The sequence below is a fragment of the Acidocella sp. genome (assembly GCF_036489515.1).
Classification (GTDB): domain Bacteria; phylum Pseudomonadota; class Alphaproteobacteria; order Acetobacterales; family Acetobacteraceae; genus Acidocella.
In genome coordinates this window covers 1-55773 of record NZ_DASXFO010000042.1, presented here as the reverse complement: position 1 = coordinate 55773, position 55773 = coordinate 1, and the positions used below count along the sequence as shown (strand labels likewise).

Below are 55773 nucleotides of genomic sequence, written 5' to 3'. Positions count from 1 at the left end.
CCGAGCCTGGCATTGAGTTGCGCCACCGAGGCAGCGGTCGCCTTCATGCCGAGGATCGAATAGGCCGGGCCGCCGGGCGTGAGATGCGCCATGAAAAAGACCAGCGTCACCAGAATGACGATGGAAAGCGCCGAAGAAGCCAGCCGGGCGGCGATCATGCGGATCATGATTTTGGTCCTCCCCCCGCGCTGCAATAAAGCTGGTCAGGATAATAATTTCCGCTGGAATCCACGAAGTCTTTCACGCCGTGGAGCGTGTCGCGGGAGAGAATTGAGGGCTGGGCGGCCGCCTGGAAAATCACCGGCTGCTGCGCGCTGGCGTAATTCTCATAGGCGTAGAGCCCGGAAAGGCCGGCGGCTTCGGTGCTCGCCGTGATCAGCCGGTCCATTTCCGGGTCGGAATACCCGCCCGCGTTCTGGGCCGCATTGGTGCCGAACACTTCCTCGCCGGACGGATAGACACCGGTGGTCTCGCCCAGCCCGGCCGCCTGCCAGTCCGCCTTCGGATTGCCGAGCATGGCCACCAGCTGGTTGAACTCGATCTCCCGCACCTTCATCCGGATGCCGATTTTCAACAGATCCGCCTGCGTCAGTTCGGTGACCTGCTGGTTGTCGGCGTCGCCGGTCAGCATCAGGTAGGTGAAAGCAAGCTGTTTGCCATCCTTCTGCATGATGCCGTCCGGGCCCGGGCTGTAACCCGCCGCCCGCAACAGCGCCCGCGCCTTTGCCGGATCGTAGCCCACGGGATAGTGCCCCGCTTTCATCTCCGGCGACAGGAAGGTGGGCGGCGCCGGCACGACCGGGCCGTAAATCTGCACACCCAGCCCATGATCGATCAGCCTGACCATCGTTTCCTGGTCGATCGCATCCGCCATCGCCTGGCGTACCCGCACATCGCGGAAGAACGGCACAGCGGGATTGCGGAAATTCAGCGCGATCTCGCCATAAGCAGCGACCGGCGGCAGCGTGGTCAGGCGCAGGCCCGGCAGATGCTGCACCGCGCGCCAGAGCGGCAGCGGCGCGTTCGCCATGTCGAGATCGCCCGCCTCGACGCCCTGCAGCGCCGCACCGTCGCTCTCCAGGAATTTGAAGATCAACCTGCCAAAATGCAGTTTCGGGCCGTCATAAGTCGGGTTCGGCACGAGAACGAGATCGAGCCCGATATCGAGGCGCTGGGCTTGCAGTGGCCCGTCGACGACGCTGAAAAACGCCGGCGAGCTCTGCCCCTGGAAAATCTGGTCGACCGTGTCGCGGCCCCAGGAATGTTCCGGCAACGGGAGCAGCTGGCTGAGGCCGTTATAGATGAACCAGGTCGGGTTAACCTGATGCGTCAGCACCAGCTGGAATTGCGTCGGGCTGATGATGTTCAGCGCATTCACGATGCCCGGCATGCCGCCCGCGCCATATGCCGCATAGGTGGTGCCGAGCGCCTTGATCAGCTTGAACGTGTAAGCGACATCCGCCGTGGTGACCGGCACGCCGTCCGACCAGTGCCAGGGCCGCAAGCTGACATCATAGGTGGTACCGTGATCCGGCGTGGTGACGGCGCTGGCGATGCTGCGCGACCAGTCGATTTTCCCGGTATTGGCGTCCAGCCAGATCAAGGGCTGATACAGCAGACCCGCCGCCTGCTGGTTGTACAGCGACGTGACCAGAAGCGGATTCATCGAGGTGATGTCAGCACCGTTGCCGACACCGACGCCGGTCGGCACGACGATGGTCCCGCAGTTCTGCGGCGCCGGAGCTGCGGCCAGGAGCAAAGGCAAGAAAAGGGGAAGACTTCTTTTTGTGAACAAAAAGAAGCAAAAAAACTTTGTTATGCTGGGCCTAGGGCGTTGTCCGCGACAACGCCCTAGGCCCAGCATAACAAAAATTTTTGCGCCGCTTTTTTTAAAAAGCGGCTTCTTTCTTCTAATCATTTTGCCCCGGCCGGATCTCGATCGGAACCAGGAAAGCGTGCGGCTGGGCCGGCATGTCGCTGTTGAAGGGCGGCAGCTGCGCGTCGCGGGCATGTTCCAGAGCGGTCGCGTCGATGATCGGCACCCCGCTCGACTTGACCACGCGGGCGGACAGCACCCTTCCATTCGGCCCCACCACGATCTCGATCTCCGCCGTGCCGGAAGCCCCCATCTCCGACAAGACCGCCGGCACGTTCTGGTTGGCCTGGATGATCGAATAGATTTGCTCGCCATAGATCGGAATGCCGCTGGTTCGCACCACGGGCGCGGCAGGCGGCGCGGCTGGGGTCGCCGGCTGCGGTACGGCTGCGGCCGGTGGTGGCGCCGGGCGGGCCGGCGCCTGAGCCGGGGCCACGTGCCTGATGACCGGATGCGGCGCCGGCTTATAGACATGCCGGACGGGCGGTGGTGGCGGCGGCGGTGGCGGCATGGTCGGCACCGCGATCGGACTGGGTACCGGCGGCGGCTTCGGAATCACGGCCGGCAGGGGTTTGGGCGGCGGCACCACTTTCGGGGGCACAAGCGGCGCCAGCGGCGCCGGTTTCGGCAATTGCGCCAACGTCACCTGCGTCACCTGGATCGCCTGCGGCGCGGGCGTAGGACTGAAAGAAACGGAAATCCACACCCCGACAGCCGTGATTGCCGCGACCAGGAGGACGGCGACGAGCAGGGCACGCGAAAACCCTAATTCCCGCGGCTCCCAGGACGGGACTTCATCGCCGGCCGACATTAATGCCACGTCTCTGCTCCTTCGCCGTCCCGGCCGTCATAAAAGAAAGTGGCCGCTTTTTAAAAAAGCGGCGCAAAAATTTTTGGCGATGCTGGGCCATGGGCGTTGTCGCCGACACAGCCCATAGCCCAGCATAGCAAAGTTTTTTTGCTACTTTTTGTTCACAAAAAGTAGCCTTACCCTTACTGCTGAGCGCGCCACACCAGCGTGCCGAGGCGCTGGCAATGCGGGCAGATCGGCGCCCAATCGACACAGCGCGTCTGGCAGCTCTCGCAGACCCAGCCGGCGTCGCTGCCGGCGTGCGCCAGCTTGCCCTCCAGGCGCGCCAGGATATCCGTGGCCCTGCCGTCATCGGCATGCGTGGCGAGCGCCGCTTCGGCGTGGCGGCGCGCTTCGCCGGTCAGCCGCGCCGCCAGGGCGGTTTCGCCCAAAACCAGCTCGCTCTCGGGATGGTTGGGGCGGACAGCCGCCAGTTCGGAGGCGGCCTGGGCGCGTTCCAGAGGTGTTGCCAGCGGGTCGAGGTAAGCGGCGGCGATCAGCGGGTGCGGCGCGGCTTTCCAGCCGACGGCCAGGGCCTTTTTCGCGGCGCGCGGCTTGCCGACCTGGCGCAAAGCGGCGGCATAGGCAACCACGGCCGGGGCCAATCCGGGGGAAGCTTTCACCGCCTTCTTGGCATAAGCCAGAGCGTTTTGCGGCGTCGTGCTGGCGGAAGCGGCGGCGGTGGCGAAAGCGGCGATTTCCGCTGGGTTCCGGGTCAAGGCCAGGGCCGTGCCCCAATCCTGTTGCCGCACTGCCAGCGCCTTTTTTTGCTCCTGCAGCCAAGCGCTGCCGGGATAAGCGCGCTCGGCCGCCACCACATGGTCCCTGGCTGCCTCGTGATCCTGCACCGCCAGGCTGTGGCGCAACAGGCCGTGATGACCGAGAAAGCCCATGTCCTTGTGCTGGGCCAGCTGCCGGAAGGCCTCCTGCGCCTGTTCCGCCATCCCCGCGAGGCGCGCGGATTCGGCGGTCAGCAGCAGCACCAGCGGCGTGTCGCCCAGGCATTTGCGCGCCCGCCCGGCTTCAGCCCGGGCCGCCGCGGCGTCACCCGCGGCCAACGCGACGAGGCCGCGCTGCGTGGCGATCTCGCCCAACCGCTGCCGCCGCCCGCCACGCCAGGCCAACACCCCGCCCGGTGCGCGGCGGACGCCGCCCAGCACACGGAGCAGAGCGGTCAGCAGCAACGCGATCAGGACCAGAATCAGCAGTGCCGCCGGCACCGAGGTTTCGACCCGGTAGGGACCGGAAACGGCCGTGACATCGCCCGGCAGGCCGCCGATCCACCAGGCCAGGACCAGCAGAAGCGCCGCGATGACGATGAATCTAACCGCGCGCCACATGGCTCAGGCCTGCCCCGCCATGCTCGCCAGTGCGGCGCGTGCCGCCAGCAGCGCCCGCGCCTGGGCGAGCCAGCCGACCATCGCCTGCTGCGTGGTCACGCTGAGCGTGTTCAGCTGCGCCACCGCGCCGGCCAGGTCGCCGACATCGAGCAGCGTGCGGGCCCGGCCAATCACCGCCGCGGCGGGTGCGCCGACCAGCACATGCGAGCCTGCGCTGACGGTGACAAAATTTTCCAGCCGCGCCAGCGCGTGCGCCCAGGCGCCGCCTTTGGTGTCGCCGGCAACACTCGCCGCCTCTGCGGCGCGGGCGGCGGCGGGAAAACCAAGCCGCAACGCCGCTTCCGTCGGCGGCGGCGTGGTCGCGAAATTGCTCAAGGCCGGCGGGGCGTTGGCGATGGTGCCGAGCGGCTGGCCGGCATCGAGCGCCATGCGCGCCGTCTCCAGCTGGTTCAACAGCTCGATGCGTGCGGCGAGCTTGGTGAGGTCCAGCGAATTGCTCTGCAGCATGGTCAGCGCGCCGTGATCGGCGGCCATCTGGCTCTGCACCGCGTTGAGCTGCGCCGCGACAGTGGCCAGCTTCACCGAGAGGTCCGCCTGGGCGGCGACGCTGCCCGAACCCGGCCGCGTCTGCATCGCAAGCTGGCGTAGATCGTCAACCTGCGTCTGCAGCACCGCGAGCTGCGTGGCGTTTGCCGCCTCCGCCTGCAGCCGGTACCACAAATATCCCTCCCCGGCGCCGATCAGCACGATCAGCGCCAGCAGCGGATAGGGCCAGACCGTGCGGCGCGGCCGCGCGGCCGCTGCCGGTGCTGACACCGGCTCGGGCCGCAAGGCGGGCAGCGCGGTTTCGGCCGGCACCGGCTCGGGGGAAGAAGTTGTCTCGCTGTCGCTCATCACAATAACGCCATCAGGTCTGCTTCGGTGGGGGCTACAGCGACACGAATTGCCGCCCAGGGCAAGCCATCGAGGCCCGAAGCGACCACCGGGCTCAGCGCGTAGGCGGTGATCGAAGCGGTGTTGCGCGGCCGCAGCCGGACGAAAGCGCGGGCGGTTTCCGCGGAATAGAACAAAGCTGCCTGGAGTTTTTCCGCGGCCAGAGCAGCGGCGATGTCCGCCGGCAAGACGCGCAGCGGCCGCGCCGCATAGACTTTCCGGCGCAGGACCGAAATGCCGGCCTCGTGCAGCTGCCGGGCGAGCGCCAGCCCCTGCCGTTCGCCCACCGCCATCACATGCGTGCCGGGCAGACGCCGCGCACAGACCAGGCGGAACAGATCCCCGGCATCGCCGCCGGCGCTCTCGACGCGGCAAAACCCGGCCGCGCGCGCCCGGTTCGCCGTCGCGTCGCCCACGCAGAACGTCGGCACGCCGTGCAATCTTGCAGGCAAAGGCGGAATGGCCTGGCCGCTGGTCACGATCAGCGCGCCGACATTTTCCGGCAGGTGCACCGGGCGCGGAACAATCTCGAGGCAGGGTGCCAGCACCGGCTCATGCCCCAGGGAAACCAGCCGGCTGGCCGTGGCGCTCGCCCCCGGCTCCGGCCTGGTCACAAGGATCCTCACGGAGCGAAAATATCGTCCGGGCTGTCGGCCTTCAAAGACAAGCCCAGTTCCCGGCCCATGATTTCAGCATCGGCCACGCTGCCGGTAACGCTGCGCCGGAGTAAAAAACTGCCATCCGCACGGGCGACGAGCCCGGTCAGATGCAGGCTGCCATCTTCCAGCAGCCGCGCATAACCGCCGATCGGCGTACGGCACGAACCGTCCAGCGCGCCGAGCAGCGCCCGCTCGGCGGTCGCCACCGCCTTCGCCTCCGGATCCTCGATCCCGGCGAGCAACTGGAGCAATTCCACATCGTCGGTGCGCACGGTGATGCCGACGATGCCCTGGCAGGCGGACGGCACCATCTGCTCCGGACTCAGCACCACGCTGGCTTTTTCCGCCAGCCCCAGACGCCGCAGCCCGGCATAGGCGAGCAGCGTGGCGTCGAGCTCGCCGGCCTCGATCTTGGCGAGGCGCGTGCCGACATTGCCCCGCAGGAGCGAGAATTGCAGGTCCGGCCTGGCATGTTTCAGCTGCGCCTGGCGGCGCACCGAGGCGGAGCCGATTTTTGCGCCCTTCGGCAACACGGCATACGGATCGGCGGGATCGACCGGGGCGTGGCCCGGCGGCAGCACGAGCACGTCGCGTGCGTCCTCGCGCTTCAGCGTGCAGGCGAGCGTGATGCCCGGCGGCAACTCGGTTTCCAAATCCTTAAGGCTGTGCACGGCGAAATCGATCCGCCCTGCCGCCAGCGCTTCGTGGATTTCCTTGGCGAACAGCCCCTTGCCGCCGATCTCGGCGAGCGGGCGATTTTGCACCGCGTCGCCGGTGGTGACGATGATGTGTTCCTCGAACACATGCATGCCGCGCAGCACCGGGCAGAAATGCTCCAGCAAGCCGAGGAATGTAGCGGTCTGGGCGCGGGCGAGGGGCGAACCGCGGGTGCCTACTTTGAGGGGAAGTTCGCGGTGATGGGGCTTGATCGGGGGTGTTACAGTACTCACAAGCATGCTCTAGAGCGAGCGACATGGAAAGAAAAGCTGCACTTATCACAAGGCCGGTATTGGGAATTGAGAGTTCCTGCGATGAAACCGCCGCCGCGGTGCTGGGGCCGGACGGGGAAATTCTCGCCGAGCTGGTGCTGAGCCAGATCGCCGACCATGCCGCCTTCGGCGGCGTGGTGCCGGAAATCGCCGCGCGCGCGCATCTTTCCGCCCTGCCCGCCTTGGTCCAGGACGCGCTGCGCCAAGCTGGGCTCGGTTTCTCCGATCTCGCCGCCATCGCCGCCACGGCCGGGCCGGGGCTGATCGGCGGCCTGCTGGTGGGCTCCGGCTATGCGCGCGGTGCTGCGATCGCAGCCAATCTGCCATATCTGGCCATCAATCATCTGGAGGCGCATGCGCTGACCGCGCGGCTGCCGGGCTTAACCGACGAGCAGCCGCAATTTCCGTATCTGCTGCTGCTGCTCTCCGGCGGGCATTGCCAGTGCGTGGCGGTGGAAGGGGTGGGCCGCCACCGCCTGCTCGGCGCGACGCTGGATGACGCGGTGGGCGAGGCGTTCGACAAGACCGCGAAACTGCTCGGCCTGCCCTATCCCGGCGGCCCGGCGCTGGAAGCAGCGGCGCGGACCGGCGATCCGCAGCACTTTCCCCTGCCCCGGCCGCTGCTGCGCCGGCCGGGCTGCGATTTTTCCTTCTCCGGCCTGAAAACCGCGGTGGCGCAGCTGGTCGCCGCACAACCGCCGGGACCACTGCCACAGGCCGTGGCCGCGGACATCGCCGCCAGTTTCCAGACTGCCGTGACAGACATCCTCGCCGACCGTTTGGAAAACGCCCTCGCGCTGCTGCCCGGCGCAGAAACAATCATCATCGCCGGCGGTGTCGCCGCCAACGCGGCGATCCGCGCCCGGCTGGGAGACATCGCCACGCGGCGGGGCAAAAAACTCATCGCGCCGCCGCTGCGCCTGTGCACCGACAATGCCGTGATGGTCGCCTGGGCCGGCATCGAGCGCCTGCGCGCGGGGCTGGTGGACGAGATTTCCGCCCCCTGCCGGCCGCGCTGGCCGCTGGAGGCGCTGTGAACTACCGCCACGCCTTTCATGCCGGCAATTTCGCCGATGTGGTGAAGCACGCGCTGCTGCTGGACCTGCTCCGCGCGATGCAGCGCAAGGACAAACCGTTTCTGGTCCTCGACACCCATGCCGGCATCGGCCGCTATGATCTCTCCGCTGGTCCCGCCGAAAAGACCGGGGAATGGCGCGACGGCATCACCAAAATTTTGGCGGCGCAGCCGGAAGCGCTCGCGGATTATCTGGCGGTCGTGGAAAGACTTGGCCTGTATCCGGGCTCTCCCGCCCTCGCCGCTGCCCTGCTGCGGCCCGGCGACCGGCTGATCGCCTGCGAGCTGCATCCCGAGGACGCGGCCACGCTGAAACAGAATTTCCGTGGCAACCCCGGCGTCGCCATGCACGAGCGCGACGGCTACGAAGCGTTGCGGGCCTTCCTGCCGCCGCCCGAACGGCGCGGGCTGGTGCTGATCGACCCGCCATTCGAACGTCCGGACGAATTCGCGACGCTGGAAAAGAATCTGGTCGCCGCCTTTGAGAAATTCCGCACCGGGGTGTTCGCGGTGTGGTACCCGATCAAGCACCGCGCGCCGGTGCGGGAATTTTTTGAGCGGCTCAAAACCTCAAAACTGCGCGACGTCGTCGCCGCGGAATTTCTGCGCCGCCCGCCGACCGACCCGGCGCGGCTGAATGGGTGTGGCCTGCTGGTGGTCAATCCGCCTTTCGGCTTCGAACCCGCCGGGGCCGCGATGCTGCAGGCAATCCAGGACGTGCTCGGCGAACCGGGCGGCAGCTTCCTCATGGAAAGGCTGATCGATGAGTAAAGGCGAGACACTCGGGGTGATCGGCGCGGGCGCCTGGGGCACCGCGCTGGCGGCGCTGCACGCACGGGCCGGACGAAACGTGACGCTCTGGGCGCGCGATGCGCAGCGCGTCTCCGCCATGCTGGTCTCGCGCCGCAACGACCGGCTGCCCGGCGTGGTCCTGCCCGACCGGCTGCAAATCAGCAACCACATCCCCGACGCCGATATTTTTCTCCTCACGGTGCCGATGCAGCATCTGCGCGCGACGCTGGCGCTGCTGCCGCAAGGCGACGCCCCGGTGGTGCTGTGCTGCAAGGGGCTGGAGACCGGCACCGCCCTGCTGCCGCCGGAGATCGTCCAGGCCCGCCCCACGGCGATGCTGACAGGGCCGAATTTCGCGCATGAGATCGCCGCCCTCCTGCCCGCCGCAACGGTGCTAGCGACACAAGACACCGCCCTGCGCACGCGCCTAATGGCGGCTCTGAAAACCGACACGCTGCGCCTCTATGGCAGCGCCGACATCATGGGCGCGGCCTTGGGCGGGGCGGCGAAGAACGTCATCGCCATCGCCGCCGGGGTGGTGATCGGCGCCGGGCTCGGCGAGAACGCCCGCGCCGCGCTGATCACCCGCGGCATCGTCGAGATCGCCCGGCTGGCCTCCGCCCTGGGCGGGCGGGCGGAAACCGTGTCCGGCCTATCCGGCCTCGGGGATTTGCTGCTCACCTGCACCGGCGTCAGCAGCCGCAACTATTCGCTCGGCCTGTCACTCGGCCAGGGCGAAAGCCTGGCCGACATTCTCGCCCGCCGCTCCAGCGTGACCGAGGGCGTCGCCACCGCTCCCGCTTTGCTCGCACGCGCCGCTGCACTCGGCGTCGACATGCCGCTCACCGCCGCCGTCACGAAGCTACTGGCCGGGACGCAAAACATCGCCGAAACGATGGCGGCGTTGATGGGGCGCGAGTTGCGGGACGAATAAAAGCAAGTAGCCGCTTTTTGAAAAAAGCGGCGCAAAAACTTTTGCGATGCTGGGCTATGGGCGCTGGCGCGGACAACGCCCATAGCCCAAATTAACAAAGTTTTTTTGCTTCTTTTTGTTCACAAAAAGAAGCCTTTCCTTTCGCTTGCCTGTAGCGCTACCCATTGTTGCATGAAGGCAACAACATTTCTGCTCCTCGCGGCGTTGCTCCTGGGCACGGCCGCGTATTTGCGGACGCCGGAATATGACGAGGCTTATTCGCTGTTTCTGACCGCCGGCCACGCCTTGCCCGCCTGGCCGGCCGGCGTTTTCACCGCCGGGTCGGTGCGGGGCTTGTTCTCCGGCCAGGCCGGCTTCGCCGCCATCGCCCAGACCCTGAAAAGCTCGGATGTGCATCCGCCGCTCTATTTCTGGGTGCTGGAGATGTGGCGGCGCACCGCCGGGCCGTCCTGGTTTGTGGCCCGGATGCTTTCGGTGGCGTTTTCGATGGCCGCTCTGGCCCTGGTCGGGCGGCTCGCGGCGATGACGGCGCGGCCCGTTCTGCCGGCCATGGCCCTCACGTTGCTCAGCTACGGTTTCGCCTATACCGGGATTCTCGTCCGGAATTTTGCCCTGGCGCAATGTCTGGCGCTGCTCGGCGTGACGCTGTTGCTCTCCGCCGTACGGCGCGACGCCCCTGATCGCTCTCTGCTGGGCGGGCTGGCGCTGGGGGCGGCGAGCTTCACCAATTACCTCACCTCGTTCCTCGGCGCCGCCATGCTGCTCTGGCTGCTGCACCGCGACCGGCGCCGGATGCTTCCGCCCGCCGCCGCCGGCTTCGGGCTGTTTTTGGGCCTCCTCGACCTGCCCTTCTTTCTCGCGCAACGCGCGTCCCGGCCCGGGCAACTTGCGCCCTTCTCCTGGCCGCACGCTGTGCTGCTGCTGGTCCGCGATGCGGGTGCTGCTTTGTTCGGCGGGCTGCCGCTTTATGCCGGGGCCGCTGGCCCCCTCGTCGCCCTGATCTTGCTTATGCTCTTCGCGACCTGCCTGATGGCGTCATGGCACCAGGAGTCCAGCCCGTTTGCGCTCCTCGCGGCGGCCCCGCTTATCGGGCTGCTGCTGCTCGGCCTGCTCTTCGACAACACGCCGATCGAAATTCGGTATCTGGCCTTTTCGCTCCCCTACCTCGCGCTGTACCTGGCGGCGCTGCGGAGCAAATTATTGGTGCCGCTGCTGGCGGTGCAGAGCCTGGCGGTGATCGGCCTGATCGCCGCTCCCGCCACCATGCAGCCCCAGGCAATCGCGGCGCGCATGGCGGCGAAATATCCGGGCGCGCTGGCGCTGGTGCCCTTCGGCAATGACGGGGTGGGCGTGCCCGGCCCCTTCATCGCCGCCGCCCCCGACAGCCAGCGGATCGAAATATTTGGGGACCGGCTTCCCGACCTTGGGGTGGAGCCAAACATCATCCTGGCCACGCCGAATGCCGACGCGGCAAGCCGCGCCAGCGCCGCGATGGCGCTGGCGCGGCTCTTGAGCAACCCCTGTCTTGTGAAAACGGCGGCGACGCGCGCCGCCGTGTTATTTGCGGATCGCTGTGTGGATCAGCACCGCGAGAGCGACAATCATCTGGACGCCGTTGATCCAGACTGATTCCCGGTGCCCGGCGTTGAACCCTGCGGTATTGCCGGCCACGCGCAGCGCGTCGAGATGCGGGATGAACCACAGCCACAGCCAGACGGTCACCAGCAGAATCAGCAGCAGCGCCAGCGCCGGCATGACCTCCCGGTTCAGCCAATAGCCGATCAGCCCGACCAGCGAGGCGATGATCATGTAGCCGTAATAGAAGGGGAAGACGGCGCGGATGAACGGCCCGGCGATGTTCAGTGGTAGATGCGTGAACACCAGCGGGGCCGTCACCGCGCCGAAAAACAACATCCCGCCAACCAGGGCGGCGAGGCCCAGGCTGGCGAGGACATTGCCGATGCCGCGCATTAGTAGCGGTACAGCTCGTGCTTGAACGGGCCGCTCTGCGACAGGCCGAGATAATCCGCCTGCTTCGTCGTCAGCGGGGTCAGCGTGGCGCCGACCTTGGCAAGGTGCAGGGCTGCGACCTTCTCGTCGAGGTGGCGCGGCAGCACGTAGACCTTGCGCTCATACTTGCCCGCCGGCGCGGTCCACAGCTCGATCTGCGCCAGCACCTGATTGGTGAAGCTGGCCGACATCACGAAGCTCGGATGGCCGGTGGCGTTGCCGAGATTCACCAGACGGCCCTCGGAGAGCACGATCAGGCGCTTGCCGTCGGGGAACACGACCTCGTCCACCTGCGGCTTCACGTTCTCCCACGCGTAGTTGCGCAGGGACTCGATCTGAATTTCGGAGTCGAAATGGCCGATATTGCAGACGATGGCGCGGTGCTTCATGGCGCGCATGTGGTCGGCGGTGATCACGTCCACATTGCCGGTGGCGGTGACGAAGATGTCGCCGCGCGGGGCCGCGGCTTCCATGGTCACGACCTCATAGCCTTCCATCGCCGCCTGCAGTGCGCAGATCGGGTCGATCTCGGTGACCAGCACGCGGCAGCCGGCGTTGCGCAGGCTGGCGGCGGACCCCTTGCCCACGTCGCCGAAGCCGGCGACCACGGCGACCTTGCCGGACATCATCACGTCGGTGCCACGGCGGATGCCGTCGACCAGGCTCTCACGGCAGCCATACAGGTTGTCGAATTTCGACTTGGTGACGGAATCGTTGACGTTGATCGCGGGCACCAGCAGCGTGCCGGCCTTCGCCATGTCCCAGAGACGGTGCACGCCGGTCGTGGTCTCCTCGGAGATGCCGCGAATATCCTTCAGCATCTCGGGATACTTGTCGTGCATCAGCTTGGTGACGTCGCCGCCATCGTCGAGGATCATGTTCGGCGTCCAGCCATCCGGGCCGCGCAGGGTCTGCTCGATGCACCACCAGAATTCGTCCTCGGTCATGCCCTTCCAGGCGAACACCGGCACGCCGCTGACGGCGATCGCCGCGGCGGCCTGGTCCTGGGTCGAGAAGATGTTGCAGGAGGACCAGCGCACCGAGGCGCCGAGCGCGGTCAGCGTCTCGATCAGCACGGCGGTCTGGATGGTCATGTGCAGGCTGCCGACGATGCGGGCGCCGGCCAGCGGCTTGCTCTTGCCGAACTCGGCGCGCAGCGCCATCAGGCCCGGCATCTCGTCCTGGGCCATCTCGATTTCCTTGCGGCCCCATGCGGCCAGCGAGATGTCCTTAACCTTAAAATCCGACGCCTGGCTCATGCGTAATTCCCTTTGTGGTGAATGCTGCCGCTCCCATATTCGTTTGCCCCGCTCCTGCCAACTGTCAGGCCCCGGGCGGCGGCGAAGTCGCGCCATAGACCGGCGCCATCAGCAGCAGCACCGCGCCATCCTTGAAATGCAGCGCGAACGGCATCCTCTGGCCCACCTTCAGCTTCGGCTGCATGCACATCAGATGGTAGCCGCCCGCGGCGAAGGTGACGCTGCCATGCGCCGGCACGGTGATGTCGGAGACCATGTTCATGCTCGACATGCCGCTCTTCTCCTGGCTCTGGTGCAGCCTCAGAGACCCGCAATCGGGGGAACTGGCGCCGGTCAGGATCGCATCACCGCTGCCGGTATTCTGCAGCACCAGATAGCCGGCGGCGGGGAGGTTCGGCAGCAGATAGCGGAACCAGGGGGTTTGCGCGTGCAGCACAGGCAAAGGCGGCTGACCGAGAGGCGAGGAATTGCCGGCCGCTTCCGCCACCGCCGGCAGTGCTGCCATCACAAAAACGAGAGCAAAAACGAGAGCGAGGTGACGAAGCTGGCGCAAGAAAGCCTCTCCATGGTTGATTGCCCCTCACCATAACCTCGGGCGCGGCCCCGGCCAAACCCTGCTTGGCCCGTGCGCAACCCAGTTCCAACTTGAACCGCGCGCGCGCCCGGCGCAGAAACGGCCCATGGAACACCCCCGCTATGCCGACGCGGCGCGCGCCACGCGCCACATGTTCATCCGCGACCTGGTGCTGATCGCATCGATCGGCGTGTATGCGCATGAGCATGATGCACCGCAGCGCGTGCGCATCAATGTCGACCTGGCCGTGACCGAGGAGGAGCCGCGGCTGTCGCGCCCGGCGGTCGGCCAGGACGAGCTCAGCCGGGTGGTGGATTATGAGAGCATCGTCAACCGGGTGCGCAGCATCGTCACCGCCGGGCATGTCCAGCTGGTGGAAACCCTGGCGGAACGCCTGTGCGAGGCCTGTCTGGCCGATCCGCGCGTATACACGGCCCGCGTGCGTGTGGAAAAACTCGATATCTTCCCGGATGCCGCCGCCGCGGGAGTCGAGGTGGAACGCCGGAACCGCCACTTGTCCACGCCCTGAATTAACCTCCTCTCAAGGCGTCTTAAGACAAAACCATGACTCGTTGATTACAACGATGTCACGCATTTATCGAACAAAATCAAAAGCTTAACTGGCAATAATCGGGAATTTTCAAAATCCTTGCGTTTTTTCCGAGTGCCAGGACACAGCTTGGCAAAACCGCTATGTCCACATACTTATCCACAGACCTGACATGACCCATTTCAGTGCGGATTCAGATCTAATCGGAGTCGCAATAATCGAGCAGGCGCTAGCAACCATGCCGGGAAATCCTGGCGTGTACCGCATGCTGAATGCGAAGGGCGACGCGCTCTATGTCGGCAAGGCGCGCAATCTCAAAAAACGCGTGACGTCCTACACGCAGCTGGCGCGCCTGCCGGAGCGGCTGCGCCGCATGGTGGCGGACACGGCGGCCATGGAGATCGTCACCACCCATACCGAGGCCGAGGCCCTGCTGCTCGAGGCCAATCTGATCAAGCGGCTGCAACCGCGCTTCAATATTCTGCTGCGGGACGACAAATCCTATCCCTGGCTGATGCTGACGGAAGATCACCCCTTCCCGCAGATCACCAAGCATCGCGGCGCGCAGACCCGGCAGGGCAGCTATTGGGGGCCGTTCGCCTCGGCCTGGTCGGTCAGCCAGACCGTGCAGGCCTTACAGCGCGTGTTTTTGCTCCGCACCTGCGCGGACACCGTGTTCGCCAACCGCACCCGGCCTTGCCTGCTGTTCCAGATCAAGCGCTGTTCCGCCCCCTGCGTCGGCCGAATCTCGGAGGCGGACTATCAAGTGCTGGTCGACCAGGCGAAGGCTTTCCTGTCAGGAAAGTCCGGCACGGTGCAGAAAGAACTGGCCGCCGCCATGGAGGAAGCCGCCGAAAAGCTGGAATTCGAGCGCGCCGCGGCGATCCGCGACCGCATCCGCGGCCTCAGCCATGTGCAGGGCAACGACGTCATCAACCCGGCCAGCCTCACCGACGCCGATGTTATCGCACTGCACCAGGAGGCGGGCCTCAGCTGCGTGCAGGTGTTCTTCATCCGCGGCGGACGCAATAACGGCAACCGCAGTTTCTACCCGGCCCAGGCCAAGGGCGACGAGGCCGGTGCGGTGCTGGGCGCCTTCATCGCCCAGTTCTACGACGACAAACCGCCGCCGCAGCTGATCCTGCTGAACCACGAGCCGGACGAAATGGCGCTGCTCGGCGAGGCGCTCTCCCTGAAGGCGGCGCGCAAAGTGACGCTGCTGGTGCCGCAACGGGGCGAGAAGCACGACGTGGTGCGCCACGCCGAGACCAACGCGCGCGAGGCGTTGGAGCGCAAGCTCGCGGAGAGCGCCGGCCAGGGCAAGCTGCTCACCGCCGTGGGCGAGCTGTTCGGCCTGGCCGAGACACCGGCGCGGATCGAAACCTACGACAACTCGCACATCATGGGCACGTCGGCCTATGGCGTGATGGTGGCGGCAGGGCCGGAAGGGTTCAACAAATCCGCCTACCGCAAATTCGGCATCAAATCCGCGCTCACCCCGGGCGACGATTTCGCGATGATGCGCGAGGTGCTGCAGCGCCGCTTCGGCCGGGCGCTGGCGGAAAACCCGGAACGCGATGATCCGAACTGGCCCGACCTGGTGCTGATCGACGGCGGCGCCGGCCAGCTCTCGGCCACGCAGGCGGTGATGGAGGAGCTGGGCGTCTCCGACATCCCGCTGGTCGCCATCGCCAAGGGGCCCGACCGCGATGCCGGGCGGGAATGGTTTTTTACGCCCGGCCGCGAGCCGTTCCAGCTGCCGCCGCGCGACCCGGTGCTGTATTTCCTGCAGCGCCTGCGCGACGAGGCGCACCGCTTCGCCATCACCACGCACCGCAACGCGCGCAGCAGGAAGCTCACCACCTCGGAACTGGACGACGTGCCCGGCGTCGGCGCCGCGCGCAAAAAGGCGCTGCTGATGCATTTCGGCTCGGCGCGCGGGGTGAAGGGGGCGGGGCTGAAGGACCTCGAGGCGGTCGACGGCATCAACCACGCCACCGCCCGCGCGGTCTATGCGCATTTCCACCCGGGCGTGCGAATGGAGGACGCCTAAGGAAGCGGCCGCTTTTTGAAAAAAGCGGCGCAAAAACTTTTGTTAATGCTGGGCAATGGGCGTGTCCGCGACAACGCCCATTGCCCAGCATTAACAAAGTTTTTTTGCTTCTTTTTGTTCACAAAAAGAAGCCTTCCCTTTGCTTTCGCTCGATCATGGATTTGGATACCGCTCCAAACCCCCCTAAAATCGCGCCCGGGACGCAACAGCGGTAGGACAACATTCATGGAAGCCTGGACGGAACTGGCAGACCTCGCCCAACGCAACGGCGACCTCAAGACGCTATTCGCCCAAAATCCCGGCCGGTTCGCGGCGTTTTCCGCCCGGCTCGACGACATGTTGCTGGATTTCTCGAAGACCAGCCTTGATGCCCGCGCGCTCGCGCTGCTGCTGCAGATCGCCGTACAGGCCAAGGTCGCGCAAAAGCGCGATGCGATGTTCGCCGGAGCGGAAATCAACAGCACGGAAAACCGCCCGGTGCTGCACACCGCGCTGCGCAACCTCGACAACCGGCCGGTGCTGGTGAACGGCCAGGACGTGATGCCGGCCGTGAACGAAACCTTTGCCCGCCTGTTTGCCTTTGCCGAAGGCGTGCGGACGGGAAACATCACCGCCGCCGACGGAAAACCCTTCACCGACGTGGTCAATCTGGGCATTGGCGGCTCGGATCTCGGCCCGGTGATGGCGACGGCGGCGCTCTCACCCTATCATGACGGGCCGCGCACGCATTTCGTCGCCAATGTCGACGGCGCGCATCTGGCCGACACGCTGCGGACGCTGGACCCGGCGCGCACCCTGATCATCGTCGCCTCGAAAACCTTTGCGACCACCGAGACCATGACCAACGCCGCCTCGGCGCGGCGCTGGATCGTCCGACACCTTGGCGAGGCGGCGGTGCCGGCGCATTTCGCCGCGGTTTCCACCGCGCTCGACAAAGTCGCCGCCTTCGGCATTGCCCCCGACCGGATTTTCGGATTCTGGGACTGGGTGGGCGGCCGCTATTCGGTCTGGTCGGCGATCGGCCTGCCGGTGATGCTGGCCATCGGCGCCGCGCGGTTCAAGGAATTCCTCGCCGGGGCGCAGGCGATGGACCGACATTTTTGCACCGCGCCGTTCGCGGAAAACCTGCCGGTGCTGCTGGCGCTGGCGGGAATCTGGCACCGCGATGTCTGCGGTTACACGGCCCGCGCCATCCTGCCTTATGACCAGCGCCTGGCCCGCCTGCCCGCTTATCTGCAGCAGCTGGACATGGAGTCCAATGGCAAAAGCGTGCAGCAGGACGGCTCGCCGGTTGCCCACCCGACCGGCCCGCTGGTGTTCGGCGAGCCCGGCACCAACGGCCAGCACGCCTTCTACCAGCTGCTGCACCAGGGCACGAACATCATCCCCTGCGAATTCCTGATCGCAGCCTCTGGCCATGAGCCGGAGATGCGCGCCCACCATGCCCTGCTGGTCGCCAATTGCCTGGCGCAGGCCCAGGCGCTGATGCAGGGCCGCTCGCTCGAGGAAGCCCTCGCCCAAGCCCGGAAAGCGGGCCGACCGGAAAGCCTGGCGCCGCACCGAGTGTTTCCCGGCAACCGCCCGTCTCTGACGCTTGCCTATAGAAAACTAACGCCGGAAACGCTCGGCCGGATCATCGCCCTGTACGAGCATCGCATCTTCGTCGAAGCGGCGATCTGGAACATCAACGCCTTCGACCAATGGGGCGTGGAACTCGGCAAGGAACTTGCGACCGCCCTGCTGCCGGCGGTGTCGGGCGACAGCAGCGCCGCCGATGATGAATCGACCGCCGGGCTGGTGACGTTTTTGCGGTCCTTCAGCTAGGAGAAAGACTTCTTTTTGTGAACAAAAAGAAGCAAAAAAACTTTATTAATGCTGGGCCATGGGCGTTGTCGGTGACACCGCCCATGCCCTCCGGGGCTATTCCAACGGTGCTACGCACCGCCGGAACCTTTAGCCCCTCCGCCCAGCATAATAAAAGTTTTTGCGCCGCTTTTTTCAAAAAGCGGCTGCTTCCTTGCTCCCTGCCCTGCGGTGCAGCGCCTCGCAATGCCTAAGCAGATCGGTGAACGCGAAGGGTTTGACGATATAATCGTCACCGCCGGCATCGAGCCCCTCGATCCAGTTCTGCAGCCCGCCGTGACCGGACAGGAACAGCACCGGCGTGCCGATCCCCCGCTCACGCAGATCCTTCAGCAGGTCGGCGCTGTCGATCCCGCCGGGCAGCTGCCGGTCGAAAATCATGACATCGAAGCCGCCGGCCAGGGCCTGGGTCATCCCCTCCGGCCCGGTCGCGGCAAACGTCATCTGATGCCCGGCTTCGCCCATGCCCGCCGTGATCAGCCGGGCAACGTCTTCGTCATCCTCGATGAGCAAGATACGCATGGTTCTGCCTCCCCTCGCACCGTGCCATGATTCGCCAGAGCCCGCAGTTTAGCTGTAAAACTTTCGTGAAACCATCTGCATTTTCCTTCGCCTTGACGGAGTTTAATGTGAAGGTGACGAGAGTTTAACGAGTATTCAATGACCGACCCCGCCCAAGACACGTCCCCCGGGACATACCCCATCGAACCGTTCGCGGCCCAGGTGGCGCACGATCTCAACAATTTTTTGACCGGCATTCTCGGCAATCTGGAGTTGATGCAGAACCGTGCGCGGCGTCTCGGCGTGACGGATTTCGACACTTATCTCGAAGGCGCGCGCCATGCCGGGAACCGCGCTGCCTGGTTCACGCAGCGGTTGTTCGCCTTCTCGGGCCACGGCGCGCAGGTTTCTGCGCCCGTGGATCTCGCCGCCGTGACCCGCGATATGATCGAGCCGATGCGCGCCGCCGGGATCACGATCGACACGGAACTGGAAGCCGGCGCCAAAATTTTCTGCGATGCCGCGCAGGCGGAAATGGCGCTGCAGGAACTGCTGGACAATGCCGCCGAGGCGGCGGGCCGCAATGGGCGCATCGTGCTGCACATCGAAATCACAGAAAAGCTGGTTGTCATCAGCGTGACGGATGACGGGCCCGGCATGGAGCCAGATACACTCCGACGTGCCACCGAGCCGTTTTTCAGCACCCGTGCGAGCGGCGCCGGCAAGGGGCTGGGCCTCGCCATCGTCGAGCGCTTCGCCCGCCGGAGCGGCGGCGTGCTGGAACTCGTCAGCACCCCAGGCCAGGGCACCACGGCCCGGTTACGCCTGCCGACCATCACGCCATGACACGTCATGGCACCATGCTGGTCGTGGAGGACGATCCAAGCGTGCGCGAACTGGTGGTGGCGGTGCTGAAAGATCTCGGTTTTTCGCCCCTGGCGGCGGCGGACGCTCTGGCGGGACTGAAAATCCTGCGCGCGGCGCCGCCAATCGACCTGCTCATTACCGATATCGGCCTGCCGGACATGAACGGCCAGGAAATGGTGAAACGGGCATTGGTGCTACGGCCTGACCTCAAAATCCTGTTCATGACCGGCTACACGGAAACCGACGACCCCCTCGAACCGGGAAGCGAGTTGATCGCCAAACCCTTCTCGATCGACGCTCTGGCCGCGCACATCCAGCATATGCTCAAGGGCGAAACCGAAGAAAAAACGGAAGGCTTCTTTTTGTGAACAAAAAGAAGCAAAAAAACTTTATTAATCTGGGTCATGGGCGCAGTCAGCGACAACGCCCATGACCCAGCATAAATAAAAATTTTTGCGCCGCTTTTTTTAAAAAGCGGCCACTTACTTCTGGCTGGGACGGGAGGATTCGAACCTCCGTATGGCGGAATCAAAATCCGCTGCCTTACCGCTTGGCGACGTCCCAACGCGCCCCGCTCATAGGTCGGTCGGGGGGGGCTCGTAAAGACCCCCGCCCCAGCTCCACCATCCCGGATGACGAATTTTTTCGGCGGCCGTCGCGGCTTGCTCGGGCGTTGCGAAAATCGCGAAGCAGGTCGCGCCGGAGCCGCTCATGCGCGCCAGCAGCACACCGGACAGGCTTTCGAGCGCGCGCAGCACCTCGCCAATCGCCGGCTGCAGCGCCACCGCCGGGGCTTGCAGGTCGTTGGTGAGGCGGCCGAGCGCCGCCGCCATGTCGCGCGCGTCGTGCCACGCCTCCGGCAGCGCCGCCGTGGCCGAGAACGGCCCCTGCCTGGCCTTGAAAACGGCCGGTGTCGCCACCGCCACGCCGGGATTGACCAGCACCATGCCAAAGCGCGGCAGGCGCGGCGCGGGACTCAGGATCTCGCCTATGCCCCCCATCCGGGCCGGCGCTGACTCCAGGCAGACCGGCACGTCGGCGCCCAAAGCCAGGGCCGCCTCATGCAGCGGCGCGGAAATTTCCCAGTGCCGCGCCAGCAGACGCAGCGCCGCCGCGGCATCCGCGGAGCCGCCACCGATGCCCGAGGCCACCGGCAGGTTCTTCTCCAGCGTCAGGGCCACGCTTGCGTCCGGCCGCAGCCGGCGCGCGGCGCGCAGCAGCAGATTGTCCGGCTCGGCCTGCAGCACCGCGCCGAAACGCCCGGAAATGCTTAACCCAAGCGCCGCGGCCGGGGCCACGCCCACCACGTCGCCCACGGCCGGAAACACCGCCAGGCTGTCGAGCAGATGGTAGCCGTCATCGCGCTTGCCGGTGACGTGCAGATACAGGTTGACCTTGGCGGGCGCGAAGCGGGTGCGCATCAGGTGGCCGGGAAATGTTTTTGCAGCTTGGCCTTGATTTCGGCCTGCAGCTTGGCGTCGGGCTGCTGGGCCAGCGCGCGCTGCCACTGGTAATCGGCCTGCAACTTCTGGCCCGCCTGCCAGAACGCATCGCCCAGATGCGCGTTCACCTCGGCATCGTCGGGAGCGAGTTCCACCGCCTTGGTGAGCGCCGCGACGGCCTCGTCGGTGCGGTGCAGCCTCAGATCGATGAACCCGAGCGAATCGAGCACCGCGCCATCATCCGGGTCGAGGCTCACCGCCCGCTGCAGCATCTCGCGTGCCTGCTCGAGATGCTCGCCGCGCAGGGCCCAGCTATAGCCGAGATAGTTCAGCACATAAGGCTGGTTGGGCGAGAGGGCGAGCGCCTGGCGGATGTCCGGCTCGGCGGCGGCCCAGTCGCCGAGCTGGTCCTTGCAGATGCCGCGATCAAAATACAGCACCCAGGCGGCCGCCGGCGCCGGGGTGCCGATCATCGTCAAAGCGCGATTGTAATAAGGCAGCGCCTTGGCCGGCTGATTGGCGTTGCGCCAGATATCACCGGCATTGGCGAGCAGGCCGGGATCGTCCGGCACCGCTGCGATGAGCTTGTCGAGCAGGGCCACCGCCTCGGCCGGCTGGTTCAACGCCGCCAGCAGGCGCGCCTGCTGCGCCGCCACGGGGCCGTAGAGCTGATCATCCGACGGCACGGGCTGCAGCGTCGCCAGCGCATTCTGCAACTGCGTCTGCGTCGGCGTGGCGTCAGGGTTGCTGCCGAGCTGCACCGCCGCCAGCAACAACCGCGCCGGGGTGAGGTCCGGCCGCAGCATCAGTGCGAAGCGCAGCAGCGTGGTGCGCAGGAACGCTTGCGAGGGATCGTTGAGCGAACCGGCCAGGGTCAGATAGGCCTCGGCGAGCCCCTGCGTGGCCGTGTTGATCACCGGCTTGCCGAGTTGCGCCTGCAATTGCGGCAAAGCGATCCGCAGGTCCGGATGTGCGGTGATCAACGCCGCCAGATCCTGCGCCGCCAGCTCCGGCTGGTGCTGCCGCGCATGCCAGCTGGCCAGGATCTCCGCGAGACGCAGGTTGGTCGGCCCGCCGGCGGCCTGGTTATAGAGCCGCGCCGCGTCCGCATCGTCATGCACGGCATCGGCCATCAGCGCGCCATTCAGGGCGTAGACGGAGCTGAACGCGCCGTTATTGTAATACGGCGCCAACCCGGCGAGCGCCGCCTGAACGTTGCCGTCGCCGAACGTGGCCCAGGCCAGCAGCAGCGGCCTGATCAGGCCGATCACCTCGTCCTGCGGCAGCTGCGCGTAGATCCGGCCGGCCGTCGCGTAATCGCCGCTCTGCGCTGCCTGGTTGCCGCGCAGCATATCCGCCAGCGCGTTGGCCGGCACCTGGGTGGCGAGCGTCTCGGCCTGCGGGCTGCCGGCCAACAGTGCCGCGAGGAATCCCTCGCCGATCAGTTGCGGGTTGGTCGGTTCAAGGCTCAGCGCCTGGCCATAATACTCGCTGGCGAGCATGGGGTCGTGCTGCGCCTCGGCATAACGCGCCGCCAGGAAAGCGCCATAGGCGCGATCGCTGGACGGGTCGCCGGCGGCCTGGCCGGCCGCACCTGGTCCGGCCGCGCAAGCCGACAACAAGATACACACGGCGACCGCACCACGGCGGCTCAAGGCAGAGAATATATCCATTGCCCCAGCTGTAGCAGCGCGCTCCGCGCCGGGCAAAATCGGCCAGGCCGTCAGGGGCATTCCAAACGCCCAGCAACACCGCCTGGAACCTGACCGGCACACGCCAGGGACGCTGCCCTTGTTCACTTTTTCCGGCTGGATTAGGTTTCAGCCGACGCTCGGCCGGGACCGGACTCACCCGTGCCGCCAATGCAAGCCAGGAAGGCAATGAGCATGACCCCAGGCTTTCAAGCCACGACGGAGGGCATCACCGTCACCGTCCAAGTTTTCTATCTGGCCGATAAATCGGAGCCGGAAGATGGGCACTATGTCTGGGCCTATCATGTGAGCATCGCCAATCACAGCCCGCAGATCGTGCAGTTGCTGGCGCGCAGCTGGATCATCACCAATGCGCACGGCCGCGTGCAGCACGTGCACGGCGAGGGCGTGGTCGGCGAGACGCCGCGGCTGGAGCCGGGGGAGGTGTTCGAGTACACGTCCGGTACGCCGCTGGCGACGTCTTCGGGCTTCATGTCCGGCAAGTACCATATGGTGGCGGTGACCGACGGCACCGAGTTCGATATCGAAATCCCGACCTTCAGCCTGGACAGCCCGCACCAGAACACGCTGCGCCATTAGAGCGAAAAGGAAGAAAGGCTACTTTTTGTGAACAAAAAGTAGCAAAAAAACTTTGTTATGCTGGGCCATGGGCGTTGTCGGCGACGCAGCCCCAGGCCCAGCATAACAAAAGTTTTGCGCCGCTTTTTTTAAAAAGCGGCCTCTTTCTTCTTCTTCTATCCAGGCCCACAACCTTGCCCACATCAAGTCATCGGCTCACAAAGAGCACAACCAGGACTTCAAGCCCTTACGGAGACCGCCTTGAACATTGACACGCCCGCCGCGAAACTGCCGGAGGCCACCAAACCGAGCCGCCGCGAGGCCGAAGAAGCGGTGCGCACGCTGCTGCGCTGGGCCGGCGAAAACCCCGACCGCGAGGGGCTGCTGGACACCCCGGCCCGCGTGGTGCGCTCCTACGAGGAGTTTTTCGCGGGCTATGACGAGGATCCGGAGGCGCTGCTCGCCCGCACCTTCGAGGAGACCGAAGGCTATGACGAGATGGTGGTGCTGCGCGACATCCGCATCGAAAGCCATTGCGAGCATCACATGGTGCCGATCATCGGCCGCGCGCACGTGGCCTATCTGCCGGGCACCCGCGTGGTCGGCATCAGCAAACTCGCCCGCGTGGTCGATGCCTATGCGCGCCGCTTCCAGATCCAGGAGAAGCTGACGGCGCAGATCGCCAACACCATCGCCGAGGTGCTGCAGCCGCGCGGCGTGGCCGTGGTCATCGAGGCCGGACACCAGTGCATGTCCACCCGCGGCGTGCACAAGCCGGGCGCCAGCATGGTCACCAGCCGCATGCTCGGCGCCTTCCGCGACGATCCGTCGACGCGGCGGGAGTTCCTGGCCATGATCTCACCACGCAGCTGCCAGTCGCTGGAGGCCTGATCCTCCACTGGGCGGAGGGGCTAAAGGTTCCGGCGGTGCGTAGCACCGTTGGAATAGCCCCGGAGGGCATGGGCTATGTCGGCGACAACGCCCATGGCCCAAATTAACAAAGTTTTTTTGCTACTTTTTGTTCACAAAAAGTAGCCTTCCCTTTCGCTTGCCTGCCAAAGTTGCCGCCCCCGCATTTCACGGTTAAGCACCCTCACGCAGTTTCGCATGTTCCAATCCGAGGACGACTGATTTTGCATAGCCATATTTTACGCCCCACCGCCGCTCTCGCGGCCCTGGGAATCCTTTCCGGCTGCGGCATCGGCCACCAGACGCTTGGTCTTGGAAACAACGAAAACGCCTCCCTCGGCCAGGGGAACGTGGCCCCCAGCGTGTTCGGCTATGCGGTCGCGGACGAGCCGCAGGCGGCCTTGGTGGGGCGCAAGATTCTGAACGAAGGCGGCAATGCGGCGGATGCAGCGGCGGCGGAGGGCTTCGCCCTGAGCGTCACCCTGCCCTCCCGCGCCGGGCTCGGCGGCGGCGGCGCCTGCATCGTGAAAATGCCGGACGCGCAAGGCCATATGGCGGCCCCGGTGACTCTGCTGTTTCCGGCCGGCAGTCCATCCGGCAATGGCAGCCGCCCGGCCGCGGTGCCGGCTCTGGCGCGCGGGCTGCTGGCGCTGCAGGCCCGCTACGGCAACCTGCCTTACGCCAGCGTGATCGAACCGGCCGAACAGCTGGCCACCAGTTCCCCGGTCTCGCCGGCTTTGGCAGCGGATCTGCAAGTCGTGGGGCCGGCGCTGCTCGACGACCCCGCGGCGGCCGCCGTGTTCGGGACGAACGGCACGGTGCTGCCGGCCGGCGCCAACCTCGCGCAGCCCGACCTCGCCGGCACGTTCGAGATGCTGCGCACCCAGGGGCTGCAAGGATTTTATGCCGGCGCCTACGCTCAAGCATTCGTCACCGCCGCCGATCAGGCGGGCGCCGGGCTGACGACCGCCGATCTCGCCAATTCCACGCCGACATATGGCGCCCCGGTCATCTCCCGGGCGCATGGCCTGAGCCTGGCGATGCTGCCGACCGCCGATGCCGACGGCAAAACCCTCCCCGCCTCCGCCGCCTTCATGGCTTTGGACAAAAATGGCGGCGTGGTCGCCTGTGCGACCAGCATGAACAACCTGTTCGGCACCGGGCGTATCGCGCCGGGCACCGGCGTGCTGCTTGCCGCCTCGCCGCATGACGCGCCGGCACCGCAGTTGGCGGCGGGCATCGCCTATGACGACTCTCTCACCTTCCGCGCCGCCGCCACCGGCACCGGCCAGGCGGGGGCCGCCGCAGCGGCGCGCCTGGCTCTGATCGACGCCGTCACCGACGGACGCCACCGCAACGCGCCGGTGCCCGAACCCGGCCGTGCCGATGTGATCTCCTGCCCCGGCGGCGTGCCGGGCGGCGAAGCCTCCTGCAGCGCCAGCGCCGATCCGCGCGGCCTGGGCCTGGCCATCGGTGGGCGCTGATCCCATGGCTTTGAAAATCGGCATCGGTGGTGGCGTGCCGTCCTTCCGGGTGATGGATGTCATCAGCCGGGCCAATGCGCGGCAGCTTGCCCTGCCCCCGGATGCGCCGCGCATTCTGCGCATGGAAGTCGGGCAGCCCGGCACCCCCCTGCCCGAGGGCGCGCGCCGCGCCGTGGCCAACGCGCTGCAGGCCGGCGACGTGATGGGCTATACTGAGGCGCTCGGCCGCCGGACGCTGCGCGAGCGACTCAGCGCGCATATCCATGACTGGTACGGCACGAGCATCGCACCCGAGCGGATCGCCGTGACGTTCGGCGCCTCCGCCGCGTTCTCCCTGGCTTATCTGGCGGCGTTCGACCCCGGCGACACTGTGGCGCTCGCCGCCCCGTATTATCCGCCTTACGTGAACATCGCGACGGCTTTGGGCTTGAAACCGCTGATCATGCCGTGCGGCATCGAGACTGCGTTCCAGCCGACCGTGGCCATGCTTGAGGCGCTGCCGGAGAAGCCGGACGGGCTGCTGATCGCCAGCCCGGCGAATCCCACCGGCTCGATGCTGCCGCCGGAGACCATCGCCGCACTCGCCCGCTATTGCCATGCGAACGGCATCCGGCTGATCTCCGACGAGATCTATCACGGCCTCACCTACGGAAAGCCGGTGGCCTCCGCCGCGACGTTCAGCGACAGCGCGATCGTCATCAACTCCTTCTCGAAATACTTCTCGATGACCGGCTGGCGCATCGGCTGGATGGTGCTGCCGGAGGAGCTGGTGCGCCCCGTGGAGCGGCTGGCGCAGAATTTCTTCATCTCCGTGCCGCACATCTCCCAGGTGGCGGCAGAAGCGGCGTTCGACTGCCATGACGAGTTGGAGGCCAACCGCACCACTTACGTGCAAGCCCGGGAAATCATGGCAGAGGGGCTGAGTGCGGCGGGGTTCAAGAAATTCTCGCCCCCGGACGGCGCGTTCTATTTTTATACCGACATCGCCGGGCGCGCCGCCGACAGCGCTGCCCTCTGCGACCGGCTGCTGGACGAGGCGGGCATCGCCACGACTCCGGGCTATGATTTCGACACCGCGCGCGGCGGGGATTTTTTCCGGATCAGCTACTGCGCCCGGCTGCAAGAGATCGAGGAAGCCATCGAGCGGCTATGCCGTATGCGTTACTAGGTGTAAGTATACGTCAATGGCCGCCCTTCCCCCGGCGGCGAAGACGCCATATTCAGTTCAGACGACCGAACCATAAAACCAAACGCAGGTACATAACACCATGAAATTGCTGGTCGCTGTGAAACGCGTGGTCGATTTTAACGTCAAGGTCCGGGTCAAGGCCGACCAGACGGCGGTCGAGACCAATGGCGTGAAAATGTCGATGAACCCGTTCGATGAAATCGCCGTCGAGGAGGCGGTGCGCCTCAAGGAAAAGGGGATCGCCACCGAGGTGATCGCCGTCTCCATGGGCGTTCCGCAATGTCAGGACACGATCCGCACCGCGCTCGCGATGGGCGCCGATCGCGGCATCCTGGTCGAGACCGATGCGCAACTGGAGCCGCTGGCGGTCGCGAAAATGCTCAAGGCGCTGGTCGTGAAGGAAGGCGTCGACCTGGTGGTGATGGGCAAGCAGGCGATCGACGACGACATGAACGCCACCGGCCAGATGCTGGCGGCGCTGCTCGGCTGGCCACAGGGCACCTTCGCCAGCAAACTGGAGATCGCCGGCGGCGTGGCGAACGTGACCCGCGAAGTCGATGGCGGGCTGGAGACCGTGGCGCTGACCCTGCCGGCGGTGATCACCGCCGATCTGCGCCTGAACGAGCCGCGCTATGCCTCGCTGCCGAACATCATGAAGGCCCGCAAGAAGCCGATCGAGACGATCAAGCCGGCGGATCTCGGCGTCGATCCGGCGCCGCGCCTGACCACGATCAAGGTGGCCGAGCCGGCGTCGCGCAAGGCGGGCGTCAAGGTTGCCGATGTGGCAGCACTGGTCGATAAACTGCGTAACGAAGCGAAGGTGATCTGACCATGACCTCTCTCGTGATTCTCGACTTCGACGCCACGGGCGTGAAGCAGCCGGCCCGCTCCGCCATCGCCGCCGCCGCCAAGCTGGGCGCGGTGCATGGGCTGATCGCCGGCAAAAATGTCGGCGCCCAAGCGGCCGCCGCCGCCAAACTGCCGGGCCTGACTAAGATTCTCGTGGCCGATGATGCCGCACTGGAGCACGCGCTGGCGGAGCCGCTGGCGGCTTTGGTGGTCGCGCTGAGCGCGGAATATTCGCATATTGTCGCCGCCGCGACCGCCACGGGCAAGAATGTGATGCCGCGCATCGCAGCCCTTCTGGACGTACAGCCGATTTCGGATATTTCGGAAGTGATCGATGCCGATACGTTTGTCCGGCCGATCTATGCCGGCAACGCGCTGGCGACGGTGAAATCCTCCGATGCAAAGAAGGTCATCACCGTCCGCGCCGCGAGCTTCGATCCGGTGCCGGCCGAAGGCGGTTCCGCGGAAATCGTTGCCGTGACAATGCCCGGGGTGGCGGACCAGAAATCGAAATATGTGGGCGCGGAACTATCGCAGAGCGAGCGGCCGGAACTGACCGCGGCGCGGGTGATCATTTCCGGCGGCCGCGGCATGCAGAACGGCGAGAATTTTTCCACCCTGATCGAGCCGATCGCCGACAAGCTGGGGGCTGCCGTGGGCGCCTCCCGCGCCGCGGTGGATGCCGGCTTCGTACCGAACGACTACCAGGTCGGCCAGACCGGCAAGGTCGTGGCGCCAGAACTCTACATCGCGGTCGGCATTTCCGGCGCGATCCAGCATCTGGCCGGCATGAAGGACAGCAAGGTGATCGTCGCCATCAACAAGGATGAGGATGCGCCGATCTTCCAGGTGGCCGATTACGGCCTGGTCGGAGATCTCTTCACCATTCTACCGGAGTTGAACAAGGCGTTATGAGCATCGCGAAAATCGGCGTCATCGGCGCCGGGCTGATGGGGAATGGGATCGCCCATGCCGCCCTTCTTTCCGGCTTCCAGGTGACGCTGATTGACGCGTTCGAGGCGGCGTTGCCGAAAGCCGTCGCCACCATGACCAAGAACATGGACCGGCAGGTGACGAAAGGCACGATCACCGCCGAGGCCAGGGACGCGGCGCTCAAGAGCCTCGTCACCGGCTCCGATTTTGCCCTCCTGCGCGGCGCCGATCTCATCATCGAGGCGGCGCCTGAGCGGGAGGAGCTGAAGGCGGAGATCTACCGGACGCTTGCCCCGGTGCTGGGACCGGACACCATTCTGGCCAGCAACACGTCATCCATCCCGATCACCAGGCTGGCGACGCTCTCAGGGCGGCCGGACAAATTCATCGGCATGCATTTCTTCAACCCGGTGCCGATGATGAAGCTGATGGAGATCATCCGCGGCATCGCCACCAGCGACGCGACCTTTGCCGCCGTGCACGCGGTCGCGGAAAAACTCGGCAAGACGGTGGCGGCGGCTGAGGACGCTCCGGGTTTCATCGTCAACCGCATCCTCTGCCCGATGATCAACGAGGCGATTTTCATCCTGCACGAAGGCACCGGCACGGTCGCCGCGATCGATGCGGGCCTGAAACTCGGCGCCAACCACCCGATGGGGCCGCTGGAGCTGGCCGATTTCGTCGGGCTGGACACGCTGCTGGCAGTGATGCGGGTGCTGCATGAGGGGCTGGGCGAGGACAAATACCGCCCCTGCCCGCTGCTGGTGAAATACGTGAACGCCGGCTGGCTCGGCCGCAAATCCGGCCGCGGCTTTTACGATTACACCGTCACCCCGCCGCGGCCGACGTGTTGAAGTAAGCGGCGCAAAAATTTTTGCTATGCTGGGCCATGGGCGTTGTCAGCGCCAACGCCCATGGCCCAAGTGAGCAAAGTTTTTTTGCTACTTTTTGTTCACAAAAAGTAGGCCTTCCTTAATGCAACGTCAGCACATGGCCATGGCGCCATGAGCCTGGGGTGATCAGCGGCGCCGAGCCGACGCGGACGGAGTGCAGCTTGCCGTCGAGGCGGCGCGTCCAGAAATCCAGGAATTTGCGCAAGGCCGGGTAGTCAGGCGCGAGGTCGAGATCCTGCCAGACATAGGACTGCAGCAGGCCGGGATGGTCCGGCATGTGGTAGAGGATCTCGGCGGTGGTCAGCCGGTAGTCGTGCATCTGCAAAGCCAGTCTCATCGGCACATTCCTTCCGCATCGGCACGAGGGGCCCGCACGGGGCGTGCCTTCGCCCTCCCAACGTCATGAAAATGACATGCCGGCGGGGGGAAAAATCAATAAAAAACCAGGTGATTACAGCAATCTGGCACTCGCCGTGGCAAAGTGCTGCCGGCTTGACTTAGGTCCGGGGCGACTTTAGATATTTGGCACTCTCACCCTGGGAGTGCTAGCAGCCGCGGCGCCGCGTGCCGGGCCGGACAGGCTGCGAGTGTCTTTCAAGACTCTACGTTTTAGGAGCGATCCAGATGGCAAAATTCCGCCCCCTGCACGACCGCGTCGTCGTCCGTCGGCTGAATGCCGAAGAGAAGACCGCCGGTGGCATCATCATCCCCGACACCGCCAAAGAAAAGCCGATGGAAGGTGAAATTGTCGCCGCCGGCCCTGGCGCGCGCAACGAAGCCGGTGCCCTTGTCGCCCTCGAAGTGAAGGCCGGTGACCGCGTGCTGTTCGGCAAATGGTCGGGCACCGAGGTCAAGATCGACGGTGAAGACCTGCTGATCATGAAGGAATCGGACATTCTCGGCATCGTCGAAGAAACCGGCTCCAAGAAAAAAGTCGCCTAAAACCCTGCGCCGCCTTGTCCGCGCTGACTTTCAGGCGGCGAGCGGCGACACACAGGACCATTTTCCCCTTTCATCAGGAGTCATCACATGGCTGCCAAAGACGTACGTTTTGGGTCTGACGCACGCGACCGCATGCTGCGCGGCGTCGACACCCTCGCCAATGCCGTTAAAGTCACGCTCGGCCCGAAAGGCCGCAACGTGGTCATCGAGAAGTCCTTCGGCGCCCCGCGCATCACCAAGGACGGCGTGACCGTCGCCAAGGAAATCGAGCTGGCTGACAGGTTCGAGAACCTGGGCGCGCAGCTGATGCGCGAAGTCGCCTCCAAGACCAACGACCTGGCCGGCGACGGCACCACCACCGCCACCGTTCTGGGCCAGGCGATCGTGCGCGAGGGCGTGAAGGCGGTTGCCGCCGGCCTGAACCCGATGGATCTGCGTCGCGGCATCGACAAGGCCGTGGCCGTCGTCGTGGAAGAGCTGAAGAAGCGCAGCAAGAAGATCACCACCCCGGCCGAGACCGCGCAGGTTGGCACCATCTCCGCCAACGGCGAGTCCGAGATCGGCGAGATGATCTCCAAGGCCATGCAGAAGGTTGGCAACGAGGGCGTGATCACGGTTGAGGAAGCCAAGGGCATCCAGACCGAGCTCGACGTCGTCGAGGGCATGCAGTTCGACCGCGGCTATGTGTCGCCGTACTTCATCACCAACCCCGAGAAGATGATCGCGGACCTCGACAGCCCGTACATCCTGATCTTCGAGAAGAAGCTGTCCGGCCTGCAGCCGATGCTGCCGCTGCTGGAAGCCATCGTGCAGACCGGCAAGCCGTTGCTGATCATCGCCGAGGACGTCGAGGGCGAAGCCCTGGCCACCCTGGTCGTGAACAAGCTGCGTGGCGGCCTGAAGATCGCCGCCGTCAAGGCGCCGGGCTTCGGCGATCGCCGCAAGGCCATCCTGGAAGACATCGCCATCCTCACCGGTGGCCAGGTGATCTCCGAGGATCTGGGCATCAAGCTCGAGACCGTGACCCTGGCGATGCTGGGCCGCGCGAAGAAAGTGCTGATCGAGAAAGAGAACACCACGATCATCGAAGGCGCTGGCAAGAAGGCCGACATCACCGGCCGCGTCAACCAGATCCGCGCGCAGATCGAGGAGACCACCTCCGACTACGACCGTGAGAAGCTCCAGGAGCGCTTGGCCAAGCTCGCGGGCGGCGTTGCGGTGATCCGCGTCGGCGGCGCTTCCGAGGTTGAGGTCAAGGAGCGCAAGGACCGCGTCGACGACGCGCTGCATGCGACCCGCGCCGCGGTCGAGGAAGGCATCGTGCCGGGCGGCGGTATCGCCCTGGCCCGCGCCTCGCTCGTCCTCTCCAAGCTCAAGGCGGAGAACGAAGACCAGCGCGTCGGCATCGACATCATCCGTCGCGCGATCCAGGTGCCGCTGCGCCAGATCGCCGAGAACGCCGGTGAAGACGGTGCGGTGATCGCCGGCAAGGTGCTCGACAAGGACGAGTACACCTTCGGCTTCGACGCCCAGTCCGGTGAGTTCAAGGACATGGTCAAGGCCGGCATCATCGACCCGACCAAGGTCGTGCGCACCGCGCTGCAGGACGCCGCTTCCGTGGCCTCGCTGATCATCACCACCGAAGCCGGTGTGACCGAGCGCCCCGAGAAGAAGGCTCCGGCCGGCGGCCCGGGCGGCATGGGCGGCATGGGCGGCATGGGCGATATGGATTTCTAATCCACGCTCAAACGTCTGGACGAACGAAGAACCCCGGGAGCGCTCCCGGGGTTTTTTGTTGGGGGGTACCCGGACCCCGGGCGCTTATGCTGGTGCGGCGACCAACGTTCCGGCACGATGCCAACATGGCAAAAATCCGCCCAGCTTTGGCTGACGATCTCGGCGCGGTGCAGGCGCTGGTGAACGCGGCATACGCGCATTACATCCCCCGCCTCGGTCGCGCGCCGGGGCCGATGACGGACGATTATGCCGCGGCGATCGCGCAGGGGCTCGTCCACGTTATCGAAATTGACAGCACGTTGACCGGGCTGGTGGTGCTGATTGCCGAGCCGGACGCGCTGCTGCTCGACAATATCGCGGTCGCGCCGGCGGCACAGGGGCAAAAAATCGGCCGTCGGCTGATGGCGTTCGCGGAAGACACGGCAAAACGGCTCGGTCTGCCGTGCCTCAGGCTCTATACGAACGAACTGATGACGGAAAACATCGGCTGGTACACAAGGCTCGGCTTCCGTGAGACGCATCGCGGCACGGAAGCGGGACTGCGGCGCGTCTATATGAGCCGGCGACTTGACTGAGAAAGGGAAGGCTTCTTTTTGTGAACAAAAAGAAGCAAAAAAACTTTATTAATTTGGGTCATGGGCGTTGCCGGGGACAAAGCCCATGGCCCAGCATAAACAAAAATTTTTGCGCTGCTTTTTTTAAAAAGCGGCCGCTTTCCTATAATCCGTTACCGTGCCGGTTTATCCGGCACGACGACTTTCAGGCCAATCTCATGTGCGGCCACCCAGCAGACGCTAACAAGCTGCCGTGTTCCGTCGGTATGTTCGAGGATGATCTCGTTGCCGATTTCAAGCTTCGGCATCGGCTTCAGGGCGATGCGGAAACCGCTGTTTGAGGCGTCGAGGATTTTGCAGGGTTGAACCCTGCCCTCTTCGCCTCCGAGAATGACACGCGTGCGCTGCGCCAACCGAGCAACGCCGGTGATCGGGCGGCGCTTTTCGCCCCGCTGCTCATCCCATTGCTCGGGTGGCTTCATCGTCGAGGCTTAAAGTTCGCTGGCGACGTTGTTGAACGTGCCGCCAATATTGCCACCAATGGCGCTCACAGCGCCGATGATCACAACCGCGATCAAGGCGGCGATGAGGGCATATTCGATCGCCGTAACGGCTTTATGGTCCGCCTTCAGCGCGTGGAGGACGCCAACGATATTCCCGACCATCACAGTGTTCCTACTTAACGTTGTAGCGTTCTGAAATTTACTAACTATTCGTCAACCGTCAATATCGACGCCAAAGTTTCACGAATTCTTGAAAAAACGCCGGAAGAGCACTGTGGCGCGGCACCGCCCGCCGCCGCGTCTCCCGGCGTGTGTCGGCCGGTTTTACGCCACGCAGCTCTCAAAACCGCGCCGCAGCGCCGGGCGGTTCAGGTCGCGGCCGATGAAGACGAGGCGGCTGGTGCGCTTCTCGTCGGCTTTCCAGGGCGCCAGAAAATCGCCGTCGGCGATCATGTGCACGGCCTGGAAGGCGAAGCGGCGGTCCTCGTTCTTGTAGGAGAGAATGCCCTTCGTGCGCAGCAGGTCCTGCCCCTGGGTCTGCAGGATATGGCCGATCCAGGTGTTGAATTTCTCGGCATCGAGCGGTTGGTCGGTGGAGAGGCTGATGCTGCTCAGATGCTCGTTATGGGTGTGCGAATCGTCCTCGAGAAAATCCGGCACGGAGGCGAGCACGCGCTGCAGGTCGAAGGCGTTGAGGCCGAGCAGCTTGTCGGCCGGGACATCGCCCCGGGTGGCCTTGTGGATGTCCGCGAAGCGGTTGATCTGGCGGATGCGGTCCTCGACGGCCTTCAGCTCTTCGGGCGTGACCAGGTCGAGCTTGTTGAGGACGATGACGTCGGCGAAGGCGATCTGGTCCGCCGCTTCCGGGGAATCCTCCAGGCGCGTCAGCAGGTGTTTGGCGTCCGCCACGGTGATGATCGCGTCCAGCCGGGTTTTCGCCTTCACGTCCTCGTCGACGAAAAAGGTCTGCGCCACCGGGGCCGGGTTGGCGAGGCCGGTGGTCTCGACGATGATGCCGTCGAATTTCTGCGCGCGCTTCATCAGCCCGCCGACGATGCGGATCAGGTCGCCGCGCACGGTGCAGCAGATGCAGCCATTGTTCATCTCGAACACTTCCTCGTCGGAATCGACGACGAGGTCGTTATCGACGCCCAGCTCGCCGAATTCGTTGATCACCACGGCGTATTTCTTGCCGTGATTCTCGGTGAGCAGGCGGTTGAGCAGCGTGGTCTTGCCGGCGCCGAGATAGCCGGTGAGCACGGTGACGGGGATGAGCGTGTCAGACATGATTTTGAGACCCATTCGGAAATTTAAACATCGCCAACGGCGCATTCATCAGAAGTCGATCAAGGAGCGTCCGAACCTTATGTAGGTTCCCGGCGCATCTCGTTCCAGCGCGCCGCGACCACGGAACGCTCGAGTTTCCGGACCCGCTCCCAGCCTAGTTGCGTCAGCCGCTCGCGCGCAAGCGGATCGGCGGCCAGCTTGAACATGGCCCCGGCGAGCGCCTCGTCATCGCCGACCGCGACATACAAAGCGGCCTCTTCCGCGGCCTCCGGAAGCCCCCCCTGACGGGTCGCGACCAAAGCCAGGCCACAAGCCATGCCTTCGATCGCCGTCAAGGGAAAGCCTTCGATCATCCGGCTCGGCATCGCGAGGATGGCAGCCTGCGCCATGGCCTGCAACACCTCGGACTGCGGAACATAGCCGGTATACACCACCCCCGCCTGTGCGGCTTCACGCCTGATATCCGTCGCGAACTGGGCTTCCTGCTGGTGCAAGCCGTAGCGTTCGCCGCCGATGATGCGGGCCGACCAGCCCGGCAGGCGCGGCAGGACTTTCGCGCAGGCCCGCACGAACACGTCGACGCCCTTATCGGGGGTGATGCGTCCGACAAACAGAAACTCCTGCCGCCGGGCTGCGCCGCGCGCCGGCATGCGGTCGAAATCGACCGGATTGTTCAGCGTGACAGGGCTTTTGGACGCGGAGTCCAGGCCGCTCATATAGCGGATCCGCAGGTCATCGGAGACTGTGACGATGCGGTGCAGGCGGCGCAGCGCTGTGCTGCGTTGCCGCACGGAAACCAACCCATGCATGGTCAGCGGGTTGTTGTGCAGCACCAGGGTGATTTTGATCCTGGGAAAGAGGCGGGCCAGGGTCAGCGCCAGATTCGGGTGCTGATGCACGTCGACACTGGCCGGGCGCAGGTTTCGCACGGCGCGGATCATGGCCCAGATATAGCCCAGCTGCGATCCCGACGACGGCGCCACGGCCCGAAACGCCACATCGGCAAAGCCGCCATCACCCACCGCACGGCCCAGGACGACCGCATCAGGCGTCGCCAGCGCCAGGCAATGCACCACGATGGAAATGGCCCCCGCATAATCCGGCGAAAATTTCTCGCGCGGCGGCAGCACCATCAAGACCGGCGCCGTCATGCGGAAGGGGCCTTGCCCGCCGTCGGACGCAGCGCCAGGCCGAGGCCCAGGATGAAGAACATCCAGCCCAGTATGTACAAAGCCGGGAATTCATCCGTGGAGCCGAGCGGCCAGGTGAAGGTCAGCACGCTGACGAACATGCCCACGCGCATCGGGTCCGGCGCCCGGAACAGGTTCCGCCCCAACGCCACCATCCAGGAGAGCATCATCAACGAAAACAGGATCAGGCCGGGCAGGCCCGCATCCACGAAGGCCTGGATGTAATAATTATGCGGGTGAAGGTTGCAGGCGCCCAAGGCCAGGCTGGTCGGGGCGATGCCCAGCGCCGGCAGGCCGGCGGAAAATTGCGGGGCCACGCATAGCTCGCGAAACCCGTTATAGCCCCAGCCATGCCACAGGGAGTTAAGCCCCATGACAGTCGCACGGGTGTACAGCTCGCCATAGGGGCTCAGGGAGAAGTGGCTGAGATTCTTGCTCGTCTCGTGGATGAGCTTGGCGTAGGTCGGCGGTGAGATCACCGGTGTCGCGACAATCACGATCGCGGCCGCGACGACGATGAAGACGGCGATGCCGCGCAGCTGGCGGATGAACAGAGCCGTCACCACCACGCCCAGGCCGGTCAACGCGACCCCCATGCGCTGCCCGATCAGCACCGATGTCACCACGCCGATGACCGCGAGCGCCGCACCTGCGCCGCGCCACAGCGTGGTGCCGCGCGCGAGCATGGCCAACGCCACCGGCAGCATCGCCGGGAACAGCAGGTGCATGTAGGGCGCGCCGGCGCGCGGCTTCCAGAACGGCCCGGTCAGCGAGCCGTCCAGCCAGCGGTGATCGCCGAAAATGTTGGTGCCGGTGAGATATTGCTGCCAGCTCTCGATGCCGATCCAGAAGCAGGAAAGCGCCAGGGTGAGCCACGCCGCCTTCTGCGCGCGGGGCGTGACCAGCAGCCAGGTCTGCAGGGCCACCGTGAACAGCAGGAAACGCAGGATCACCAAAGCCTGGACAAAGCCCATGACCCAGCCGGCCGAGCCGAACGAGGCGAAGGGCAACGGCGTGGAGCACAGCAGCAGCCAGGCCAGCCAGACCAGAGCGAGCACGAACCAGGGCTGCCGCGCCCAGGCGATATCGCGCCGCTGCGCCATGCAGACCAGAAACAGCACATCGACGATGGCGATGCAGATTTCCGCCAGGACAAAGGCATGCAGCAATCCAAGGGGCACCAGGAGCGCAGCCGCGAGTGCGATCCTCCTCAAGCTGTCAGGTCGCATCAAAGCTTCTTGTCATCCCTCGAGGATTGGAGAATGGTCTGGTAGCAATCGATCATGCGTTTTGTCACCGTCTCGCGCGTGAAACCGGCGCGAAATTCGGCATGGCCGCCGGCTTCGATGCGCTCTTTCAGGGCCGGCTCGTCCAGCACACGTCGGATCGAAGCGGCCAGCGCCGACGGCGCGTCGGCGGGCACGAGCATGCCGTTTTCACCGTCGCGGATATAGGCGCGCGGGCCGTCGCTCTCGCAGGCGATGAACGCCGTGCGGGTCGACCAGGCATCCAGGATCACCGTGCCGAACGGTTCATAACGCGACGGGAGCAGGCAGATATCCGCGGCCCCCAGCAAGGCGCCGCGATCGGTCCGCCAGCCCAGGAAGCGCACCCGCTCCAGCACGTTCAACTTGCGGGCAAGCTGCTCCAGCTCCTGGCGGAGCGGGCCCTCGCCGGCGATCCACAAATAGCAATCCGGCAGCGCGGGCAGCGCCTGCAGCACCGTGTCCAGGCCCTTGGTGGGGTGGAGGCGCGACAGGGTCAGCAGGACCCGCGCATCGGCCGGGGTGTCCAAGGTCGCGCGGTCGAGCGGGGCGCTGGGCTCGATCGAGGGGAAAGTCGGCACATAGAAGGCGCGATCGGCGGCGACACCGGAGTCGCGCATATGGCGCACCAGATCCTGCGTGACGCCGATGAAGGCCGAGCAATGCGAAAAATGCTTATATTCCTCGTAGTCGCCATACCAGCCGACCACCGCGGCCTGGTGGTGCGCGTCCTGCGGCACCAGGCTGGCGGCGCGGCGCATCCAGCAATGGATCAGATCGGGCTTTTCCTGCTCGATCAGCTGGCGCAGACGGCGTTTCTGCCAGGGGCGGAAGCCGGTCTCCAGCGGCGCCGTCGCCAGGCGCAGCCCGGCGCGGCTGAACTCGGCGCGGCGGAGGGCGGCCGGATGCAGCACCACGCACTGGTCCACCCCGGCCTCATGCAGGCTCAACATGATGTCGGTCGAGTACAACTCGGCCCCGCCATTGCCCCGCGCCGCCATGATTTGAAGAATACGCATCGAGGCGGGTGCTTAACCGTGAAATGCGGGGGCGGCAACTTTGGCAGACAAGCAAAGAAAAAGACTACTTTTTGTGAACAAAAAGTAGCAAAAAAACTTTATTATGCTGGGCCGTGGGCTTTGTCGCCGACAACGCCCACGGCCCAGCATAATAAAAATTTTTGCGCCGCTTTTTTTAAAAAGCGGCTACTTTCTTTCTAAGCGCGGACGGTGACGTAGGTGCCCGGCGCAGGCTCGATCGCCTGCAGCCCTTCGCCCGGGATCCGTGCCGGAACCTTGCTGTGGTCCAGACCTGCCACCCAATGCTGCCAGTCCGGCCACCAGGAGCCGGCCACCTCGGTCGCGCCCTCCACCCAAGCGTCGGCGGTATCGGGTAACGCGTCGTTGATGAAGTGGTTGTACTTGCCGCCCTCCGGCGGATTGACCACGCCGGCGATATGGCCGGAGGCGGCGAGCACGAAGCGCGCCTTGCCGCTGAACAGCCGCGCGCCGCGATAGGTGCTGGTCCAGGGGGCGATGTGATCCTCGCGGCAGGAGAGGAAATAGACCGGGATGTCGATCTTCCGCAGGTCGACCGGCACGCCCTTCATCGACAGGCCGCCCGGCTGGGAGAGCAGGTTCTTCTGGTACATGTTGCGCAGATAGAAGGAGTGCATGGCCGGCGGCATGCGCGTCGCGTCGGAGTTCCAGTACAGCAGGTCGAAGGGGAACGGCTCCTTGCCGAGCAGGTAGTTGTTCACCACGAAGGACCAGATTAGGTCGTTGGCGCGCAGCATGTTGAAGGTGGTCGCCATCTCGTTGCCCTCGAGATAGCCGCGGCGCTGCATGCGCTCTTCCAGCGTGCTCAGCTGCTCCTCGTCGATGAACACGCCGAGTTCGCCGGCGTCGGAGAAATCGGTGAGGGTGACGAGGAAGGTCGCGGATTTGACGCGGTCATCGCCACGCGCCTTCATATAGGCGAGGGTCGCCGCCAGCAGCGTGCCGCCGAGGCAATAGCCGATCGCGTTCACCTCGCGCGTCTCCGTGGCCTTCTCGATCGCGTCCAGCGCCGCGAACACGCCCTCGACCATGTAATCGTCGAAATTCTTGCCCGCCAGGCTGGCGTCGGGGTTCACCCAGCTGACCATGAACACGGTGTGGCCCTGGGAAACCAGGTAGCGCACCAGGGAATTCTTCGGCCGCAGGTCGAGAATATAGAATTTGTTGATCCAGGGCGGGAAGATCACCAGCGGCCGGGCGTGAACCTTTGCAGTGGTCGGCGTGTACTGGATCAGCTGCATCAGTTCGTTCTGGAACACCACCTGGCCGTCCGCGACGGCGATGTTGCCGCCGACCTTGAAGGCCTCGGTGTCGGTCATCTTGATGCGCAGATTGCCCCGCCCCTGCTCCAGATCGTTGAGCAGGTTGTTGAGGCCGCGCACCAGGTTCTCGCCCCCCGATTCGCGGGTGCGGCGCAGCACTTCCGGGTTGGTGAGGAGGAAATTCGACGGGCTCAGCGCGTTGATGAACTGGCGCGCGTAAAAATCGATTTTTTGCGCGGTTTTCGGCGGCAGGCCGTCCACCTTGCCGATCACGTCGTTGATGTAGCGGGCGGAGAGCAGGTAGGATTGCTTGATGAAGTCGAAGACCTCGTTCTGCTGCCAGGCCGGGTCGACGAACCGCTTGTCCTTGGGGTCGCTCTGGATCACCGGCTCCGCCACCTCGCCCAGCATGCGCCGCGTGGTGTTCTGCCACAGCGTCATATAGTCCTTCCACAGGCCCATCTGCGCGCGCATCAGCACCGTCGGGTTGGCGAGCAGCTTGGCGGTCATTTCCAGAAAGGCGCCGCCGACATTCAGCGGGTCGAGGCTGACCCCTTCCTGGGCTTGGCGCTTCAGCCAGTCATTGACCAGACGCTGTGAGCGGGCGGCGATGTCGGCCATCGAGCGGCCCATGAATTCCGGATCGGGGAGTTTGATATCCGTTTGTTCTGGTTCTTTGGTCTCGGGCATAGGACGATCCTTTCCGTGGCGACGGTTCTCGGGCAAACAGGCCCCGGACGGGTTCCCGCCACGAGCGGCCCGCCGTGCATTTTTGATTACGGGGTAGAAAGTAATGGCCGGTCGGCGTCTGGGTGCGGCATCGGGTATTCTGACATTGTTTTTGGCCGGTTGTTCTGGTCCCGTCGGCTTGTACCATAGCATCGAAGGTGGTGCGATCGCCCAGCACCGGCAACCCCCGCCGGGCTATAACCTGCCCTACCCGAATCTCGCCGACGTGCCGGCCGCGCCGAAGCCGGAAGCCCCCAATGCGCAGGCGAAGATCGCTGCCCAGGTCACCAACACGGGGACCGGCGTTTCCGCCCCCTCGCCCGCGGCGCTGGCCGGGCTGGTGCTGCCCGGTGCACCGCCGCCTCTGCCCAACATTCCCGGCCTGGATCTGCCGGCCACGCCGTCGACCCCGCCGCCGCCGAAAATCGTGACACCGAAACCGCAAACGCCACCCAACCCGCCGCCCGTATCGCTCGCTTTCAATGCCGGCTCGGCGGTGCTGCCCTTCCAGAATGTGGCGCCGCTGCGCACCGTCGCGGCGAAGCGGGGCGAGGCGCATGTGCTGGTCGGCGGTTTCGGCGACGGCTCGCTCACCCTCGCTCTGGCGCGGGCACGGCGGCTGGCCGACCAGCTCACCGCCGAGGGCGTGCCGCCCCGCGTGATAAATCTCGTCGCGAGCCGGGACGGTTCTGGCGGCTTCGTGCAATTGGTATATTAGACAAGCGGCTAGCCCTTCATACGTAACCAAAGAACCATTGAGCGTCTCATGTCCGAAGAATTCCACCGCATCCGCCGCCTGCCCCCTTATGTCTTCGCTGAGGTGAACGCCGCCAAGGCCAAGGCACGCGCCGCTGCCGAGGACATCATCGATCTCGGCATGGGCAATCCGGATAGCGCGACGCCCCCGCATATCGTCGCCAAGCTGGTGGAGACCGTGCAGGATCCGCGCAGCCATCGCTATTCCATGAGCAAGGGCATTCCCGGCCTGCGCCGGGCGCTGGCCGGCTACTACGCGCGCCGCTTCGACGTTAAGCTGGACCCCGAGACGGAGGTGATCGCCACCCTCGGCTCCAAGGAGGGGCTGGCCAATCTCGCCGCCGCGATCACCAGCCCGGGCGACACGATCCTGGTGCCCAACCCGTCCTACCCGATCCACCAGTTCGGCTTCATCATCGCCGGCGCCTCGGTGCGCTCGATCCCGGCCGAGCCGGGCGAAGAGATGCTGCGCGCGATCGACCGCGCGGTGCGCCATTCCGTGCCGAAGCCGACCGCACTGATCGTGAATTTCCCGTCCAACCCGACCGCCTATATGGCGGACCTGGACTTCTACAAGGAGCTGGTGGCGCTGGCGCGCAAGACCGAGCTCTTCATCATCTCCGACCTCGCCTATGGGGAGATCTATTTCGACGGCAACCCGCCGCCTTCCGTGCTGCAGGTGGAGGGGGCCAAGGACATTACGGTGGAGTTCACCTCAATGTCGAAAACCTATTCGATGCCGGGCTGGCGCATGGGCTTCGCCGCCGGCAACCCGCGGCTGATCGCCGCTCTGGCGCGGATGAAGTCCTATCTCGACTACGGCGCGTTCACACCGATCCAGGTCGCGGCCACGGCGGCGCTGAACGGACCGCAGGACTGCGTCGAGGAGATGCGCGTGCTGTATCGCGAGCGGCGCGACATCCTCATCAAGGGGCTGCATGCCGCCGGCTGGGACGTGCCCTCCCCGGCCGGCTCGATGTTCGCCTGGGCGCCGATTCCGCCGCGCTTCGCGCATCTGGGCAGCGTCGAATTCTCCAAGCTGCTGCTGGCCAAGGCCAAGGTGGCGGTGGCGCCGGGCATCGGCTTCGGCGAATACGGCGACACCCATGTGCGCATCGCGCTGGTGGAAAACCAGCACCGGCTGCGCCAGGCGATGCGCAACATCCGCAATTTTCTGGCAACCGATAATGGCGGCCCCGTGGACGCCCAGAGTGAGACGGCACTGTAAATATGAATTCCGCTAAGCGTGAGGCGATGCGCCCTCTGAAAGTCGGCATCGCCGGTCTGGGCACGGTGGGCGGCGGCGTGATGCGCCTGCTGCGCGACAATGCCGAAATGATCACCGCGCGGGCGGGACGGCCGATCGTCGTCACCGCTGTCTCGGCGCGCGACCGCTCGCGCGACCGCGGCGTGGCGCTGGACGGGGTGCGCTGGCACGAGTCCCCGACGGCGCTGGCCGCCGATGACGCGGTCGATGTGGTAGTGGAGCTGATCGGCGGTTCGAACGGCCCGGCCAAGGCCTTGGTCGAGCAGGCGCTGGCGGCGAAGCGCCCGGTGGTCACCGCCAACAAGGCGCTGCTTGCCTTGCATGGCGCGGCGCTGGCGCAGGCGGCGGCCGAGGCGGGCGTGACCCTGGCCTATGAGGCCGCGGTCGCGGGCGGGATTCCGGTGATCAAGGCGCTGCGCGAGGGGCTGGCCGCGAACCGGATCGACCGCGTCGCCGGCATCCTCAACGGCACCTGCAACTACATCCTCACCACCATGCGCGAGGAGGGCCGCGACTTCGCCGAGGTGCTCGCCGACGCGCAGGAGCTCGGTTATGCGGAGGCCGATCCGGCCTTCGACATCGACGGCGTGGACGCCGCGCACAAGCTGGCGATTCTCGCCGCCCTCGCCTTCGGCCGGCAGGTCGATTTCGCCGCCGTGCATGTCGAGGGCATCCGCCGCATCAGCGCGCTGGACATCAAATTCGCAGAAGAGCTCGGCTACCGGATCAAGCTGCTGGGCATCGCCCACCGCACCGCCGAAGGTGTGGCGATGCGCGTGCACCCTTCCATGGTGCCCGGGCAGAGCCTGCTGGCCTCGGTCGAGGGCGTGTACAACGCCGTGCTGCTGGAGAGCGATTTCGCCGGCACGGTGTTCCTGCAAGGCCGCGGCGCCGGGGCCGGCCCGACCGCGAGCGCGGTGGTGGCCGACCTGATCGACATCGCCCGCGGCACCGACGTGCCGGTCTGGGGAACGGCTTCCGCACGGCTTGAAGCAGGTCAGGCCGTGCCCATCGCCCACCATGTCGGCGCGTATTTCCTGCGCCTGATGGTGGTGGACCAGCCCGGCGTGCTGGCCGATGTGACCGCGATCCTGCGCGAGCACCACATCTCGCTCGCCTCGATGCTGCAGCACGGGCGCAAGCCCGGCGAGGCGGTGCCGATCGTGCTCGTCACCCATGAAACCCACGAGGCCGCGGTGGCCAAGGCGCTAACGCGCATCGCCGAGTTGGAATCGGTGCTCGAGGCGCCCACCTTGATCCGTATCGAGCCAAAGTGAAGGAGTCTCACCCTATGACCGCACGTCGCCTGGAAGACGTCTCGGACCGCAACCTCGCGCTGGAACTGGTCCGCGTGACGGAGGCCGCAGCAATCGCCGCCTCGCGCTGGATCGGCCGCGGCAAGAAGAACGAGGCCGATGGCGCGGCCGTGGAAGCCATGCGCAAAGCCTTCGACACCGTCGCCATCGACGGCACGGTGGTGATCGGCGAAGGCGAGATGGATGAAGCGCCGATGCTCTATATCGGCGAGAAAGTCGGCCAGGGCGGCCCGGCGATGGACATCGCCGTCGACCCGCTGGAAGGCACTTCGATCACCGCCAAAGGCGGGCCGAACGCCATCGCCACCGTGGCGCTGGCCGAGCACGGCAATTTCCTGCACGCGCCGGATATCTACATGGACAAGATCGCCGTGGGCGGCGGGCTGCCCGACGATGTCGTGGCACTCGACGCGCCGGTCGCGGAAAACCTGAAGAATCTGGCCCGGGCGAAGGCTGTGGACATCGCCGAACTGATGGTCTGCATGCTCGACCGTGACCGCCACGCCGAAGCCATCGCGAAAATCCGCGAAGCGGGGGCGCGGATCATGCTGATCGGCGACGGCGACGTGGCGGGCGTGATCGCCGCCTCGCAACCCGGCGCCGGCATCGACATGTATCTCGGTTCCGGCGGGGCGCCGGAGGGCGTGCTTGCCGCCGCCGCTTTGCGCTGCATCGGCGGACAGATGCAGGGCAGATTGCTGTTCGAGGACCAGGCGCAGATCGACCGCGCCCGCACCATGGGCATCACCGACCCCAGCCGCATCTATACCATCACGGAAATGGCCAAGGGCGACGTGATGTTCGCCGCGACCGGCGTGACCGGCGGCCCGATGCTGCGCGGCGTGCACCGCTCCGGGCACAGCGCGGTGACGCATTCCATCGTCATGCGCAGCAAGTCCGGCACGGTGCGCTATGTCGAGGCGCACCATAATTTCACGAAGAAGATGTGGGCGCCCGAGTAAGGGAAGGAAAGCAGCCGCTTTTTAAAAAAAGCGGCGCAAAAATTTTTGTTATGCTGGGCCATGGGCGGTGTCGGCGACAACGCCTCTGGCCCAGATTCATAAAGTTTTTTGCTACTTTTTGTTCACAAAAAGTAGCCTTCTCTTTCCTGCATAAAAAAAGCGGAGCCTAGGCTCCGCTTTTTGGTTACCGGCGCAGGTTGAGGCGGCCGATCAGGTCCTGGTAGCGCTTGACGCTCTTGCGCTTCAGGTAGTCGAGCAGCGAGCGGCGCTGGCCGACCAGCACCAGCAGGCCGCGGCGCGAATGGAAGTCCTTCGCATGCGTCTTGAGATGCTCGGTGAGGTTGGAGATGCGCTCGGAGAGCAGAGCGACCTGCACTTCCGGGCTGCCGGTGTCGTTGGCGGTGGTGGCGTATTCGGCAATCAGCACCGTGCGGCGCTCAGGCGTAATCGACATCGTGATGATCCTTCACGAAAATTGTTGAAGCAAGCGCTCCGGTTTCAGCCAGCCTTCGGAAAGGCGGGCCAGCGCCAGAACACGCCCTGCCGCCAGAACTCGGACCAGCCCCTCATCGGGATTGGCCTCGTCTGGAATCCGCCCCATCAGGTCGACCAGGCTGATCGCCTGACCCTGGGAAAGGGCGTGGGCCTCGCTTGCCGTCAGGGCCAGTGCCGGGATGTCGTCCAGCGCGGTCTCGAGCGGCCGAACGAGTTCGGCAAGAGTGTGGGGCGTATGCGCCGGATCGAGCAGATTGTCCAGCGAAACCGCCATGTTTTCCAGGAACGGGCCAACCCGCAGCCGACGCAGGACGGTAATATGTCCGACCGTGCCGCAGGCGCGGGCGAGGTCGCGGGCGAGCGAGCGCATATAGACGCCCTTGCCGGATTCCACCTCGAACTCGGCGATGTCGGGGTGCGGCCGGCCGATCAGCTCGAACCGGTCGACCTGCGCCGGGCGCGGCGGCAGGTCGGGCGGGGCGCCGGCGCGGGCGAGGTCATAGGCGCGCTCGCCCTCGACCTTGATGGCCGAGAAGGCGGGCGGGACCTGCATGATGCTGCCGCGGAAGGCGGGCAGTACGGCGCGGATCTCGTCATCGCTCGGGCGCACGTCGCTGGTCGCTGTGACCGCGCCCTCGGCATCGTCGGTGTCGCGCGCCTCGCCGAAGGTGATGGTGAAATGATAGCGTTTGGTGCCGTCCATCACGTAAGGCACGGTTTTCGTGGCGTTGCCCAGCGCGATCGGCAGAAGGCCCGTCGCCAGAGGGTCCAGGGTGCCCCCATGCCCGGCCTTCTGCGCATCGAGCGCGCGTTTCACCTTGTTGACCGCCTGCGTGCTGGTGATCCCCCGCGGTTTGTCGAGAATCAGCCAGCCGTCGATTTTGCGGCCTCGCTTTTGCCGAGCCATATACAGTCCATTCGAAATTGAAGGCTGGCTGATAGCGAAAGCCGAGCGGGAGCGAAAGCCGGGAGCGGACGGAGAGAACAAGTCGGCTCCGCGCCTGCGGTGGACCGAGCCGTCGGCGGTTGGGTTGTTAACTATTTGGTAACTTTCGTCTGGCCACATGGAGAAGCCGGCGGAGGCGGGGCCGGTGCCCTTGCGCGGGACGTTCCATGTCAGATCAGGGATCGACTCATGGTTTTCAGCAGAATCTGTCCGCTCCGAATCCAGCCCTGGGCCACACGCCACAGAAGTCGGGAATAAAACGGGACAAATTCTTCGGCTTCACCCAGGACGAGGCGAGCGCCCTGGTGCTGCATGAGGCGCTGGCGGAATGCCTGCCGCCGAACACGCCCATTCACGTGACTGATTTTCGCGCAGCCCTGGCACGCCTCGACGGCATGCCGACGCCGGAGGTGATTCTCGTCGATATCTCCGAAGAGGACCAGCCGATCAACGCGCTCGGCGCGCTGGCGGACAGGGTGGAGCCGGGCACCACGGTGCTGGCCATCGGCACCATCCAGAACGTCAATTTCTACCGCACCGTGACCAAAGACTTAGGGGTCCACGACTATCTGGCGAAACCGCTGCGTCCCGAGACGGTGGCCGACGCTTTTCGGCCGATCATCGTCGGTCGGCAGCCCGCCCCCGCTCTGCTGCGCGGCGGCCGGATGACGACCTTTTTCGGAGCGCGCGGCGGTGTCGGCACCACGACGATCGCCACCAGCCTGGGCTGGCTGATCGGCACCCGGCTGCATCGGCACACCGTCATCCTGGACACCAATCTTCACGCCGGCACGGTGGCGCTGAGCTGCAACATGGCGGCCAGTAACGGGCTGATGACAGCGCTGGAGACGCCGGAACGGCTGGACGCCCTGCTGGTGGCACGTTCCGTACGGCCGTTCGCCGAGCGGGTGGATATTCTGGCGGGGCAGGAAGCGCTGCACCGGAATATCACCTATCAGCCGGGTAGTGCGGCGCCGCTGCTTCAGAGCTTACGGGAACGGTATAACTTTCTGGTCGTGGATGCCGGTGCCAGGCTTGAGCCGTTTGCCCGGGATGTGCTGTCCCTGACACCGCAGCTTATCATCTTGATGGATCCGAGCCCCGTATCCATTCGCAACATGGCCCGTCTGCTCTCGCTGCTGGGCGGACCCACCCAGGGGCCGCGACCGATGCTCGTGCTGAACCACGCCGGCGCCCCGGGCGGATTGGCCATTCCCGCCATGGAGAAGGCCATGGGCGCGCGCTTCGACGCGGTGATCCCGGATCTGCCACGGATCGTGCCGAAAAACACCCAGCTTGGCCTCCAGCCGGCGGCGCTGCGCGGGCCGTTCCGCCAGGCGATCACTGAACTTGCCGCGGCTCTGGACATCGCAACGCTGGGCGATGCCGCTTAGAAAGAGGCCGCTTTTTGAAAAAAGCGGCGCAAAAACTTTTGGTTCCGCTGGGCCTGGGGCGGCGAAACCAGCACGGCCCAGATTAACAAAGTTTTTTTGCTTCTTTTTGTTCACAAAAAGAAGCCTTCCTCTTCGCTTGCCCTTGCGGCGCGGCGGATCCGATTAGGCTTCTACGCACAATTCAGCTATAAAGCGCGGTATTGCTGACGATTCTGGAGCCTCCGCTTTTATGTCCGAGTCCACCCCGCCGAACCCGTCCGAACCCACCAATCCTGACGCCTATGATGCCGCTTCGATCAGCGTTCTGAAGGGGCTCGACGCGGTCCGCAAACGACCGGGCATGTATATCGGCGATACCGATGACGGCTCGGGTCTGCACCATATGGGCTTCGAGATCATCGACAACGCGGTGGACGAGGCGCAAGCTGGTTATGCCACGGTGGTAGTGGCGGTGCTGAACGGCGATGGCAGCATGACCGTCCGCGATGACGGCCGCGGCATCCCCACCGACATCCACACCGAGGAAGGCGTTTCCGCCGCCGAGGTGGTGCTGACCAAACTGCATGCCGGCGGCAAGTTCAACCAGAACTCCTACAAGGTCTCGGGCGGTCTGCACGGTGTCGGCGCCGCCGTGGTGAACGCATTGTCGGAATGGATGGACGTGCGGATCTGGCGCAATGGCGCTGAGCATTTCATCCGGTTCCAGCATGGCGAGACTCAGGCGCCGCTGGCGCTGGTCGGCCCGTCGGAGCACCCGAACGGCACCGAGGTGACGTTCAAGCCCTCCTCCGGCACCTTCACCCATGTCGAGTTCGATTATGGCGTGTTCGAGCGGCGCTTACGCGAACTCGCCTTCCTGAATTCAGGGCTGACGATCATTTTGCGTGACGAACGGCATGAGCCGCTCCAGGAAGCGAAATTCTGCTACCAGGGCGGCGTGAAGGAATTCGCCGTCTGGCTAGACCGGGCGAAGACCTCGGTCCTGCCGACGCCGATCACCGCCATGGCCGAAGCCGCGGACAGCGGCATCAAGGTGGAATTCGCGCTGACCTGGAACGATTCCTACCACGAGACGATGCTCTGTTTCACCAACAACATCACGCAGCGCGACGGCGGCACGCATCTGGCCGGGTTCCGCGCCGCGCTGACCCGCGTGGTGTCGCGCTACGCGCAGAGCCTGAGCAAAAAAGACAATATGGATTTCTCCGGCGAGGACATGCGCGAAGGGCTGACCGCCGTGCTCTCCGTCAAAGTGCCGGATCCGAAGTTCTCCTCGCAGACCAAAGACAAATTGATCAGCTCCGAAGTGCAGCCGGTGGTGCAGGCGGCGGTGGCCGATGCGCTAAGCCATTGGTTCGAGACGCATCCGAAGGAAGCGAAGAACATCGCGCAAAAGGTGATGGACGCCGCGGCCGCGCGCGAGGCGGCGCGCAAGGCGCGCGAGCTAACCCGCCGCAAGGGCGTGCTCGACATCTCCTCCCTGCCCGGCAAGCTGGCCGACTGCCAGGAACGCGACCCGGCCAAGTCCGAACTGTTCCTAGTCGAGGGTGACTCCGCAGGCGGCTCCGCGAAACAGGGGCGCGACCGGAAATTCCAGGCGATCCTGCCGCTGAAAGGCAAGATCCTGAACGTGGAGCGCGCGCGCTTCGACAAGATGCTGGGCAGCCAGGAAATCGGCACGCTGATCACAGCACTCGGCACCGGCATCGGCCATGGCGAGCCGGAGCAAGGCGGGTTCGACGCCACCAAACTGCGCTATCACCGCATCGTCATCATGACGGACGCGGATGTCGACGGCTCGCATATCCGCACGCTGCTGCTGACCTTCTTCTACCGGCAAATGCCGAAGCTGATCGAGCAGGGATATCTGTATATCGCGCAGCCGCCGCTCTATCGCGCCAAGCGCGGCAATGACGAGCGCTACCTGAAGGATGACGAGGCGCTGGAGGCGTATCTGCTGGAACGGGCGCTGGGCGAGGCGTCGCTGCAGGCGGCGGACGGGAAGCTGTTTGCCGGCGACGAACTGCGCGGCGAAATGACCTTGCTCGGCCAGGTGGTGCACCGGCTGCAAGCTCTCTCGCGCCTGCTGCCGGTGATGTATCTCGAGCAGATGGCGATTGCCGGCATGCTGGCGCCGGATGCGCTGGGCCAGCCGGAACGCGACCAGGCGCTGGCGGCGCGGCTGAACGGCAATGCGCCGATGGCCGAGCGCGGCTGGGTGGTGACGTCGGACGCCTCGGGCGTGACACTGGGGCGCATGGTGCGCGGTGTAGCCGAGCGCTACACGGTGGACGCGGCGGTGCTGCGCACCACCGAGGCGCGCTATCTGGCCGAGCACGCCCAGCACCTGGCCACCCTGTTCGGGCCTGAGACCACGCTGACGCTGGACGGCACGCCCAAGCCGGTGCACGGCCCGGCGGCGTTGTGGGAGGCGATGCTGGGCTTTGGCCGCAAGGGCCTCGCCATCAACCGCTTCAAAGGGTTGGGGGAGATGAACCCCGAACAGCTCTGGAAGACCACGCTGGACCCCGAGGTGCGCCGCCTGCTGCAGGTGAAGATCGCCGATGCCGAGGATACCGACCAGATTTTCACGACGCTGATGGGCGACATCGTCGAGCCACGGCGTGAGTTCATCGTCAGCAACGCCTTGAAAGTGGCGAACCTGGATACGTGACGAAAGTGTGATTGGTCCCTCTCACAAATAGTGAGAAATACGACTCAAATAGTCTGAATGGAACCAAAAGTGCGCACGAGAGCACCCAGAACCTTGAATCAAGGAACCATATATCTAAAGCAGTCGGGCGTTCTGGGCATTCCATGAAATAATGCGACTATTGGTCCGGCTCAAAGTGTGGGAGAGTTCATGGGATACCCGGAATGCGAGTCCAATTTGATCGTGGCTCACTAACTGGTGGTTGGGTTTGTGGTTTCTCAGAGAGGTTGCCACTAGGGAGATAGAAGTTGGCCCCCACCTCTGGCCGACTCGATGTGGGCACAAAGCTCGAGAGAGCTGTCTGGAAGGAAGCAAAAAGTCCACCCATAAATGAGACTATTGGGCACTTCCAAGACCATTTGCACTCCAACAGGCTGTTCTCAATTCGACAAAATCCCACGTCGGATAACGGTCAATCTTTAGTTGTGGTGCCTGCGCGTCAGCGGGTGACGAATGACGCCTGCGGGTCATGAACCTAGCGAACCAACTATTTTCCGTGCCGCAATCACGACTTTTCAACGGTACTTAAGAATTACGTATTGCTGGTTTTGGTAGGGTGAAGCACTCAGATATTTTTGGCGGCTGCTACGAAATTTTCCAGTAGGCCGTTTGTTCCCGTCGTCGCCGCCCAGTATTCTTGCTTGCCGTCATTCCAGTAGCTGATGGCCATCCCCTTGTAGACGGCATCACGAATGCCGTGGGCAGCCTCTCCGTCGGCGGACCAGATGCATAAGGTGATCGTCTGACTATCTTTCGAATAGGCTAATACCCGTGCGGGATGGCCTGCAACGATATCGGATCGAGACGCTGTCAAGCGAAAACCGGGAATAGCCGGGCCAGAATTGTTGACGGCAACAGTCGGCGAAAGGCTGCCACGTAATGCGGCATCCCGAACGCTCATTAAATCCTGCGTCGGGTTCTGGTGCGGCAAAAGCAAGATTGCGAGCATCGCCGCGATCGCGGTGCCGGCGGCAAGCCAGGCGATGCGGCGACGAACCGGGCGTGGTCGAAACGGGATGACATTGGGCGATTCTGGCTGCTGTATCTCGCGGTCCAGCAACCCAGCGATTTTTTCATAAAATTCTGAGGAGACGTCTTCTTCTGGGTATTCCTGTTGCAAAGCCGCGCGCAGCGCGATCAGTTCGGTCAGGTGTTTGGCGCAATCTTGGCAGGCTGTGATGTGCCGCGCCAGGGGAACGATTTCCGCGGCACGCAATTCTCCATCCAACATCGCATTCAACTGTTCAGAATAAGATTCGTGGTTCATGATGCTGCCTTATCCTCGTCGGCCAACCATGCGGTGCGTAGATCATCCCGCGCGCGAGAGAGCCGGGACATAACCGTGCCCACCGGAATTTCGAGTGCGGCAGCGATTTGCGTGTAGGAAAGATCGGCGAATTCCCGCATCACAAGAATTTCGCGCAACGGTCCCGGCAACGCCGCGATCAGGCCACGCAACCGGGTGGAATTGTCCTTGGCGAGGGCTTGCTGTTCCGGGTCCGGCGCCGAATCCGCGATGCTCTGAAGCCATTTGTCGTCTGAGGCGACCGACCTGGTCATCGGCCGGTCGCGGTGTACATTACGCATGATCGCAGCCATCCATGGTTTGAAACCGTCGCCTTTGTAGCTGCCGAAGTAACGTAGCGCCCGCAAAACACTTTCTTGCACCAGGTCATCAGCGGCCGATTGGTTGCCGGTAAGGGCAACGCCAACGCGCCGTAGATAGCCGAGCTCCGGCAGGAGCAAAGCCCGAAACTGCACGGTATGATCTTCACCTACCACCGCCACGTAGCCCCCGGTAAGGATGATTAAGACATTACTGGACGTCGATAGCGCCACGCATATCCGGGTGGATTGCGCAACGATATTTGAATTGACCGGCCTTGGTAAACACGAATTTCCAGCTTTCGCCGGGGTCGATCGCGCCACTATCGAAGCTCTTCCCATCCAACGCGGTCGCGGTGTGCGGAATGCTGTCTTGGTTGGTCCAGATGACGGTATCGCCGGCATGCACGGTAAGGGTAGCCGGCGTAAATGTGTAATTGTTGATGGTGACGGTCTCCGTGGCGGCCAACGCGGGTGCGGCGGCCAGCAGGACCGCAACGGTCGTGGCCATGACGCTTTTGGGTAAATACATATGGTTCCTCCTCAGGATAGCGCTATATCGGTGACGGCGAGCGTGCCGGACGTATGGGTCATGCTGGCATTGGTGATGCCGAGATATTCGCCGATTTCGCCGGTCGGGATCGTTAGAATAGGTCCTTCGTGCGGCGCCGTGCCGGCGATCGGTTGCGGGAAGGCGGTGGAGCGCGCCGTATGGAATTTAATATTTCCTTCCACCTTTTGCACGATCTGATGGATATGTCCGTTCAGCAGCGTAACCGAACCGTACGGACGCAGCAGTGCCAGTGCGGCGGCAGAATCACCCGTACCCCATCCCCACCTGGCATAGATCGTCCATAGCGGGATGTGCGCAAAAATCACGATCGGTGTCGAAGGACTGACGGCCCGCAGGTCGTCGGCAAGCCAAGCGATCTGATCGGAGCCCAACAGCCATTGACCATCCGGAGCGCTGTGCAGAACGTTCGACAGGCCAATAAAATGCACGCCGTGATCGTTGAAACTGTACCAGCCATCTCCCTTTGTGCCTTTGCCGTAACGGGAGAGGTACAGGGTTTTGCCCGGATCGAGCATGTCATGTTCACCCGGCACATGGTGAATGGGTAGCCCAGCCGTGGCATTGATACGATCGGCGATATCGAATTCCTCCACTTTGGCTAGGTGGCTTATATCACCCGTGTGCAGCATGAAGGCGGGTTTTTGAGGTAGCGCCTGCACTTTGCCAATTGCTTCCTGCAACGTGCCGGCAACGTCGTGGTAAGGGCCAGCCTTGAAGCCGATATGATTATCGCTCATTTGGACAAAACTGAACTCATCGGTCGTGGTGGCCTCGGCTTCACCGATGAGTCCAAGGGTACGCGGCACGCCGGCAACCATGGTCCACACCATGCCGGTGCCCATCCACCCGGCGCAAGCCAAGGCTACGCGACGGGATGGATTTCTGAGGCCGGCATCAATATCGTGATGATCGTTCATTCTTGTGCGCTCCTTACATTGACCACCACAAGACCGCCGCGACGCAACTTTATTCTAGAATTGTCGTGATATTTCCGTAATATTCAAGTTCCCACCAGTCGCCTGCAAAAGACTACGGAATTGTAGACATCCGTGACAGACATTCAGCCACCGGTTCCAACGGGCCACATTTGGGCGTCCGATTCGTCGTTTTGCTCGATATTGGCGTTCTTGAGGGTGCTGACTTGGCCTTGCAGGGCTTTCACTTCGGAGCGCAACTCGTTGACCTGATAGGGAAGGTTGTCGGTGGCGTGCTGGGCGTACGTTGTGCCAGTGGCGTCGGATGGTGTGTGGACGATGGAGGCGGCCCCCGCAGGGCCACACAGGCCGGCGGCAAGTGCCACTACGACGATGAATTTGTTCATCACAGGTTTCCTTAATATCCTCCGCTTCACAATGAAGCAGCTCGGATGCAGGCAATACCGGTGGAGCAGTGCGTATATTCCACGAAGCTTGCACCGCTCTCATCAAACGAAAGTGATGACCTCTTCAAGTGGATTTCGACCGGTTCATAATTGTTGAATACTGATCGAAAAACGGTTGGGTCGGCACTTTGAATGACAGAACCAAGCGAATGATCGCTTGTCGGTTACCACGACGCGCGGTTCATACTGCAGGCCCTTCAGCAGCCGCTTAAAGAAGCGCTTGGCCGCTCCGCCATCTCGACGGCTCTGCACGAGGATGTCCAGAACCACGCCGTCTTGATCGACGGCGCGCCAAAGATAGCGAAGCTCACCCTGAATGCGAATGAAAACCTCATCCAGGTGCCATGTCGCCTGGGCTGCGGCCGTCTGCGCCGAAACTTGCTCGCGACGCTCGCCCTGCGCTCATCCGCGACCTCATCGCCGAGACCTATCCAGAGCAGTTTCATGACTCGCCCCGCTCGGTTGGCAGCACATCTTCTCATTGCGCATCAGCAGGCCTTCGACATAGCCGCGGGGGGCGGCACTGCCGGTCTCTGGCGGAACCTGGCGCATCGCTACGCGCTATGCCCGCTGTGCCCACACGCTCTTCTCAGCCAGAATGCATCGCAGCCTCAGTCGCCTGTCAATAAGCTATTGATAAGGATCAACTAACAGACTAACTGTGGCGCACAATAAGCGGTTTAGTCCGACGCCGTATTTGGGAACATGGAGAAAATCAATTTTGACCATACGTAGACGATCTTTGCTCAGCGCTGCCGGTGCTGGCTTGGCGCTGGCAGGCCTGCCCTTGGCTCGGGCCAGGGCGGAGAGCGACATTACCGCCCAACTCGCTGGTTACATGGCGGGCGCGGGCGTCGCAAAACTGCCGGACGAGGTTGTGACGGCCTGTAAGCTTCATGTTCTGGATACATTCGGGGCGATGGTGTCCGGCTCTCGTCTGCGGCCCGGCGAGGACGCCATCGCTTATGTGAAGAGCCTGGGCGGCAACCCGGAGGCCACCGTGGTCGGCACCGAGCTGCGGACCAATGTGGTCGAGGCGGCCTTAGCCAATGCCATGTGTGCGCATTCCGACGAGACCGATGATTTCGAGGCCAGCACCAAGGCGCATCCAGGCAGCTCCACCGTGCCGGCGGCTTTGGCCATGGCTGAATGGCAGGGGCGCGACGGCGCCAATTTCATCCGCGGGGTGACGCTAGGTTATGATCTCGGCTGCCGGCTAATCCTGGCGCTGGGGCAGGCATCAGTGCGCGGGCACCACCGCAGTGCTGAAGGCACGTCTTCGACCTTCTGCGCCTTGGGCGGTGCAGCCGTGCCAGCCGGGCTCAATGAGATGCAGATGCGCTATGCCATCTCCTATGCGTCCCAGCAGGTTTCTGGTCTGTGGAGCTGGGTGGAGGACAGCCAGCACATCGAAAAATCCTTCGATTTTTCCGGCATGGGCGCACGTAATGGCGTGATGGCGGTGAGCATGGTGAAGTCGGGCATGACCGGCGTTAGCGATGTGCTGGACACCCAGCATAATCTCTTCGCGGCGATCTCCCTGGCGCCGCAACCGGAGCTGATGGTGGCCGGGCTGGGCAAGGATTTCTACATCACCAAGACTTCGATCAAGGCTTATTCCGTCGGCTATCCGATCCAGTCGGTGATCGACGCGATGCTCAAGCTGCGGAAGCAATATCGTTTGACGCCTGATAATGTGAAGGCGATCCAGGTGCAGTTGCCCACGGATGCGGTGGGCATTGTCGGGGCCAGCGCAATGCCGGATGTGAATTGCCCCTATATTGTCGCGGTGGCGTTGCTCAAAGGCCGCGTCTCCTTCAAGGATGCGGATGATTTCGCGCAGATGCGCCAGCCGGAGATCATGGCACAGATCGCCAAGGTGACGGTGGTGGCGGACGAGGCGTTGATGGACCCGGCGGCTCCTCGCGGAGCAATTGTCACCGTCACCACTAATGATGGCCAGAAGTTCCAGCATTTCACGAAATACCCGCCGGGCACGGCGGAAAATCCGATGAGCCCGGATGATGTTGCGGATAAAGCGAGGGATCTGATGGGGCCAGTGCTGGGTAGCCAGAAGACCGAAGCGCTGATCAAAGCCATCATGCAATTGGAGACGCTGAAGGATATCCGGCAGCTGCGCGGGCTGATCACCGCATAGGCCGTGGGGCCGGGCGATATAGTCCCGCCGGGCCCCACTGAAATTTATACAGTTTTTTGGATGCCGCTTTTTACAATAAAAGGCGGCCTATCTTTCAGCCGCGCGCTCGGCAAGCCCAGCCGCTCCGCCAGATTGATGATGGCCAGCACACTGCCGCGCAGATTGATCATGCCCTTGATGTAGGGCGGCGCGTGCAGGAGGGGGAGGAAATCCCCCCTGATTTCCCGAATGGCCCGGATGCTCAGGGCAAATTCCTGAGCGCCAGACGCACGCACAGCAGCTGATTGCTTTTGCCCATGGAACGAAACAAATCGTGGGCCATGATCAGAATTCGCTCCAGCCTTCTTGCGCATCGGCGAGCGCCACGTGCTTCGCCTCATCCTGGCGTGGCAGCGCGACGACCTTGCGCGCGGAAGCGGTCACGACGCGCTTCTTCGGCGGCGTCTTGGGTGCGGCCCGCTTGAGCACCGGGGCTGCGGCGCTCTCGCCGATATGGAATTGCCCCACGAGCCTGGCGAGCTCTTGGGCTTCGCTCGAGAGGCCGTGGCTCGCCGCCGTCGCTTGCTCGACCATCGCCGCATTCTG

General features: G+C 64.5%; 56 protein-coding genes, 1 tRNA gene and 1 pseudogene (1 of these 58 only partly in view). 26 read left to right on the top strand and 32 right to left on the bottom strand.

Going from position 1 to position 55773, the window contains the following annotated elements; genetic code table 11:
• From VGG47_RS06450 to hemC, 7 genes are all read right to left on the bottom strand, one after another.
• Positions 1 to 167, bottom strand: partial view of an ABC transporter permease gene (locus VGG47_RS06450; RefSeq protein WP_331536618.1) — the beginning only. It extends 787 nt beyond the left edge of the window; 167 of the gene's 954 nt are visible here — the first part of the coding sequence; it begins with the start codon at positions 165 to 167; the stop codon falls past the left edge of the window.
• The gene (locus VGG47_RS06445) at positions 164 to 1765 is read right to left on the bottom strand and encodes a peptide ABC transporter substrate-binding protein (protein WP_331536616.1); all 1602 of its coding nucleotides are present in this window, start codon (positions 1763 to 1765) and stop codon (positions 164 to 166) included. Before VGG47_RS06445 ends, VGG47_RS06450 begins: the two co-directional genes overlap by 4 nt.
• A 145-nt stretch (positions 1766 to 1910) precedes the next feature.
• Positions 1911 to 2687 carry an energy transducer TonB gene (locus tag VGG47_RS06440; RefSeq protein WP_331536647.1) on the bottom strand — a complete coding sequence of 259 codons (777 nt, stop codon included), beginning with the start codon at positions 2685 to 2687 and terminating at the stop codon, positions 1911 to 1913.
• 182 nt (positions 2688 to 2869) lie between these two features.
• The gene (locus tag VGG47_RS06435; RefSeq protein WP_331536614.1) at positions 2870 to 4066 is read right to left on the bottom strand and encodes a heme biosynthesis HemY N-terminal domain-containing protein; all 1197 of its coding nucleotides are present in this window, start codon (positions 4064 to 4066) and stop codon (positions 2870 to 2872) included.
• A 3-nt stretch (positions 4067 to 4069) separates the two neighbouring features.
• Complete coding sequence (locus tag VGG47_RS06430; protein WP_331536612.1) at positions 4070 to 4960, bottom strand: mitofilin family membrane protein; 891 nt, start codon at positions 4958 to 4960, stop codon at positions 4070 to 4072.
• Positions 4960 to 5613 (bottom strand): uroporphyrinogen-III synthase, encoded by a 654-nt coding sequence (locus VGG47_RS06425; protein ID WP_331536610.1) that lies wholly within the window; start codon positions 5611 to 5613, stop codon positions 4960 to 4962. Before VGG47_RS06425 ends, VGG47_RS06430 begins: the two co-directional genes overlap by 1 nt.
• A gap of 8 nt (positions 5614 to 5621) precedes the next feature.
• Positions 5622 to 6614 (bottom strand): hydroxymethylbilane synthase, encoded by a 993-nt coding sequence (gene hemC, locus VGG47_RS06420; protein WP_331536608.1) that lies wholly within the window; start codon positions 6612 to 6614, stop codon positions 5622 to 5624.
• A gap of 17 nt (positions 6615 to 6631) precedes the next feature.
• Between hemC and tsaD the strand changes: the two genes are divergently transcribed.
• The 4 genes from tsaD (at position 6632) to VGG47_RS06400 (ending at position 11077) form a co-directional block, all read left to right on the top strand.
• On the top strand, positions 6632 to 7684 hold the full coding sequence (tsaD, locus tag VGG47_RS06415) for a tRNA (adenosine(37)-N6)-threonylcarbamoyltransferase complex transferase subunit TsaD (protein WP_331536606.1): 1053 nt from the start codon (positions 6632 to 6634) through the stop codon (positions 7682 to 7684).
• The gene (locus VGG47_RS06410) at positions 7681 to 8493 is read left to right on the top strand and encodes a 23S rRNA (adenine(2030)-N(6))-methyltransferase RlmJ (protein WP_331536604.1); all 813 of its coding nucleotides are present in this window, start codon (positions 7681 to 7683) and stop codon (positions 8491 to 8493) included. Before tsaD ends, VGG47_RS06410 begins: the two co-directional genes overlap by 4 nt.
• Complete coding sequence (locus VGG47_RS06405; protein ID WP_331536601.1) at positions 8486 to 9448, top strand: NAD(P)H-dependent glycerol-3-phosphate dehydrogenase; 963 nt, start codon at positions 8486 to 8488, stop codon at positions 9446 to 9448. Before VGG47_RS06410 ends, VGG47_RS06405 begins: the two co-directional genes overlap by 8 nt.
• A gap of 171 nt (positions 9449 to 9619) precedes the next feature.
• The gene (locus tag VGG47_RS06400) at positions 9620 to 11077 is read left to right on the top strand and encodes a glycosyltransferase family 39 protein (protein ID WP_331536599.1); all 1458 of its coding nucleotides are present in this window, start codon (positions 9620 to 9622) and stop codon (positions 11075 to 11077) included.
• Here the strand turns inward: VGG47_RS06400 and VGG47_RS06395 are convergent.
• From VGG47_RS06395 to VGG47_RS06385, 3 genes are all read right to left on the bottom strand, one after another.
• Positions 11006 to 11419, bottom strand: coding sequence for a DUF4149 domain-containing protein (locus VGG47_RS06395; RefSeq protein WP_331536597.1), 414 nt, complete (start codon positions 11417 to 11419; stop codon positions 11006 to 11008). The two genes, VGG47_RS06400 and VGG47_RS06395, sit on opposite strands and share 72 nt — an antisense overlap.
• Positions 11419 to 12717, bottom strand: coding sequence for an adenosylhomocysteinase (gene ahcY, locus VGG47_RS06390; protein WP_331536595.1), 1299 nt, complete (start codon positions 12715 to 12717; stop codon positions 11419 to 11421). The genes VGG47_RS06395 and ahcY overlap by 1 nt, the downstream gene beginning before the upstream one ends.
• A 64-nt stretch (positions 12718 to 12781) precedes the next feature.
• On the bottom strand, positions 12782 to 13270 hold the full coding sequence (locus VGG47_RS06385) for a copper chaperone PCu(A)C (RefSeq protein ID WP_331536593.1): 489 nt from the start codon (positions 13268 to 13270) through the stop codon (positions 12782 to 12784).
• A gap of 127 nt (positions 13271 to 13397) precedes the next feature.
• Between VGG47_RS06385 and folB the strand changes: the two genes are divergently transcribed.
• The 3 genes from folB to pgi all read left to right on the top strand — a co-directional run bounded on the left by folB (position 13398) and on the right by pgi (position 17718).
• The gene (gene folB / locus VGG47_RS06380) at positions 13398 to 13820 is read left to right on the top strand and encodes a dihydroneopterin aldolase (RefSeq protein ID WP_331536590.1); all 423 of its coding nucleotides are present in this window, start codon (positions 13398 to 13400) and stop codon (positions 13818 to 13820) included.
• A 193-nt stretch (positions 13821 to 14013) separates the two neighbouring features.
• A complete protein-coding gene (uvrC, locus tag VGG47_RS06375; RefSeq protein ID WP_331536588.1) occupies positions 14014 to 15894 on the top strand; it encodes an excinuclease ABC subunit UvrC in 1881 nt (626 codons plus the stop codon).
• A 225-nt stretch (positions 15895 to 16119) separates the two neighbouring features.
• Positions 16120 to 17718: a glucose-6-phosphate isomerase gene (gene pgi / locus VGG47_RS06370; RefSeq protein ID WP_331536586.1), complete on the top strand. Its 1599-nt coding sequence runs from the start codon at positions 16120 to 16122 to the stop codon at positions 17716 to 17718.
• A 174-nt stretch (positions 17719 to 17892) separates the two neighbouring features.
• Here pgi and VGG47_RS06365 read toward each other — a convergent pair whose 3' ends face one another.
• A complete protein-coding gene (locus VGG47_RS06365; protein WP_331536584.1) occupies positions 17893 to 18279 on the bottom strand; it encodes a response regulator transcription factor in 387 nt (128 codons plus the stop codon).
• A gap of 138 nt (positions 18280 to 18417) precedes the next feature.
• Here VGG47_RS06365 and VGG47_RS06360 point away from each other — a divergent pair, with 138 nt between their 5' ends.
• Together VGG47_RS06360 and VGG47_RS06355 are read left to right on the top strand one after the other, a co-directional pair.
• Complete coding sequence (locus VGG47_RS06360) at positions 18418 to 19104, top strand: sensor histidine kinase (RefSeq protein ID WP_331536582.1); 687 nt, start codon at positions 18418 to 18420, stop codon at positions 19102 to 19104.
• A complete protein-coding gene (locus tag VGG47_RS06355; RefSeq protein ID WP_331536580.1) occupies positions 19101 to 19493 on the top strand; it encodes a response regulator in 393 nt (130 codons plus the stop codon). Before VGG47_RS06360 ends, VGG47_RS06355 begins: the two co-directional genes overlap by 4 nt.
• Positions 19494 to 19614: 121 nt before the next feature.
• Here VGG47_RS06355 and VGG47_RS06350 read toward each other — a convergent pair.
• The 3 genes from VGG47_RS06350 to VGG47_RS06340 form a co-directional block, all read right to left on the bottom strand.
• Positions 19615 to 19689 (bottom strand) — tRNA-Gln (locus VGG47_RS06350).
• An 11-nt stretch (positions 19690 to 19700) separates the two neighbouring features.
• Positions 19701 to 20546, bottom strand: coding sequence for a 4-(cytidine 5'-diphospho)-2-C-methyl-D-erythritol kinase (locus VGG47_RS06345; RefSeq protein ID WP_331536578.1), 846 nt, complete (start codon positions 20544 to 20546; stop codon positions 19701 to 19703).
• A complete protein-coding gene (locus VGG47_RS06340) occupies positions 20546 to 22240 on the bottom strand; it encodes a tetratricopeptide repeat protein (RefSeq protein WP_331536576.1) in 1695 nt (564 codons plus the stop codon). Before VGG47_RS06340 ends, VGG47_RS06345 begins: the two co-directional genes overlap by 1 nt.
• A gap of 207 nt (positions 22241 to 22447) precedes the next feature.
• On the opposite strand from VGG47_RS06340, the gene apaG reads away from it, so the two are divergent.
• The 7 genes from apaG to VGG47_RS06305 all read left to right on the top strand — a co-directional run bounded on the left by apaG (position 22448) and on the right by VGG47_RS06305 (position 29055).
• On the top strand, positions 22448 to 22858 hold the full coding sequence (apaG, locus tag VGG47_RS06335; RefSeq protein ID WP_331536574.1) for a Co2+/Mg2+ efflux protein ApaG: 411 nt from the start codon (positions 22448 to 22450) through the stop codon (positions 22856 to 22858).
• Positions 22859 to 23098: 240 nt separating this feature from the next.
• Positions 23099 to 23728 (top strand): GTP cyclohydrolase I FolE, encoded by a 630-nt coding sequence (folE, locus tag VGG47_RS06330; protein WP_331536571.1) that lies wholly within the window; start codon positions 23099 to 23101, stop codon positions 23726 to 23728.
• A 242-nt stretch (positions 23729 to 23970) separates the two neighbouring features.
• A complete protein-coding gene (locus VGG47_RS06325) occupies positions 23971 to 25230 on the top strand; it encodes a gamma-glutamyltransferase (protein WP_331536569.1) in 1260 nt (419 codons plus the stop codon).
• Positions 25231 to 25234: 4 nt separating this feature from the next.
• The gene (locus VGG47_RS06320) at positions 25235 to 26398 is read left to right on the top strand and encodes a pyridoxal phosphate-dependent aminotransferase (RefSeq protein ID WP_331536566.1); all 1164 of its coding nucleotides are present in this window, start codon (positions 25235 to 25237) and stop codon (positions 26396 to 26398) included.
• 100 nt (positions 26399 to 26498) lie between these two features.
• Entirely contained in the window at positions 26499 to 27248 is a 750-nt protein-coding gene (locus tag VGG47_RS06315) for an electron transfer flavoprotein subunit beta/FixA family protein (RefSeq protein WP_331536564.1), read from the top strand.
• A gap of 2 nt (positions 27249 to 27250) precedes the next feature.
• Entirely contained in the window at positions 27251 to 28183 is a 933-nt protein-coding gene (locus VGG47_RS06310; protein WP_331536562.1) for an FAD-binding protein, read from the top strand.
• Complete coding sequence (locus tag VGG47_RS06305) at positions 28180 to 29055, top strand: 3-hydroxybutyryl-CoA dehydrogenase (protein ID WP_331536560.1); 876 nt, start codon at positions 28180 to 28182, stop codon at positions 29053 to 29055. The genes VGG47_RS06310 and VGG47_RS06305 overlap by 4 nt, the downstream gene beginning before the upstream one ends.
• 118 nt (positions 29056 to 29173) lie before the next feature.
• On the opposite strand, the gene VGG47_RS06300 is transcribed toward VGG47_RS06305, so the two are convergent.
• Complete coding sequence (locus VGG47_RS06300; protein ID WP_331536558.1) at positions 29174 to 29431, bottom strand: usg protein; 258 nt, start codon at positions 29429 to 29431, stop codon at positions 29174 to 29176.
• 287 nt (positions 29432 to 29718) lie between these two features.
• Between VGG47_RS06300 and groES the strand changes: the two genes are divergently transcribed.
• The 3 genes from groES to VGG47_RS06285 all read left to right on the top strand — a co-directional run bounded on the left by groES (position 29719) and on the right by VGG47_RS06285 (position 32348).
• Positions 29719 to 30036 (top strand): co-chaperone GroES, encoded by a 318-nt coding sequence (groES, locus tag VGG47_RS06295; RefSeq protein WP_331536556.1) that lies wholly within the window; start codon positions 29719 to 29721, stop codon positions 30034 to 30036.
• Between the two features lie 87 nt (positions 30037 to 30123).
• The gene (groL, locus tag VGG47_RS06290) at positions 30124 to 31773 is read left to right on the top strand and encodes a chaperonin GroEL (protein WP_331536554.1); all 1650 of its coding nucleotides are present in this window, start codon (positions 30124 to 30126) and stop codon (positions 31771 to 31773) included.
• Positions 31774 to 31898: 125 nt separating this feature from the next.
• Positions 31899 to 32348 carry a GNAT family N-acetyltransferase gene (locus tag VGG47_RS06285; protein ID WP_331536552.1) on the top strand — a complete coding sequence of 150 codons (450 nt, stop codon included), beginning with the start codon at positions 31899 to 31901 and terminating at the stop codon, positions 32346 to 32348.
• A gap of 152 nt (positions 32349 to 32500) precedes the next feature.
• On the opposite strand, the gene VGG47_RS06280 is transcribed toward VGG47_RS06285, so the two are convergent.
• The 7 genes from VGG47_RS06280 to phaC form a co-directional block, all read right to left on the bottom strand.
• Positions 32501 to 32809: a hypothetical protein gene (locus tag VGG47_RS06280; RefSeq protein ID WP_331536550.1), complete on the bottom strand. Its 309-nt coding sequence runs from the start codon at positions 32807 to 32809 to the stop codon at positions 32501 to 32503.
• A gap of 9 nt (positions 32810 to 32818) precedes the next feature.
• Positions 32819 to 32992: a Flp family type IVb pilin gene (locus VGG47_RS06275; RefSeq protein WP_331536548.1), complete on the bottom strand. Its 174-nt coding sequence runs from the start codon at positions 32990 to 32992 to the stop codon at positions 32819 to 32821.
• A 162-nt stretch (positions 32993 to 33154) separates the two neighbouring features.
• Positions 33155 to 34117 (bottom strand): CobW family GTP-binding protein, encoded by a 963-nt coding sequence (locus VGG47_RS06270; RefSeq protein WP_331536546.1) that lies wholly within the window; start codon positions 34115 to 34117, stop codon positions 33155 to 33157.
• Between the two features lie 77 nt (positions 34118 to 34194).
• A complete protein-coding gene (locus VGG47_RS06265) occupies positions 34195 to 35268 on the bottom strand; it encodes a glycosyltransferase family 4 protein (RefSeq protein WP_331536544.1) in 1074 nt (357 codons plus the stop codon).
• Positions 35265 to 36536, bottom strand: a complete 1272-nt coding sequence (locus VGG47_RS06260) for an O-antigen ligase family protein (RefSeq protein WP_331536542.1) — start codon at positions 36534 to 36536, stop codon at positions 35265 to 35267. Before VGG47_RS06260 ends, VGG47_RS06265 begins: the two co-directional genes overlap by 4 nt.
• Positions 36536 to 37591 (bottom strand): glycosyltransferase, encoded by a 1056-nt coding sequence (locus VGG47_RS06255; RefSeq protein ID WP_331536540.1) that lies wholly within the window; start codon positions 37589 to 37591, stop codon positions 36536 to 36538. Before VGG47_RS06255 ends, VGG47_RS06260 begins: the two co-directional genes overlap by 1 nt.
• 197 nt (positions 37592 to 37788) lie before the next feature.
• Positions 37789 to 39582, bottom strand: a complete 1794-nt coding sequence (gene phaC, locus VGG47_RS06250) for a class I poly(R)-hydroxyalkanoic acid synthase (protein WP_331536538.1) — start codon at positions 39580 to 39582, stop codon at positions 37789 to 37791.
• Positions 39583 to 39685: 103 nt separating this feature from the next.
• Here phaC and VGG47_RS06245 point away from each other — a divergent pair, with 103 nt between their 5' ends.
• Genes VGG47_RS06245 through glpX form a run of 4 tightly spaced genes read left to right on the top strand, consistent with a single transcriptional unit; the run spans position 39686 to position 43922 of the window.
• On the top strand, positions 39686 to 40339 hold the full coding sequence (locus tag VGG47_RS06245; RefSeq protein WP_331536536.1) for a hypothetical protein: 654 nt from the start codon (positions 39686 to 39688) through the stop codon (positions 40337 to 40339).
• A gap of 48 nt (positions 40340 to 40387) precedes the next feature.
• Entirely contained in the window at positions 40388 to 41605 is a 1218-nt protein-coding gene (locus VGG47_RS06240) for an LL-diaminopimelate aminotransferase (RefSeq protein WP_331536534.1), read from the top strand.
• A gap of 2 nt (positions 41606 to 41607) precedes the next feature.
• Positions 41608 to 42921: a homoserine dehydrogenase gene (locus tag VGG47_RS06235; protein WP_331536532.1), complete on the top strand. Its 1314-nt coding sequence runs from the start codon at positions 41608 to 41610 to the stop codon at positions 42919 to 42921.
• A gap of 14 nt (positions 42922 to 42935) precedes the next feature.
• On the top strand, positions 42936 to 43922 hold the full coding sequence (gene glpX, locus VGG47_RS06230) for a class II fructose-bisphosphatase (protein ID WP_331536530.1): 987 nt from the start codon (positions 42936 to 42938) through the stop codon (positions 43920 to 43922).
• Positions 43923 to 44106: 184 nt separating this feature from the next.
• Here the strand turns inward: glpX and rpsO are convergent, their stop codons facing one another.
• Both rpsO and truB read right to left on the bottom strand, forming a co-directional pair.
• A complete protein-coding gene (rpsO, locus tag VGG47_RS06225; RefSeq protein WP_331536528.1) occupies positions 44107 to 44376 on the bottom strand; it encodes a 30S ribosomal protein S15 in 270 nt (89 codons plus the stop codon).
• 12 nt (positions 44377 to 44388) lie between these two features.
• A complete protein-coding gene (gene truB, locus VGG47_RS06220) occupies positions 44389 to 45324 on the bottom strand; it encodes a tRNA pseudouridine(55) synthase TruB (protein WP_331536526.1) in 936 nt (311 codons plus the stop codon).
• Positions 45325 to 45530: 206 nt separating this feature from the next.
• Here truB and VGG47_RS06215 point away from each other — a divergent pair, with 206 nt between their 5' ends.
• Positions 45531 to 46757, top strand: a complete 1227-nt coding sequence (locus tag VGG47_RS06215; RefSeq protein ID WP_331536524.1) for an AAA family ATPase — start codon at positions 45531 to 45533, stop codon at positions 46755 to 46757.
• A 229-nt stretch (positions 46758 to 46986) separates the two neighbouring features.
• On the top strand, positions 46987 to 49431 hold the full coding sequence (gene gyrB, locus VGG47_RS06210) for a DNA topoisomerase (ATP-hydrolyzing) subunit B (RefSeq protein WP_331536522.1): 2445 nt from the start codon (positions 46987 to 46989) through the stop codon (positions 49429 to 49431).
• Between the two features lie 604 nt (positions 49432 to 50035).
• Here gyrB and VGG47_RS06205 read toward each other — a convergent pair.
• The 6 genes from VGG47_RS06205 to VGG47_RS06180 form a co-directional block, all read right to left on the bottom strand.
• A complete protein-coding gene (locus VGG47_RS06205) occupies positions 50036 to 50737 on the bottom strand; it encodes an anti-sigma factor family protein (RefSeq protein ID WP_331536520.1) in 702 nt (233 codons plus the stop codon).
• Positions 50734 to 51231, bottom strand: coding sequence for an RNA polymerase sigma factor (locus VGG47_RS06200; RefSeq protein WP_331536645.1), 498 nt, complete (start codon positions 51229 to 51231; stop codon positions 50734 to 50736). Before VGG47_RS06200 ends, VGG47_RS06205 begins: the two co-directional genes overlap by 4 nt.
• A gap of 55 nt (positions 51232 to 51286) precedes the next feature.
• Positions 51287 to 51607 carry a cupredoxin domain-containing protein gene (locus tag VGG47_RS06195; protein WP_331536518.1) on the bottom strand — a complete coding sequence of 107 codons (321 nt, stop codon included), beginning with the start codon at positions 51605 to 51607 and terminating at the stop codon, positions 51287 to 51289.
• Between the two features lie 11 nt (positions 51608 to 51618).
• Positions 51619 to 52566, bottom strand: coding sequence for a metallophosphoesterase family protein (locus VGG47_RS06190; protein ID WP_331536516.1), 948 nt, complete (start codon positions 52564 to 52566; stop codon positions 51619 to 51621).
• A gap of 143 nt (positions 52567 to 52709) precedes the next feature.
• Positions 52710 to 52970: a hypothetical protein gene (locus VGG47_RS06185; RefSeq protein WP_331536514.1), complete on the bottom strand. Its 261-nt coding sequence runs from the start codon at positions 52968 to 52970 to the stop codon at positions 52710 to 52712.
• A gap of 144 nt (positions 52971 to 53114) precedes the next feature.
• Positions 53115 to 53369: a DDE-type integrase/transposase/recombinase gene (locus tag VGG47_RS06180; RefSeq protein WP_408841618.1), complete on the bottom strand. Its 255-nt coding sequence runs from the start codon at positions 53367 to 53369 to the stop codon at positions 53115 to 53117.
• 382 nt (positions 53370 to 53751) lie between these two features.
• Here VGG47_RS06180 and VGG47_RS06175 point away from each other — a divergent pair, with 382 nt between their 5' ends.
• Positions 53752 to 55188 carry an MmgE/PrpD family protein gene (locus VGG47_RS06175; protein WP_331536512.1) on the top strand — a complete coding sequence of 479 codons (1437 nt, stop codon included), beginning with the start codon at positions 53752 to 53754 and terminating at the stop codon, positions 55186 to 55188.
• A 44-nt stretch (positions 55189 to 55232) separates the two neighbouring features.
• Here the strand turns inward: VGG47_RS06175 and VGG47_RS06170 are convergent, their stop codons facing one another.
• Both VGG47_RS06170 and VGG47_RS06165 read right to left on the bottom strand, forming a co-directional pair.
• Positions 55233 to 55541 carry a chemotaxis protein CheW gene (locus tag VGG47_RS06170; protein WP_331536510.1) on the bottom strand — a complete coding sequence of 103 codons (309 nt, stop codon included), beginning with the start codon at positions 55539 to 55541 and terminating at the stop codon, positions 55233 to 55235.
• Positions 55513 to 55773 (bottom strand): annotated as a pseudogene (locus tag VGG47_RS06165) (methyl-accepting chemotaxis protein); the annotation flags it as partial. The gene VGG47_RS06170 and the pseudogene VGG47_RS06165, both read right to left, overlap by 29 nt.

Coding starts and splice junctions, on each gene's coding strand:
- VGG47_RS06440 (WP_331536647.1), bottom strand. CDS start 2,687: ATGTCGGCCGGCGATGAAGTCCCGTCCTGGGAGCCGCGGGAATTAGGG.
- VGG47_RS06435 (WP_331536614.1), bottom strand. CDS start 4,066: ATGTGGCGCGCGGTTAGATTCATCGTCATCGCGGCGCTTCTGCTGGTC.
- VGG47_RS06430 (WP_331536612.1), bottom strand. CDS start 4,960: ATGAGCGACAGCGAGACAACTTCTTCCCCCGAGCCGGTGCCGGCCGAA.
- hemC (WP_331536608.1), bottom strand. CDS start 6,614: ATGCTTGTGAGTACTGTAACACCCCCGATCAAGCCCCATCACCGCGAA.
- tsaD (WP_331536606.1), top strand. CDS start 6,632: ATGGAAAGAAAAGCTGCACTTATCACAAGGCCGGTATTGGGAATTGAG.
- VGG47_RS06405 (WP_331536601.1), top strand. CDS start 8,486: ATGAGTAAAGGCGAGACACTCGGGGTGATCGGCGCGGGCGCCTGGGGC.
- VGG47_RS06400 (WP_331536599.1), top strand. CDS start 9,620: ATGAAGGCAACAACATTTCTGCTCCTCGCGGCGTTGCTCCTGGGCACG.
- VGG47_RS06395 (WP_331536597.1), bottom strand. CDS start 11,419: ATGCGCGGCATCGGCAATGTCCTCGCCAGCCTGGGCCTCGCCGCCCTG.
- ahcY (WP_331536595.1), bottom strand. CDS start 12,717: ATGAGCCAGGCGTCGGATTTTAAGGTTAAGGACATCTCGCTGGCCGCA.
- folB (WP_331536590.1), top strand. CDS start 13,398: ATGGAACACCCCCGCTATGCCGACGCGGCGCGCGCCACGCGCCACATG.
- uvrC (WP_331536588.1), top strand. CDS start 14,014: ATGACCCATTTCAGTGCGGATTCAGATCTAATCGGAGTCGCAATAATC.
- pgi (WP_331536586.1), top strand. CDS start 16,120: ATGGAAGCCTGGACGGAACTGGCAGACCTCGCCCAACGCAACGGCGAC.
- VGG47_RS06365 (WP_331536584.1), bottom strand. CDS start 18,279: ATGCGTATCTTGCTCATCGAGGATGACGAAGACGTTGCCCGGCTGATC.
- VGG47_RS06360 (WP_331536582.1), top strand. CDS start 18,418: ATGACCGACCCCGCCCAAGACACGTCCCCCGGGACATACCCCATCGAA.
- VGG47_RS06355 (WP_331536580.1), top strand. CDS start 19,101: ATGACACGTCATGGCACCATGCTGGTCGTGGAGGACGATCCAAGCGTG.
- VGG47_RS06345 (WP_331536578.1), bottom strand. CDS start 20,546: ATGCGCACCCGCTTCGCGCCCGCCAAGGTCAACCTGTATCTGCACGTC.
- VGG47_RS06340 (WP_331536576.1), bottom strand. CDS start 22,240: ATGGATATATTCTCTGCCTTGAGCCGCCGTGGTGCGGTCGCCGTGTGT.
- apaG (WP_331536574.1), top strand. CDS start 22,448: ATGAGCATGACCCCAGGCTTTCAAGCCACGACGGAGGGCATCACCGTC.
- VGG47_RS06320 (WP_331536566.1), top strand. CDS start 25,235: ATGGCTTTGAAAATCGGCATCGGTGGTGGCGTGCCGTCCTTCCGGGTG.
- VGG47_RS06315 (WP_331536564.1), top strand. CDS start 26,499: ATGAAATTGCTGGTCGCTGTGAAACGCGTGGTCGATTTTAACGTCAAG.
- VGG47_RS06310 (WP_331536562.1), top strand. CDS start 27,251: ATGACCTCTCTCGTGATTCTCGACTTCGACGCCACGGGCGTGAAGCAG.
- VGG47_RS06305 (WP_331536560.1), top strand. CDS start 28,180: ATGAGCATCGCGAAAATCGGCGTCATCGGCGCCGGGCTGATGGGGAAT.
- VGG47_RS06300 (WP_331536558.1), bottom strand. CDS start 29,431: ATGAGACTGGCTTTGCAGATGCACGACTACCGGCTGACCACCGCCGAG.
- groES (WP_331536556.1), top strand. CDS start 29,719: ATGGCAAAATTCCGCCCCCTGCACGACCGCGTCGTCGTCCGTCGGCTG.
- groL (WP_331536554.1), top strand. CDS start 30,124: ATGGCTGCCAAAGACGTACGTTTTGGGTCTGACGCACGCGACCGCATG.
- VGG47_RS06285 (WP_331536552.1), top strand. CDS start 31,899: ATGGCAAAAATCCGCCCAGCTTTGGCTGACGATCTCGGCGCGGTGCAG.
- VGG47_RS06280 (WP_331536550.1), bottom strand. CDS start 32,809: ATGAAGCCACCCGAGCAATGGGATGAGCAGCGGGGCGAAAAGCGCCGC.
- VGG47_RS06275 (WP_331536548.1), bottom strand. CDS start 32,992: ATGGTCGGGAATATCGTTGGCGTCCTCCACGCGCTGAAGGCGGACCAT.
- VGG47_RS06270 (WP_331536546.1), bottom strand. CDS start 34,117: ATGTCTGACACGCTCATCCCCGTCACCGTGCTCACCGGCTATCTCGGC.
- VGG47_RS06265 (WP_331536544.1), bottom strand. CDS start 35,268: ATGACGGCGCCGGTCTTGATGGTGCTGCCGCCGCGCGAGAAATTTTCG.
- VGG47_RS06260 (WP_331536542.1), bottom strand. CDS start 36,536: ATGCGACCTGACAGCTTGAGGAGGATCGCACTCGCGGCTGCGCTCCTG.
- VGG47_RS06255 (WP_331536540.1), bottom strand. CDS start 37,591: ATGCGTATTCTTCAAATCATGGCGGCGCGGGGCAATGGCGGGGCCGAG.
- phaC (WP_331536538.1), bottom strand. CDS start 39,582: ATGCCCGAGACCAAAGAACCAGAACAAACGGATATCAAACTCCCCGAT.
- VGG47_RS06245 (WP_331536536.1), top strand. CDS start 39,686: ATGGCCGGTCGGCGTCTGGGTGCGGCATCGGGTATTCTGACATTGTTT.
- VGG47_RS06240 (WP_331536534.1), top strand. CDS start 40,388: ATGTCCGAAGAATTCCACCGCATCCGCCGCCTGCCCCCTTATGTCTTC.
- VGG47_RS06235 (WP_331536532.1), top strand. CDS start 41,608: ATGAATTCCGCTAAGCGTGAGGCGATGCGCCCTCTGAAAGTCGGCATC.
- glpX (WP_331536530.1), top strand. CDS start 42,936: ATGACCGCACGTCGCCTGGAAGACGTCTCGGACCGCAACCTCGCGCTG.
- rpsO (WP_331536528.1), bottom strand. CDS start 44,376: ATGTCGATTACGCCTGAGCGCCGCACGGTGCTGATTGCCGAATACGCC.
- truB (WP_331536526.1), bottom strand. CDS start 45,324: ATGGCTCGGCAAAAGCGAGGCCGCAAAATCGACGGCTGGCTGATTCTC.
- VGG47_RS06215 (WP_331536524.1), top strand. CDS start 45,531: ATGTCAGATCAGGGATCGACTCATGGTTTTCAGCAGAATCTGTCCGCT.
- gyrB (WP_331536522.1), top strand. CDS start 46,987: ATGTCCGAGTCCACCCCGCCGAACCCGTCCGAACCCACCAATCCTGAC.
- VGG47_RS06205 (WP_331536520.1), bottom strand. CDS start 50,737: ATGAACCACGAATCTTATTCTGAACAGTTGAATGCGATGTTGGATGGA.
- VGG47_RS06195 (WP_331536518.1), bottom strand. CDS start 51,607: ATGTATTTACCCAAAAGCGTCATGGCCACGACCGTTGCGGTCCTGCTG.
- VGG47_RS06190 (WP_331536516.1), bottom strand. CDS start 52,566: ATGAACGATCATCACGATATTGATGCCGGCCTCAGAAATCCATCCCGT.
- VGG47_RS06185 (WP_331536514.1), bottom strand. CDS start 52,970: ATGAACAAATTCATCGTCGTAGTGGCACTTGCCGCCGGCCTGTGTGGC.
- VGG47_RS06170 (WP_331536510.1), bottom strand. CDS start 55,541: ATGCGCAAGAAGGCTGGAGCGAATTCTGATCATGGCCCACGATTTGTT.